The 57671-nt window shown below is 28.5% G+C and carries 54 protein-coding genes, 2 tRNA genes, 2 riboswitches and 1 other annotated feature (2 of these 59 running past the window's edge); of the genes, 42 read left to right on the forward strand and 14 right to left on the reverse strand.

The genetic code is table 11. The features are described 5' to 3' along the window. The 6 genes from ACYUEX_RS15825 to ACYUEX_RS15850 form a co-directional block, all read left to right on the forward strand. On the forward strand, nucleotides 1-446 hold the 3' portion of the coding sequence (locus tag ACYUEX_RS15825; RefSeq protein WP_460289036.1) for a GNAT family N-acetyltransferase. It extends 73 nt beyond the left edge of the window; the window shows 446 of its 519 coding nt (coding positions 74-519); the start codon falls outside the window, past its left edge; the stop codon is at nucleotides 444-446. Between the two features lie 157 nt (nucleotides 447-603). After that, nucleotides 604-1110, forward strand: a complete 507-nt coding sequence (locus ACYUEX_RS15830; RefSeq protein ID WP_460289037.1) for a DNA topology modulation protein — start codon at nucleotides 604-606, stop codon at nucleotides 1108-1110. Between the two features lie 45 nt (nucleotides 1111-1155). Continuing rightward, the gene (locus ACYUEX_RS15835) at nucleotides 1156-2112 is read left to right on the forward strand and encodes a four helix bundle protein (protein ID WP_460289038.1); all 957 of its coding nucleotides are present in this window, start codon (nucleotides 1156-1158) and stop codon (nucleotides 2110-2112) included. 147 nt (nucleotides 2113-2259) lie between these two features. Continuing rightward, nucleotides 2260-2496 (forward strand): helix-turn-helix transcriptional regulator, encoded by a 237-nt coding sequence (locus ACYUEX_RS15840; RefSeq protein WP_411169620.1) that lies wholly within the window; start codon nucleotides 2260-2262, stop codon nucleotides 2494-2496. Continuing rightward, nucleotides 2496-2948: a peptide deformylase gene (def, locus tag ACYUEX_RS15845; protein WP_411169621.1), complete on the forward strand. Its 453-nt coding sequence runs from the start codon at nucleotides 2496-2498 to the stop codon at nucleotides 2946-2948. Before ACYUEX_RS15840 ends, def begins: the two co-directional genes overlap by 1 nt. A gap of 670 nt (nucleotides 2949-3618) precedes the next feature. Continuing rightward, nucleotides 3619-4320: a M15 family metallopeptidase gene (locus ACYUEX_RS15850; protein ID WP_460289039.1), complete on the forward strand. Its 702-nt coding sequence runs from the start codon at nucleotides 3619-3621 to the stop codon at nucleotides 4318-4320. Between the two features lie 110 nt (nucleotides 4321-4430). Here the strand turns inward: ACYUEX_RS15850 and ACYUEX_RS15855 are convergent, their stop codons facing one another. Genes ACYUEX_RS15855 through ACYUEX_RS15870 form a run of 4 tightly spaced genes read right to left on the reverse strand, consistent with a single transcriptional unit; the run spans nucleotide 4431 to nucleotide 7137 of the window. Beyond that, entirely contained in the window at nucleotides 4431-4871 is a 441-nt protein-coding gene (locus tag ACYUEX_RS15855) for a gamma-glutamylcyclotransferase family protein (protein ID WP_460289040.1), read from the reverse strand. Then, nucleotides 4871-5512 carry a pyroglutamyl-peptidase I gene (gene pcp / locus ACYUEX_RS15860; RefSeq protein ID WP_411169624.1) on the reverse strand — a complete coding sequence of 214 codons (642 nt, stop codon included), beginning with the start codon at nucleotides 5510-5512 and terminating at the stop codon, nucleotides 4871-4873. Before pcp ends, ACYUEX_RS15855 begins: the two co-directional genes overlap by 1 nt. A gap of 20 nt (nucleotides 5513-5532) precedes the next feature. Then, nucleotides 5533-6462 carry a DUF979 domain-containing protein gene (locus tag ACYUEX_RS15865; RefSeq protein ID WP_460289041.1) on the reverse strand — a complete coding sequence of 310 codons (930 nt, stop codon included), beginning with the start codon at nucleotides 6460-6462 and terminating at the stop codon, nucleotides 5533-5535. Nucleotides 6463-6471: 9 nt separating this feature from the next. Further along, nucleotides 6472-7137, reverse strand: a complete 666-nt coding sequence (locus tag ACYUEX_RS15870) for a DUF969 domain-containing protein (protein WP_460289042.1) — start codon at nucleotides 7135-7137, stop codon at nucleotides 6472-6474. 773 nt (nucleotides 7138-7910) lie between these two features. Here ACYUEX_RS15870 and ACYUEX_RS15875 point away from each other — a divergent pair. The 4 genes from ACYUEX_RS15875 (at nucleotide 7911) to ACYUEX_RS15890 (ending at nucleotide 12338) form a co-directional block, all read left to right on the forward strand. Beyond that, nucleotides 7911-9596 carry a PTS transporter subunit EIIC gene (locus tag ACYUEX_RS15875; RefSeq protein ID WP_460289043.1) on the forward strand — a complete coding sequence of 562 codons (1686 nt, stop codon included), beginning with the start codon at nucleotides 7911-7913 and terminating at the stop codon, nucleotides 9594-9596. Nucleotides 9597-9969: 373 nt separating this feature from the next. Then, nucleotides 9970-10923 carry a metallophosphoesterase family protein gene (locus ACYUEX_RS15880; RefSeq protein WP_460289044.1) on the forward strand — a complete coding sequence of 318 codons (954 nt, stop codon included), beginning with the start codon at nucleotides 9970-9972 and terminating at the stop codon, nucleotides 10921-10923. A gap of 143 nt (nucleotides 10924-11066) precedes the next feature. Continuing rightward, complete coding sequence (locus ACYUEX_RS15885; RefSeq protein WP_460289045.1) at nucleotides 11067-11642, forward strand: 5-formyltetrahydrofolate cyclo-ligase; 576 nt, start codon at nucleotides 11067-11069, stop codon at nucleotides 11640-11642. 513 nt (nucleotides 11643-12155) lie between these two features. Beyond that, nucleotides 12156-12338, forward strand: a complete 183-nt coding sequence (locus tag ACYUEX_RS15890) for a hypothetical protein (protein WP_460289046.1) — start codon at nucleotides 12156-12158, stop codon at nucleotides 12336-12338. Nucleotides 12339-12382: 44 nt separating this feature from the next. Here ACYUEX_RS15890 and thrS read toward each other — a convergent pair whose 3' ends face one another. Then, on the reverse strand, nucleotides 12383-14320 hold the full coding sequence (gene thrS, locus ACYUEX_RS15895; protein WP_460289047.1) for a threonine--tRNA ligase: 1938 nt from the start codon (nucleotides 14318-14320) through the stop codon (nucleotides 12383-12385). A 261-nt stretch (nucleotides 14321-14581) separates the two neighbouring features. Then, nucleotides 14582-14794 (reverse strand) — a binding site (T-box leader). A 351-nt stretch (nucleotides 14795-15145) separates the two neighbouring features. Here thrS and ACYUEX_RS15900 point away from each other — a divergent pair. The 6 genes from ACYUEX_RS15900 (at nucleotide 15146) to ACYUEX_RS15925 (ending at nucleotide 22061) form a co-directional block, all read left to right on the forward strand. Continuing rightward, entirely contained in the window at nucleotides 15146-15976 is an 831-nt protein-coding gene (locus ACYUEX_RS15900) for an ABC transporter permease (RefSeq protein WP_460289048.1), read from the forward strand. A 1-nt stretch (nucleotide 15977) separates the two neighbouring features. Further along, a complete protein-coding gene (locus ACYUEX_RS15905; protein WP_460289049.1) occupies nucleotides 15978-16760 on the forward strand; it encodes an ABC transporter permease in 783 nt (260 codons plus the stop codon). Nucleotides 16761-16795: 35 nt separating this feature from the next. Next, on the forward strand, nucleotides 16796-17827 hold the full coding sequence (locus ACYUEX_RS15910; protein ID WP_460289050.1) for an ABC transporter ATP-binding protein: 1032 nt from the start codon (nucleotides 16796-16798) through the stop codon (nucleotides 17825-17827). A gap of 28 nt (nucleotides 17828-17855) precedes the next feature. Continuing rightward, the gene (locus tag ACYUEX_RS15915; protein ID WP_460289051.1) at nucleotides 17856-18902 is read left to right on the forward strand and encodes an ABC transporter substrate-binding protein; all 1047 of its coding nucleotides are present in this window, start codon (nucleotides 17856-17858) and stop codon (nucleotides 18900-18902) included. An 18-nt stretch (nucleotides 18903-18920) separates the two neighbouring features. Then, nucleotides 18921-20633, forward strand: a complete 1713-nt coding sequence (locus ACYUEX_RS15920; RefSeq protein WP_460289052.1) for an adenine deaminase — start codon at nucleotides 18921-18923, stop codon at nucleotides 20631-20633. Between the two features lie 63 nt (nucleotides 20634-20696). Further along, entirely contained in the window at nucleotides 20697-22061 is a 1365-nt protein-coding gene (locus ACYUEX_RS15925; RefSeq protein ID WP_460289053.1) for an amidohydrolase, read from the forward strand. A 240-nt stretch (nucleotides 22062-22301) separates the two neighbouring features. On the opposite strand, the gene ACYUEX_RS15930 is transcribed toward ACYUEX_RS15925, so the two are convergent. Beyond that, on the reverse strand, nucleotides 22302-22712 hold the full coding sequence (locus ACYUEX_RS15930) for an HNH endonuclease signature motif containing protein (RefSeq protein ID WP_411169639.1): 411 nt from the start codon (nucleotides 22710-22712) through the stop codon (nucleotides 22302-22304). 264 nt (nucleotides 22713-22976) lie between these two features. Here ACYUEX_RS15930 and ACYUEX_RS15935 point away from each other — a divergent pair, with 264 nt between their 5' ends. From ACYUEX_RS15935 to ACYUEX_RS15950, 4 genes are all read left to right on the forward strand, one after another. Beyond that, nucleotides 22977-23651, forward strand: a complete 675-nt coding sequence (locus tag ACYUEX_RS15935) for a hypothetical protein (protein ID WP_460289054.1) — start codon at nucleotides 22977-22979, stop codon at nucleotides 23649-23651. Nucleotides 23652-23714: 63 nt separating this feature from the next. After that, nucleotides 23715-23788, forward strand: a tRNA-Gly gene (locus ACYUEX_RS15940). A gap of 3 nt (nucleotides 23789-23791) precedes the next feature. Next, nucleotides 23792-23867 (forward strand) — tRNA-Lys (locus ACYUEX_RS15945). 178 nt (nucleotides 23868-24045) lie between these two features. Beyond that, a riboswitch (SAM riboswitch) is annotated at nucleotides 24046-24152 on the forward strand. Nucleotides 24153-24454: 302 nt separating this feature from the next. After that, on the forward strand, nucleotides 24455-25732 hold the full coding sequence (locus ACYUEX_RS15950) for a Na+/H+ antiporter NhaC family protein (RefSeq protein ID WP_460289055.1): 1278 nt from the start codon (nucleotides 24455-24457) through the stop codon (nucleotides 25730-25732). 104 nt (nucleotides 25733-25836) lie between these two features. On the opposite strand, the gene ispF is transcribed toward ACYUEX_RS15950, so the two are convergent. Then, nucleotides 25837-26316 (reverse strand): 2-C-methyl-D-erythritol 2,4-cyclodiphosphate synthase, encoded by a 480-nt coding sequence (ispF, locus tag ACYUEX_RS15955; RefSeq protein WP_411169642.1) that lies wholly within the window; start codon nucleotides 26314-26316, stop codon nucleotides 25837-25839. Nucleotides 26317-26882: 566 nt separating this feature from the next. On the opposite strand from ispF, the gene ACYUEX_RS15960 reads away from it, so the two are divergent. From ACYUEX_RS15960 to ACYUEX_RS15975, 4 genes are all read left to right on the forward strand, one after another. Further along, entirely contained in the window at nucleotides 26883-27488 is a 606-nt protein-coding gene (locus ACYUEX_RS15960) for a sortase (protein ID WP_411169643.1), read from the forward strand. Then, nucleotides 27488-28483, forward strand: coding sequence for an anti-sigma factor domain-containing protein (locus ACYUEX_RS15965; protein ID WP_411169644.1), 996 nt, complete (start codon nucleotides 27488-27490; stop codon nucleotides 28481-28483). The genes ACYUEX_RS15960 and ACYUEX_RS15965 overlap by 1 nt, the downstream gene beginning before the upstream one ends. A 22-nt stretch (nucleotides 28484-28505) precedes the next feature. After that, a complete protein-coding gene (rluF, locus tag ACYUEX_RS15970) occupies nucleotides 28506-29285 on the forward strand; it encodes a 23S rRNA pseudouridine(2604) synthase RluF (protein WP_411169645.1) in 780 nt (259 codons plus the stop codon). A 326-nt stretch (nucleotides 29286-29611) separates the two neighbouring features. Beyond that, nucleotides 29612-30295 (forward strand): DUF3298 and DUF4163 domain-containing protein, encoded by a 684-nt coding sequence (locus tag ACYUEX_RS15975; RefSeq protein ID WP_460289056.1) that lies wholly within the window; start codon nucleotides 29612-29614, stop codon nucleotides 30293-30295. Between the two features lie 49 nt (nucleotides 30296-30344). Here the strand turns inward: ACYUEX_RS15975 and ACYUEX_RS15980 are convergent, their stop codons facing one another. Further along, complete coding sequence (locus ACYUEX_RS15980; RefSeq protein WP_460289057.1) at nucleotides 30345-33008, reverse strand: cation-translocating P-type ATPase; 2664 nt, start codon at nucleotides 33006-33008, stop codon at nucleotides 30345-30347. A 387-nt stretch (nucleotides 33009-33395) separates the two neighbouring features. On the opposite strand from ACYUEX_RS15980, the gene ACYUEX_RS15985 reads away from it, so the two are divergent. From ACYUEX_RS15985 to ACYUEX_RS16055, 15 genes are all read left to right on the forward strand, one after another. Next, nucleotides 33396-34463, forward strand: coding sequence for a mannose-1-phosphate guanylyltransferase (locus tag ACYUEX_RS15985; RefSeq protein WP_460289058.1), 1068 nt, complete (start codon nucleotides 33396-33398; stop codon nucleotides 34461-34463). A 383-nt stretch (nucleotides 34464-34846) separates the two neighbouring features. Further along, on the forward strand, nucleotides 34847-35461 hold the full coding sequence (locus tag ACYUEX_RS15990) for a PH domain-containing protein (RefSeq protein ID WP_460289060.1): 615 nt from the start codon (nucleotides 34847-34849) through the stop codon (nucleotides 35459-35461). A gap of 204 nt (nucleotides 35462-35665) precedes the next feature. Continuing rightward, nucleotides 35666-36739 carry a sporulation integral membrane protein YtvI gene (ytvI, locus tag ACYUEX_RS15995; RefSeq protein WP_460289061.1) on the forward strand — a complete coding sequence of 358 codons (1074 nt, stop codon included), beginning with the start codon at nucleotides 35666-35668 and terminating at the stop codon, nucleotides 36737-36739. Between the two features lie 47 nt (nucleotides 36740-36786). Further along, the gene (locus ACYUEX_RS16000) at nucleotides 36787-37209 is read left to right on the forward strand and encodes an NUDIX hydrolase (RefSeq protein WP_460289062.1); all 423 of its coding nucleotides are present in this window, start codon (nucleotides 36787-36789) and stop codon (nucleotides 37207-37209) included. 160 nt (nucleotides 37210-37369) lie between these two features. Beyond that, nucleotides 37370-37963: a zinc dependent phospholipase C family protein gene (locus ACYUEX_RS16005; RefSeq protein ID WP_460289063.1), complete on the forward strand. Its 594-nt coding sequence runs from the start codon at nucleotides 37370-37372 to the stop codon at nucleotides 37961-37963. A gap of 184 nt (nucleotides 37964-38147) precedes the next feature. Next, nucleotides 38148-38507, forward strand: coding sequence for an ArsR/SmtB family transcription factor (locus tag ACYUEX_RS16010; RefSeq protein WP_411169652.1), 360 nt, complete (start codon nucleotides 38148-38150; stop codon nucleotides 38505-38507). 16 nt (nucleotides 38508-38523) lie between these two features. Then, on the forward strand, nucleotides 38524-40776 hold the full coding sequence (locus tag ACYUEX_RS16015; protein ID WP_460289064.1) for a heavy metal translocating P-type ATPase: 2253 nt from the start codon (nucleotides 38524-38526) through the stop codon (nucleotides 40774-40776). 415 nt (nucleotides 40777-41191) lie between these two features. Further along, entirely contained in the window at nucleotides 41192-41833 is a 642-nt protein-coding gene (locus ACYUEX_RS16020) for a redox-sensing transcriptional repressor Rex (RefSeq protein WP_460289065.1), read from the forward strand. Between the two features lie 288 nt (nucleotides 41834-42121). Continuing rightward, nucleotides 42122-42904: a short-chain-enoyl-CoA hydratase gene (locus tag ACYUEX_RS16025; RefSeq protein WP_460289066.1), complete on the forward strand. Its 783-nt coding sequence runs from the start codon at nucleotides 42122-42124 to the stop codon at nucleotides 42902-42904. Nucleotides 42905-43012: 108 nt separating this feature from the next. Next, a complete protein-coding gene (locus ACYUEX_RS16030; RefSeq protein WP_460289067.1) occupies nucleotides 43013-44152 on the forward strand; it encodes an acyl-CoA dehydrogenase in 1140 nt (379 codons plus the stop codon). A gap of 17 nt (nucleotides 44153-44169) precedes the next feature. Then, on the forward strand, nucleotides 44170-44949 hold the full coding sequence (locus ACYUEX_RS16035; RefSeq protein ID WP_411169657.1) for an electron transfer flavoprotein subunit beta: 780 nt from the start codon (nucleotides 44170-44172) through the stop codon (nucleotides 44947-44949). A gap of 21 nt (nucleotides 44950-44970) precedes the next feature. Further along, on the forward strand, nucleotides 44971-45978 hold the full coding sequence (locus ACYUEX_RS16040; protein WP_411169658.1) for an electron transfer flavoprotein subunit alpha/FixB family protein: 1008 nt from the start codon (nucleotides 44971-44973) through the stop codon (nucleotides 45976-45978). Between the two features lie 143 nt (nucleotides 45979-46121). Continuing rightward, a complete protein-coding gene (locus ACYUEX_RS16045) occupies nucleotides 46122-46964 on the forward strand; it encodes a 3-hydroxybutyryl-CoA dehydrogenase (protein WP_460289068.1) in 843 nt (280 codons plus the stop codon). Between the two features lie 198 nt (nucleotides 46965-47162). After that, nucleotides 47163-47324: riboswitch (M-box (ykoK) riboswitch) on the forward strand. A 184-nt stretch (nucleotides 47325-47508) separates the two neighbouring features. Next, entirely contained in the window at nucleotides 47509-48852 is a 1344-nt protein-coding gene (gene mgtE, locus ACYUEX_RS16050) for a magnesium transporter (protein WP_460289069.1), read from the forward strand. A gap of 235 nt (nucleotides 48853-49087) precedes the next feature. Continuing rightward, nucleotides 49088-50029: a DNA-3-methyladenine glycosylase family protein gene (locus ACYUEX_RS16055; RefSeq protein WP_460289070.1), complete on the forward strand. Its 942-nt coding sequence runs from the start codon at nucleotides 49088-49090 to the stop codon at nucleotides 50027-50029. Between the two features lie 49 nt (nucleotides 50030-50078). On the opposite strand, the gene ACYUEX_RS16060 is transcribed toward ACYUEX_RS16055, so the two are convergent. Next, nucleotides 50079-50774, reverse strand: a complete 696-nt coding sequence (locus tag ACYUEX_RS16060) for a YetF domain-containing protein (RefSeq protein WP_460289071.1) — start codon at nucleotides 50772-50774, stop codon at nucleotides 50079-50081. A 375-nt stretch (nucleotides 50775-51149) separates the two neighbouring features. Between ACYUEX_RS16060 and ACYUEX_RS16065 the strand changes: the two genes are divergently transcribed. After that, nucleotides 51150-52103, forward strand: a complete 954-nt coding sequence (locus tag ACYUEX_RS16065) for an N-acetylglucosamine kinase (RefSeq protein ID WP_460289072.1) — start codon at nucleotides 51150-51152, stop codon at nucleotides 52101-52103. A 168-nt stretch (nucleotides 52104-52271) separates the two neighbouring features. Here ACYUEX_RS16065 and ACYUEX_RS16070 read toward each other — a convergent pair whose 3' ends face one another. Genes ACYUEX_RS16070 through agaV form a run of 3 tightly spaced genes read right to left on the reverse strand, consistent with a single transcriptional unit; the run spans nucleotide 52272 to nucleotide 54415 of the window. Beyond that, a complete protein-coding gene (locus ACYUEX_RS16070) occupies nucleotides 52272-53114 on the reverse strand; it encodes a PTS system mannose/fructose/sorbose family transporter subunit IID (protein ID WP_460289073.1) in 843 nt (280 codons plus the stop codon). Next, on the reverse strand, nucleotides 53104-53916 hold the full coding sequence (locus ACYUEX_RS16075; protein WP_460289074.1) for a PTS mannose/fructose/sorbose/N-acetylgalactosamine transporter subunit IIC: 813 nt from the start codon (nucleotides 53914-53916) through the stop codon (nucleotides 53104-53106). Before ACYUEX_RS16075 ends, ACYUEX_RS16070 begins: the two co-directional genes overlap by 11 nt. A gap of 22 nt (nucleotides 53917-53938) precedes the next feature. Further along, entirely contained in the window at nucleotides 53939-54415 is a 477-nt protein-coding gene (agaV, locus tag ACYUEX_RS16080) for a PTS N-acetylgalactosamine transporter subunit IIB (protein WP_460289075.1), read from the reverse strand. A gap of 377 nt (nucleotides 54416-54792) precedes the next feature. Between agaV and ACYUEX_RS16085 the strand changes: the two genes are divergently transcribed. Further along, nucleotides 54793-55962 (forward strand): helix-turn-helix transcriptional regulator, encoded by a 1170-nt coding sequence (locus tag ACYUEX_RS16085; RefSeq protein ID WP_460289076.1) that lies wholly within the window; start codon nucleotides 54793-54795, stop codon nucleotides 55960-55962. A 30-nt stretch (nucleotides 55963-55992) separates the two neighbouring features. Here the strand turns inward: ACYUEX_RS16085 and yajC are convergent, their stop codons facing one another. Both yajC and agaF read right to left on the reverse strand, forming a co-directional pair. After that, nucleotides 55993-56271 carry a preprotein translocase subunit YajC gene (yajC, locus tag ACYUEX_RS16090; RefSeq protein ID WP_460289077.1) on the reverse strand — a complete coding sequence of 93 codons (279 nt, stop codon included), beginning with the start codon at nucleotides 56269-56271 and terminating at the stop codon, nucleotides 55993-55995. A gap of 2 nt (nucleotides 56272-56273) precedes the next feature. Continuing rightward, nucleotides 56274-56705, reverse strand: coding sequence for a PTS galactosamine/N-acetylgalactosamine transporter subunit IIA (gene agaF / locus ACYUEX_RS16095; RefSeq protein ID WP_460289078.1), 432 nt, complete (start codon nucleotides 56703-56705; stop codon nucleotides 56274-56276). Nucleotides 56706-56877: 172 nt separating this feature from the next. Here agaF and nagA point away from each other — a divergent pair, with 172 nt between their 5' ends. Beyond that, on the forward strand, nucleotides 56878-57671 hold the 5' portion of the coding sequence (nagA, locus tag ACYUEX_RS16100) for an N-acetylglucosamine-6-phosphate deacetylase (protein WP_460289079.1). 346 nt of this gene lie beyond the right edge of the window; 794 of the gene's 1140 nt are visible here — the first part of the coding sequence; the start codon lies at nucleotides 56878-56880; its stop codon lies beyond the right edge, outside the window.

Genomic DNA, 57671 nt, shown 5'->3' on the forward strand with positions numbered 1-57671 from the left:
CTTTTTTTGAGGAAACACTTCCACCAAGAGGTGATGAGTATTATGAGATGGAAAATTTCAAGGAAATAATAAAGGAATTAGTTGAAGAACAAAAAAATGATATTGTATATATGTATTTAATAAAAGATTTAAAAGGAAAAGTAATAGGAAGAATAAATATTACATCAATACAAAGGGGTAGTTTTAATAAAGCTGAATTGGGATATAGAATAGGTAAGGATTATCAAGATAAGGGAGTTGCAACAAATGCAGCAAAAATAGTATTAGAAAAATCACTAAAAGAACATAAACTACACAGGATAGAAGCAGGAACAAGCTCTGACAATATAGGTTCTCAAATAGTATTAATAAAAAATGGATTTCAATTTGTTGGTAAATATAATAAGTATATTTATCAAGGAGATAAATGGCATGATAGCATACTTTTTGAGAGAGTGTTAGATTAAAAGAGTTTATATTATTAGGAAAATTTAAATTATAATAATTCATATAAAGATATACAAAAGGTTTTAGTAAGTAGACTTTCAGTATATCTTTATTATTTAAGAATATTATAATTCAAATTTAAAATTGTAAAAAATATTATCTTGAAAGGAGTTTGTAATGAATTTTAAGAGGATAATAATTATTGGATGCGGAGGAAGTGGAAAATCAACTCTTGCAAGAAAATTATATGAAAAAACAAATTTACCAATAGTTCATCTTGATAAATTGTTTTGGCGAAAAGGATGGCAATCAATATCAAGGGAAGAATTTAATAAATTATTGCAAATAAAATTAAAAGAAGATAAGTGGATAATTGATGGAAATTTTGATAGAACTATAGAAGAACGTCTTAATAGATGTGATACTGTTATTTTCTTAGATTATCCGAGAAGAACTTGTTTAATTAGTGCAATAAAGAGGGTAATAAGTAATTATGGGAAAGTTCGTCCCGATATGGGAGAAGGATGTCCAGAAAAATTTGATTTTGAATTCTTAAAATGGATATGGAACTTTAATAAGGAGCATAGAGATAAGTATTATCAATTACTTAAAGAGATAGAAAATAAAAAAATATATATTTTTAAAAATAGAAAAGAGTGTAATGAGTTTTTAACGAAATTTTAATTAATAATACATATAAATATTTATTATAAATAAAGGAGGGAAAAGATGATAGATAGGTATATCTATGCAGTTACAAGCAAGTTACCTAAGAACGTAAGAAAAGAAGTTGGGGATGAAATTAGAGAATTAATATACGATATGATGGAAGATATTCATGACTTTAATTCAGAGGAACAAAGAATATATAAGGCATTAGAAAAGTTAGGAGATCCTGATGTATTAGCTAATAAATATAGGGGAAAAGAAAGATATTTAATTGGACCAAATTATTTTAATAAGTATATATTTGTTATGAAAATAGTTCTAGTTTCTATATTTATAGGCATATCCATATCTACAGTAGTAGGTGGAATATCATCTAGAGATAGTATTGGAGGAATTATAGGAAGTTATATAGCTACTTTAATGTCAGCTTTATTGCAAGGAGCTGCATGGGTAACAGGTATTTTTGCTCTTTTAGAATATAATGGAGTAGCTATAGATAATGTTAAAGGCAAAGAAAAATGGAATCCATCAGAATTGCCGGATTTACCAAATAAAAAGTCAATAATACCAAAAAGTGAGCCTATTTTTAGTATTATATTTTCAACTATATTTTTCTCTATATTATATTTTCAACCTCAATATTTTGGAATATATTATAAAAAAAGCGGATTGGCTATAAAGTCAATATTTAATTTAGATACTTTTGAATCTATTAAGATAATAATTTTAATAATATTTATAATAGGAATAGTTAAAGAATTAATTAAATTAGTTATAGGAAAATGGACGATTAAGTTATCTGTTATATATTCATTATTAACAACTTTAACCTCAATATTATTAATAAAAATAATATCAAATGATTTAATTTGGAATAATGATATAATACAAAAAGCAGAGGGATTTATTAAAGTACCATGGGATAGAGTTATTTTAATTACTATAATCATTATAGTAATTACTACAGTTATAGATATATTAACATCTTTATATAAAGGGTTTAAATACGGAAAATAAAATAAGGTGTAGCTATAAATAATAGCTACATTTTTTTGTTACTAAATATATAAAATAAATTATTTAAGAATATATTTAGTAATGTTAACTTGACATTTAGAGCCAATAGTTTAAAATTGATGTAAGGTAAACTTTACGGAGGTTTTTATGAAAAATAGATTAAAAGAATTAAGAGAAACTTTAGGGTTAACTCAAGAACAGTTAGGAAATCTTGTTGGAGTATCAAGGCAAGCTATTAATGCAATTGAGACAGAAAAATATGAGCCATCAATATGGATTGCTTATGATTTATCTAAAGTTTTTAATTGCACTATTGAAGAAGTATTTCTTTTTGAAGAAAGTGAGAAAAAATCTAGATCTCAGCAAAGTAGAGGTGTTGTTTAATGGCTATAAGACAAATCAGAACTTTTGAAGATGAAATATTAAGAAAAAAGAGTAGAGAAGTTGAAGTTATAGATGAAAGAATAAGACAAATATTAAATGACATGGCAGATACTATGTATAATACTGAAAATGGTGGTGGATTAGCAGCTCCACAAGTAGGTATATTAAAAAGATTAGTAGTTATAGATATGGGGCAAGGTCTTATAAAATTAATTAATCCTAAAATAGTAAAAAGAGAAGGAGAGCAAGAAGTTATAGAAGGATGTTTAAGTTCTCCAAATGTATGGGGAAAATTAAAAAGACCAGCAAAAGTTACTTTGCAAGCATTAAATGAAAATGGAGAAAAAATAGAAATAACAGCTACAGGAGATTTAGCAAAATGTTTTTGCCATGAAATAGATCATTTAGATGGAATTCTATTTACAGACTTAGTTACAGAGTTTATAAATTAATAAATAGCAAAAATTAATTTTAGTATTTTTAAGTTTTAATAATTTTGAATAATTTTTATATTAGCTTATTGATATTTAATAATCTAAATAAAACAAATACAAAAAAGATAGTAATAGGATTTTAAATAATCCTATATACTATCTTTTTTATTTATAAAATTTTATTACAAGCTTATACAATATATTAAAGAAAATAATATGCTAATTAATAATAAAATAACTGATAAATCTATTCTTAGAGAACTACTGTTATTAGTTTCCAAATATATCACCTCATTTAATTTATATCCAATTTAAAGCATTTTAAACAAAGTGTGCAAATTTTCTAAAGTTGCTATTATTTAAATTAATAATCAACTGATTGTTGATCATGTTTGCCATATTAAAATATATTCAGATATTCAACTATCAATATTTTGTATTGGAATAAAAAACTACACAGCTTCGTTATTACATTTAGTTTATTTTCTTAAAAATTTCTTGTGTTTTTCTGATTTCTTTATTACTTCTATTGATTAGTTTTTTTACATAATGTATATTTTAAGACATGCTAAACTCTATAGTAGATTAATTAATTTACAACTTTGAAACAATCAGGATATACTTTCGATAAGTTCATTAATAATATAATTTTTAGAATTTAAGATTTAGAAATTAGGGGATATTTTATATGAATACTAAAAAGAGAAATATAAGTAAGAGAAATTTAAATTTGAGAATAAAGAGAAAAAAAAGAAGAAAAGTTAAATTAATAGTTTCTATTTTGTGTGGATTAGCATTGCTTACCATAGCGATGACTAAGTTATATAATGATAAAGATCAATATTTAATTTTAGTAAATAAACAGAATAAAGTTGGTTATAAACATACACCAAATGATTTAACTGTGCCATATGTTAGATTTAATGCTTCTAGTGATATGGATAAGAATATGAGGTTAGAGGCAGCTAATGCATTAGAAAATATGTTTAATGATGCTGAGAGAGATGGAATAATTCTTTTTGGAATTTCAGGATATAGATCTTATGAGTATCAACAGAGTGTATATGACAATAGTGTAGCTACGCAAGGACAAGATTATACGAATAAATATGTAGCAATACCTGGAACTAGTGAACATCAAACCGGATTAGCTATGGATGTAGCATCAGAAGGTTATTTTTCTTTAGATAGTAACTTTGAAGAGTCAGATGCATTTAGATGGCTTTCACAAAATATGAGTAACTATGGTTTTATAATTAGATATCCTAAGGGGAAAGAGGATATAACTGGATATAATTATGAACCATGGCATTTAAGATATGTAGGTGTAGGACCAGCAAAAGAAATAACTGACAATGGCTTGACATTAGAAGAGTATTTAGAAAGATAATCGTTATAATTAGGTGATTATATTAGATTTTCTAAGGGAAAAGTATGTCCTCAAAATAAAAAACTCAGCGATATAGCTGAGTTTTATTTTTAATTATTCATTAGTAATTCTTAATTATCAGTTGTTTCTCTTAGCATATATTTTTTCCAATCACCATTCTCAATATAAATAGCTTCATCTTGGAATTTTGGATCTATATTCTCATTATAAAAATAAGAATAACAATTTTCATAGCTTTCATCATCATTTAATTTAACCTTTACAAGGTTTCTTGAGTATTCATTATTTGGATTATTTTCATCTGAAAATCCTTCCATTTTATCAATAGCTTTTAGTGTTGAATCATAATCTTCAAATTCAACAACTTCTCCTACTATAGTAGTGTCACCAGGCAATACTGCTGGATAACCTTTATAGGGCATATGGTATAATTCAAAGCCACTTATCTCAGCAGGTCGTATAGATTTAACTTTTCCTTTTAAGTAAAGGTCATAGTTAAAAAAGCCTTTTCTTAAGCTACCATAAACAAAAATATTTACATTTTGATTCATTAGCAAATAGTTCCACCTATAGTTTTTATATCTGATGAATTTTCTATAACTGCTTTTATGCTAAGTTCTAAGCCTTTAGCTATATCATCTATTGACATAGATGGCATATTAGGCTTTGTAGTTACTTGAGATGGAATATATGGTACGTGTATAAATCCACCTCTTATGTTTGGATATTTTTTATCTATTAAGTATAAAACTCCATACATAACGTGATTACAAACAAAAGTTCCAGCGCTATTAGAAATAGAAGCAGGAATACCATTATCATTCATTTCTTTAACCATAGCTTTAATAGGTAGGTTTGAGAAATATGCTGATTCACCATCTTCGTAAATAGATATATCTATTGGTTGATTGCCTTCATTATCTTTAATTCTTGCATCATCCATATTTATAGCAACTCTTTCTGGAGTAATTCCAAATCTTCCTCCAGCTTGTCCTATAGATATCACTACATCTGGGTTATGCTTAATTATATTTTTTTCAATTGTTTCTAATGATTTTCTAAATACAGTTGGGATTTCTAATTTTATTATTTCACTCCCTAAAAGAGTATCAGGTAATTTTTTTACAGCTTCTAAAGCTGGATTTATATTTTCTCCACCAAAAGGATCAAATCCTGTAATTAATATTTTCATATAAAAGCCTCCTTTAAAATCTAAAATGCTAAGAAGTACATAAGTGGTATATGAATTGCAAGTAAGACAATTGCAAATACAGCTTGTGCTTTTATAACAGCATTTTTATCTTTAGTTTCTAATAAAGCTACTGGCAATACATTAAAGTTTGCAGCCATAGGTGTTAATAGTGTTCCACAGAAACCAGCTGTCATAGCTAACGCTGATGCAACTATAGGATCTCCGCCTTGAGCAAATACAAAAGGAACTCCTATACCAACTGTTATAACTGAGAAGGCAGCAAATGCATTACCCATAATAGCAGTAAATATAGCCATACCTAAGCAATAAGCTGTTATTCCTATTAATACGTTACCTTCAGGAATAACGCTTGAAATCATATTTGATATAATGTCTCCAACACCAGCAACGGTAAATAACGCGCCAAGAGCAGCTAGAAGTTGAGGTAATATTGCAGTAGCTCCAACAGCTTGGAACATTCTATCACTATCTTCTATAAACTCACTAGGTTTAGCCTTAGTTATTAAGAAGGTAGATATTAAAGCAACTATTGCTGAAATACCTACAGCAGCTACGCCTGAAATTGGTGTAAATTGAGCAATAATTAAAGCAACTAAAGCAATTATTAATGAAGGGATAAATATTTTTATACCTATCTCATTTGCTTTTAAGTTTGCAAAGGTACTGTCTAATTCCTTTATGCTTCCAATATTAATTTGATTAAAGGCAGCTAGGATACCTATTATTACAATAAGGAATCCTGTTACAACTGAGGGAATGTATTTGCCTAGTATAAATATAACACCAAGTATTCCCCAAAATAAAGCAGTACCATATTTAGTTTTATGATTCTTGTCTTTTAAAGTAAACATCATAGTAAGGATAAAAAACAAACCTACTATAATGTAGAATATTTCTAATAGTATATTTGAAAACATCTTAATATCCATAAATTTTTCCTACCTATTTTTATATTTTTTAGCTAGTTTCTTATCTAGTAAATAGTTTTGTATAACTCCTAAAATAAAAGCTATTACAGCTATAGGAATTGAAGCTTTAGCAACTTGTAATGCATCAACATTATAGCCTAAAGTCTCTAATGTACCAGCTATAAGAAGAACTCCTGAGTTTGCTAAAAATACATTTTGTCCAAAGAAATTACCATAGTTATCAGCGGCTGCTGAATGAGCTTTAATTAAATCTTCATCTTCATCATCAAGTTCACCATATTTAGAGATAGCAGCTCCTTGAGCCATAGGATTAATTAGTGGTCTTACAAATTGAGGATGTCCACCAAGTTTAACTGCAAGGGCAGCAGATACTTCTCTAATCAATAAATATCCAGAGATAAGTTTACCAGTGGATAAACCTTTTACTTTCTTTATTAGCATAATTGCTTTTTCTTTTAGTCCGTATCTTTCACATAATCCTATTACAGGTAATGTTAAAAGAAATAAACTCATTTCTCTTTTTTGTACGAAGGTTTGACCTAAAGTTGTAAGTATTTCAGAAACACTCATATCAGCAATTAAACCAGTTACAATACCAGAAACAATTACAACTGCTATTGTATTAAACTTTAGAGCAAATCCTACAATTATTATTAATATTCCTATTAATGCCATATTTATCGAATCCTTTCGAAATTTATAATTAATTAAATAAATTTGTTATATATTGAACATTTGTTTAATTATACAACTAATTTTGTATAAAATCCATAGAAAAAGATAAAAATTTATAATTTGGAATTATTATGATTCTTAGTATTAATATATTAATTTAATATTAAAATAGAAAATTAGGAACTATTTTAGAGTGCTTGAACATATAATATATATTGGAAATTTTAAATATTTAAGTAAAATATCTATTTCTTAGAAAGAATTATGTATTGAAAGAAAAAATGAGGTTAATGGTCGTGTTAGATAGTTACATGTAATAATTGACTAAAAGAAATATATTTTGCTTATAATAAAGCTAGTGCTTTTATTATGTACAATATATAATGATAAAGTAACAGGGAGTTGATTTTATGAAGAAGGAAACAAAAGATTTAAATCAATATAAGTTACTAAATAATATGATAAATAATTTAATAAATAAAAATAAATTAGAAAAAAATAATAAAAAAACATTTACATTATAAAAAAGTTGTGATACTATAAAAACGTAATTAAATAAGTAGTGTGTTACTGGTTATGCAGGCAAGGACTAAAAATATTATAGATATAGCTATATCTATAAGGTTTTGGTCCTTTTTTTATTTTTTATAATACTATTTTAAAAAGGTTTCATAACTTTATGGCAAAATGGAAATAATAAATCCATAGTAGCAAAAACTACTTAGCAGCTTATTTTTATATTTATATAAAATTTATTTAAGGAGGAATTATAAATGCTACAATTTTTACAAAGAATCGGTAAAGCAATCATGCTTCCAATAGCAGCTTTACCAATAGCAGGTATTTTACTAGGAGTTGGTGGTGCATTATTAGGAATATCAGGATTAAACAACCCACCAGCAGTTTATCAACCACTTATAGCTTTTGTTAGTATTCCAGCTGTTACAGCAGTATTAACAATAATGAAAAATGTTGGGGATATAATATTTGGAAATCTACCATTATTATTTGCAGTAGGTGTTGCTGTTGGACTAGCTAAAAAAGATAAAGGAACAGCAGCATTAGCATCAGTATTTGGATTCATAGTAATGAACCAAGTTATCTCTTCAATGTTAACTTTAGGATTAACTCAATTAGGCGTTGTTACTGCAAAAGAGGTTGGTGCATATGGAACTTATGTAACTACTAACTTAGGTATATTCACATTAAATATGTCAGTATTTGGTGGTATTATAGCAGGTATAGTTACAGCATTATTACATAATAAATATCACACAATACAATTACCACAAGTTATTGGATTCTTCTCAGGATCAAGATTTGTACCGATAATAACATCATTAGTTATGGCTTTAGTTGGAGCACTTTTAGCTTTCGTATGGCCAGTAGTACAAAATGGTATAGTAGGACTTTCAGAATTAGTTAGAAATGCAGGAGCGGTTGGAACATTCTTCTATGGAGTTATTGAAAGAGCATTAGTTCCATTTGGATTACACCATGTATTCTATACACCATTCTGGTTTGGATCATTTGTTGAAGGAAATATTTTAGTAAATGGAACATGGCAAACAGTTGCAGGAGCTAATACAGCTTACTTTGCTCAATTATCAAATATGGGTAGTTTAGTTGGTGCTTCATCAGCAGATATGGCAACAGTAGTTGCAGGTACTACAAGATTTATGGCTGGTAAGTTCCCATTTATGATATTTGGTCTTCCAGCAGCAGCTTTAGCAATGTATAAGGCAGCAGCTCCAAGCAAGAAGAAAATTGTTGGATCACTATTAATTTCAGCAGCAGTAACATCAATGTTAACAGGTATTACTGAACCGATTGAATTTACATTCTTATTCGTTGCTCCAGTATTATACGGAGTACACTGTATATTAGCAGGTTTATCATTTATGTTAATGGATATATTAAATGTATTCATAGGTATGACATTCTCAGGTGGTCTAATAGACTTTACTTTATTCGGTTTATTACCAGCAGGAGCTGGAGTACCAACTAACTGGATAATGGTTATAATTGTTGGTGCAGTATATGCAGTAGTTTATTACTTCTTATTCTTATTCATGATTAAGAAATTCAACTTAAAGACTCCAGGTAGAGATGAAAGTGAAGAAGAAACTAAGCTTTACACTAAAGCGGATTACCAAGCTAAAGCTGGAATCCCTCAAGCTGATATAAAAGAAAATGCTAAGGGTAAAAACAACGAAATAGTTGAAAAAGCTCCAGCAGTTTTAGCAGCTTTAGGTGGAGAAGAAAATATAGTTAGTGTTGATGCTTGTATAACTAGATTAAGAGTTGAAGTTAAAGATAAAGCAAATGTAAATAAAGATGAATTAAAATCTTTAGGAGCAGCAGGTGTAGTTGAAGTTGGAAATGGAATTCAAGCTATATTTGGAGCTAAAGCAGATGCTTATAAAAATGAAATTAAAAATATCTTAGATCTTGATTAATAGTTAGTGCATATGGCTTTTAAATAAAGAGTAAAAAATCGTTAATTCTTATAAATAGAATTAACGATTTTTTTTATATAGAATATTAGATTTATGATAGACTTTTTATAATAAATTGCAGTTAGATGATTTTGATTTGCTTAAATTCAATATATATAATACTTTTTAAACATTATATATTGAATTTAAGTATTAGACATAATTGGGGTTAAATGCTAAATTAGTGATAAAGATAAGTTGAAATTATATTATAGATATATTAAATTAGAAAACTTTTAAGGAATAGAAGTGAATATTATATAAGTTATAGAAAAAAATAAATTTAATTAAGATTTTAGATTCAGAACTAATTTTAAAGTAGGGGTGATTAAAAATGAAAAAATTTAAATTAATCATTATTACAATTATAATAATCTTTTTAGGAGTAATATCAGTTACATATATAAATAAATCTAAAGCAATTCCTAAGATTACAACAGCAACAACATCATCAAATTCAGATCTTGCTTTTGCTGTGTTAGGAGATGTTCATGAGAATATTGATCATTTTCAAAAGGCTATTAATGATTTATATACAATAAATCCTAATATGGATGCATTAGTGTTAAATGGCGATGTTGTAGATCAAGGATTAGATGAACAATATGATTCAGTACAAAAAGCTTTAGATAAAAATAAAGAGTTCTTACCTGGAACAATTATTAAAAATATTGGGAACCATGAATTTTTTGATTATAATATTGAAACGAATTCTCCAGAGCAAGTTCAAATATTTATAAATAAATATCTTGAGTTTTCTGGAGAAGAAAAGGTATATCATGATAAATGGGTAAAAGACTATCATTTCATATCGCTAGGATCTGAAGATGGTAATTCTGAAACTTTAAATTCAGTAACAGCATTTATATCTAATAAACAATTAGAATGGTTCAAAGAAAAACTAGCTGAAAATCATCAAAAAGGAAAACCGATATTTGTATTTTTACATCAACACTTAGATTATGGAAATAATTCATGGATTGGTGTTAAGCAAAGTGAAGAAATTAAAGAGATATTAGCACAATATCCAGAAGTAATAATATTTGCATCTCACACTCATAGTGACTTGAATGAAAACAGTGTAATTTTAAATAAACCATTTACAATAGTTAATACAGGGGCTGTTCATTATACTATTATACCTGATCAAAATGAAGAAAAGGGTTATAGGAGAGAAGCAGACTATATTAAAGGAGTTTATATAGAAGTAAATGGTAATAATGTTACCATTAAAGGTAGGAATATAGAAGAAAAACAATGGATATTTAATAAGGAGATTGTTAATTAGTGAACTTGAGGATTGCTTACAGATAATTTTATGTTTGGAACAGTAGCGGCATTTTTGGGACTTGGATTATCCTATATTATAAAGGGAATTAGAAAGTATAGTTGACAAAATATTTACAAACTATCTGACTTAAGGAGAATATTATGAATAAAGAAGATAAAAAAAAATTAAGAAATAAAATACTATCAATAAGAGATTTTTTAGCTAAGAATGAAAAAGAATCTATGGATAATAATATATTTAATAAGTTAGTAAATAGTGAACTGTATAAAAATGCCAAGAGTATTTTTATTTATATAAATTTTAGTAATGAAATAAATACAATAAACATAATAGAAAAAGCATTAAATGATGGAAAAGAGGTTTTTATTCCTAAAATATATAAGGGTAATAAATCTATGAAAGCAATAAAGTTAAATTCATTTAATGAATTAAAGAAAAACTCCATGGGAATATTGGAGCCATACGATGATTCTAATTTTATAGAAAAAACAAATATAGATTTAATAATAGTTCCAGGAGTAGTCTTTGATAATAAAGGAAATAGGATAGGATATGGCGGAGGTTATTACGATAGATATTTAGAAGATATAAAATATAAAAATAATAAAGTGGCTTTAGCTTATGATCTTCAAATAGTTGAAAGTATAGATGCCGAGGCACACGATGTTAAGATAGACTATATAGTTACTAATACCAAAATCATAGATAAATTTTAATTAGTAGTTGAAAATTTTGAGAATGATGCATATATAACAAAGGGAAGAGTTACATTAGGATGAGATCTTGGGGCGTATCAAAGTCTATTTAATGCTTACTTAACAAATTTAGGTTTTAGAAACTTCTCATTTAAGAACGGAAATGTATTCTCAAAATGCTTTAGAATTAGCTAAATATCTAGAAAAACATCCTAAAATAAAGTAGGTTAAAATTATTCATACCTTGAAACAAGTTCACAATATGAATGGGGGTAACGAAACGTGTACCCCTTTTTATAAATTAAAGATATAATAAAGTGGTTCATACAAGTTAGATTATATAATACAAAACAATCTAACTTTTTCTTATTTAGTTCTTTAAAGTTTTATATTTTAAATTCCATAACACTTTTGATATAATAAATAATATTAAATAAGAAAAAGCAATGAAAGTTATTAGTGATAAGAAATAAAATTCTAATTGATTTAATTATTAAATATAGAATACAAATTAATTATAGGGAGTGGTTTGTTATGTTTACAAAGGAAGAACTTCAAATTCTTAATGATGCTTTAAAAATGGCTGAAGAAAATTGTACAAAATTATTAGAATCAAGTACAAATAATAAAGACAGAATGGTAGCTTATAATAGAAAGCAAAAGAAAATATGGTTACTTCAAAATAAGATGAAAAAACTTATTGAAGAAAATAAATAATGAAAAAAGCAGGTATTTGAAGTTAGTCAAATACCTGCTTTATATTATTTTTCTTTATTTGCTATTTCTAAGATTAATCTATTCTTTAATTCTGAAACTGGAATTGCACCTTCTTCTCCATTTTTTCTGCTTCTTACTGAAGCCTCATTGTTAGCAGTTTCTTTTTCACCAACAACTAAAATGTAAGGGATTCTTTCAAGTCTAGCTTCTCTAATTTTATAGCCGATCTTTTCTGCTCTGTAGTCTCCAGAAATTCTTATTCCTGCATTTTTGAAATCTTTAACTATAGACTCAGCATAGTCATTATATTTATCAGAAATAGGAAGAACTATTGCTTGAGCAGGAGCAAGCCAAGTTGGGAATGCACCAGCATATTTTTCAATAAGCATAGCCAAAGTTCTTTCATAACATCCAATTGAAGATCTATGAATTATATATGGACGTTTCTTATTACCATCTTTATCTATATAAGTCATACCAAATCTCTCTGCAAGGGCAAAGTCGATTTGAATAGTGATTATTGTATCTTCTTTTCCATGAACATTTTTAAATTGAATGTCAAGTTTAGGTCCGTAGAATGCAGCCTCACCCTCAGCTTCTACGTAGTTAATGCCAAGATGATCTAATATTCCTTTCATTAACACTTGAGTATCTTCCCAGGCTTCAGGGTTATTTATATACTTTTCAGTGTTCTTTGGATCCCATTTAGAGAATCTAAATGAAATATCTTCATCAATTCCTAAAGTAGACATTATATGATTTATTAACTCAACACAACCCTTGAATTCTTCTTCAATTTGATCAGGTCTACAAACTATATGACCATCAGATAAAGTAAATTGTCTTATACGAATTAATCCATGCATTTCACCTGATGATTCGTTTCTATATAAAGTAGAAGTTTCAGCATATCTTATTGGCAACTCTCTATAGCTGTGTTGCTCAGCATTATAAATAGTATATTGGAATGGACAAGTCATAGGTCTTAATGCCATAACTTCTGGATCATGGTCTTCATCACCTAAAACAAACATACCGTCTTTATAGTGATCCCAGTGTCCTGAAACCTTAAATAAGTCGTTTTTAGACATAGAAGGAGTTTTAGTAAATACATAACCTCTTTTTTCTTCTTCATCCTCAACCCATCTTTGAAGAAGTTGTATCATTTTTGCTCCCTTAGGCATTATTAATGGTAATCCTTGACCTACATTTTCATCAGTTGTAAATATTTTAAGTTCTCTACCTAATTTATTATGATCTCTCTTTTTAGCTTCTTCTAATGCTTCTAAGTGAGCATCTAAATCAACTTTCTTTAAGAAGGCTGTTCCATATACTCTTGAAAGCATTTTATTCTTTTCATTACCTTTCCAGTAAGCACCTGCACTTCTAATAAGTTTAATAGCTTTAACTGATTTTAATGACATTAAATGAGGACCTGCACATAAGTCAACAAAGTCACCCATTTTATAGAAAGATATAACTTCATTTTCGTCTAAGTCATTTATTAATTCAACCTTATATGGTTCATTAGCTTCTTCCATAAGCTTTATTGCTTCAACTCTTGGTAATTCAAATCTTTCGATAGAAGGATTTTCTTTTATTATTTTTTTCATTTCATCTTCTATTTTAACTAAGTCTTCAGCTGTAAATGAATTTTCTACATCAAAATCATAATAGAAACCATCACTTATAGCAGGTCCTATAGCTAGTTTTGCATTAGGATATAATCTTTTAACTGCATAAGCTAAAACATGAGATATACTGTGTCTTAATGCATCTTTTCCTTCTTGAGAATCAAATGTGCAAATTGCAAGTTCGCTATCTTGATTTACAACATAACGTAAATCTACAACCTCTCCATTAACTATTCCACAACAAGCATTTCTAGCTAAGCCTTCACTAATTGATTTAGCTATATCTAAAACAGAAATACTAGCTTCAAATTCTTTTACTGATCCATCTTTTAAAGTAATTTTAATCATATTTATTTCTCCCTTCGTAATACAAATTTAAAAAGTAAACAAAAAAGTCGCCAAGACGAGCTTGTCGAGCCGTCGACTTTTTTTAGCGCATGTGCATTTCTGAAGCTTGACTGAGGAAAATCTTGCACGCGCACTATATTCATATTTTTACTCTTTAGGAGATAGATTTAATGACTGAATATCTTACAATAGTTATCCACAATAAATATAGAAATATAATTTCCTAAAGAGTAAAAAAACTCCCGTCTCTTCTATATAAATAGAAGGGACGAGAGTATAAATTCTAATTTTCCCGCGGTTCCACCCTTAATTGCCTAAAATAAGGCCTCTTAAGAATATCGTAACGTGATATAAACGGACTTTATTAGAGTCACTCAGAGGTGGTCTTCAACTAAATTCAAGTAAGATAATTTCACCAAACATATCTCTCTCTGAAAATGAAACGTAGTTTACTCTTCTCTTCAACGTGTTCAAATATTTATTACTAATTATTATAGTTATATAATATGCTAATGTCAACAAAAAAGAATTAAACTTAAAATTTTTTATAAAAAAGTAGTATAAAGCTATTTTAATCTATATATAAGAAAAGAATATTCGTGATTTGGCTATGGAAAGAAAATGTAGAAATTGAATTAAATCATAAATATGTAATTCTGAAACATAATTTTAGTTAAAATTAATATTAAAAATAGACTCAAAACGAAATATAAAAAATAAAAAGTTGACATTGTTCGTATAAAAAAGTAAAATAAACTTATAATATGAATAAAAAACGTGAAAAAGTTCGTACATTAACGAATTATTTAGAGGAGAAATGAAAAAATGAAGCGAAGAAGTCATTATATACTATTTATACCATGTGTAGTATTAGTAGCATACTTTATGATAGTTCCACTATTAGGCACAATAATTCCTACATTGACAAATACAGCTGGAGGAATGTTTAGCCAATATACAAATTTCTTTAAAGATTCATATATGATGTTAATATTCTGGAGGACCATTAAGATATCATTAATATCATCTGCAATTTGTATGATTATAGGTGTACCAGTAGCGTATTACATATCAAGAATATCTAAAAAGTTAAGAGGTTTACTTATTGCATTAACAGTATTTCCTGTTTTAACAAATTCAGTTGTTCGTTCATTTGCTTGGATGAGCATTTTAGGGAAGAATGGTGTTATAAATAGCTTACTTATAAAGTTAAATATGATAAATGAACCACTATCACTTTTGTATACAGAAGGCGCAATTATAGTTGGTACAGTATATATTTTCTTACCTTTAATGATTATTTCTCTTGTTGGGGTTATGGAAAATGTAGAAAATGATTTATTAGAAGCAGCAGAAAGCTTGGGAGCAAGTAAATTAAAGGCATTTTTCAAGGTTATATTCCCACTTAGTTTACCAGGATTAATAGTTGGAACGGTTCTAGTATTTACAGGGTCTTTAACTGCATATACGACTCCACAACTATTAGGTGGAAACAAAAATACAGTTTTGGCCACATTAATATATCAAAAAACCATGACATTGGGGGATTGGCAAGGAGCTGCAGTAGTAGCCACTATAATGATTGTAGTTACATTAATAGTTATAAAGGGAATCAACTTCCTAGCGTCAAAACTAGATAAGAGGGGTGTTTCATAAGATGAAAAAAAATAAATTTCTAACAGCTTTTGTTGTATTAGTATATATATTCTTATTTGCGCCATTAGTTATTATTGCTATGACAAGTATAGGAACAGAAAACTATATAGCATTCCCACCAAAAGGATTTACTTTACAATGGTTTTTAACAGTATTTAAATCAGAAGCTTTTATAAGCAGTATGATTACCAGTTTTGTAATATCGGGAGTAGCTACATTAGCAGCTTTAATTATAGGTACGCCTGCAGCTTATGGATTAAGTAGATATGACTTTAGAGGAAAAGCTGCTATTAAAAGCTTCTTCTTCTCACCACTAATAATACCTGGTATAGTAGTTGGATTTTCACTATTCCAATTCTTATTAGTAAAGTTAAGTCTTTCAGTACATATTAGTTTATTTATTGGACATACATTAGTAATTATTCCTTACATAATAAGAGTTATTGGATCTAGTTTAGAAGTATTTGACTATTCAATAGAAGAAGCAGCTATGAGCTTAGGATGCAAAAAATCATTAACTTTCTTTAAAGTAGTATTACCTAATATAACATCAGGAGTAATGGCAGCATTTATGTTAGCTTTTATAAATTCATTTAATAATGTTCCAGTATCTATGTTTTTAACTGGACCAGGGATAAGTACATTACCTATAACAATGATGAACTATGTTGAGTATAATTATGATCCAACAGTATCAGCATTATCAGTAATATTAATGATATTAACTATTGGAATTATGTACATATTAGAAAAGACCTTAGGTCTTAATAATTTCGCAGGATAAAGTTATGACTAATAAAGAGTTGGAGGACAAGTAAAATGGATTTAATAAATTTACAAAGCATAAATGTTTCATATGATAAAAAAAATAATATATTAGAAAATTTAAATCTAAAAGTTAAAAAGGGAGAGCTGGTATCTCTTCTTGGGCCAAGTGGATGTGGAAAGACTACAACTTTAAGAGTTGTTGCAGGATTTATAGAGCCAACTGCAGGTAAGTTTTTATTAGAGAATGAAGATTATACAAAGATACCTGTTCATAATAGAAATTTTGGACTAGTGTTCCAAAGTTATGCATTATTTCCACATTTAACAGTTGAAGAAAATGTAGCCTTTGGCTTAAAGATGAAAAATATGCCTAAGGATAAAATAAAAGTGAAGGTAGATGAAATATTAGAAACTGTAGATATGACTCACTTAGCAAAGAGGTATCCTAAAGAATTATCTGGGGGACAAAAACAAAGAGTAGCTATAGCAAGGGCGTTAGTTATAGAGCCAAGACTTTTACTCTTAGATGAACCCTTAAGTAATCTTGATGCAAAGTTAAGGCTTAAAATGAGAGTTGAGATAAGAAAACTTCAACAAAAACTAGGAATAACAACATTATTTGTTACTCATGATCAAGAAGAGTGTTTCTCAATATCAGATAGAGTGGCAGTACTCAATAAAGGAGTCATAGAACAATTTGATACTCCGGAAAATATTTATTCAAATCCAGCTACAGAGTTTGTTGCAAGGTTTGTAGGATTTGAAAACTTCATTAATTTAAAAAAGGTTTCAAAGGATACTTATTGTAGTGAATGTGGAGCTGAATTTAAGGTGGGCAAATCAAAGGACCAAATAGATGTTAAAGCAACTATAAGACCAGATGATATAAAGATAGTTAATGAAGACCTAGAAAATACAATAGACGGTATCATAGAAATAAGAACATTCTTAGGGAAAGCATACCAATATGATGTTAAAACATCTGTGGGTAGCATAATTGTGAATAGTGAAAATAGCCTTATATATGAAAAAGGAGATAAAGTAAAGATTCAATTACCATCAAATAAAATAGTTATATTATAAAATTTGCATAAGATAAAGGAGAATATTTATGAAGAAGAGAATTTTAGCATTATTATTAACAGGATTAATTTCATCAACAGCTTTAGTAGGATGTAACAAATCTGGAGATGCTGCATCAAACAAAAAACTTGTAATTTCAACATGGGGACTAAATGAGGATGTATTAAAAGAAACAGTGTTTGAACCTTTTGCTAAGGAACATGGAGTAGAGATTGTTTTAGAGGTTGGAAATAATTCTGAAAGACTAACTAAAATGAAGAACAATCCTAATTCTAATATAGATATAACTTATTTAGCAGAGTCATTTGCTGAACAAGGTATAGAAGCAGGTATATTTGAAAAAATAGATTACTCAAAAATACCAAATGCTGAAAATATGAATGAAAAAGCTAAAGCTACTGTAGAAAGAGGATATGGTCCAGCTTATACATTAAACAGTATAGGAATAGTAGTAGATCCATCGGCTGGAATAGAGATAAATTCATGGGAAGATTTATGGAAACCGGAATTAAAAAATAAAATAGCTATACCAGATATAACTACTACTAATGGGCCAGCAATAGTAGATATTGCGGCAATTAAAGCAGGGGTTGATATCAAATCAGATAAAGGTGAGGCAGCCTTTAAAGAACTAGAGGCTTTAAAGCCAAATGTTGTTAAGACTTATAGCAAATCATCAGATTTAGCTAATATGTTCTCAAGTGGAGAAATAGTTGCAGCTGTAGCATCAGATTTCGCATATGATACAATTGCAAAAGCTAAGCCAGGAGTTAAAAATATAGTTCCAGAATCAGGAACTTACTTAAACTTCAACACAATTAATATAAATAAGAATTCAAAGAACAAAGAATTAGCGTATGAGTTTATAAATTATGCTTTAAGTCCAGAAGTTCAAGAGAAAACAGCTAAAGCTTTAAAGGAAGCGCCAGTTAATACAGAAGTTAAATTAACCGAAGAAGATTCTAAGAATTTAACATATGGAGCAGTAGTTGATAATGCAAAAATAATAGATTTCAAATTTGTAAATCCATTAATGGAGCAATGGATTAATACTTGGAACAGAATAATGAACTAGTATTAAATGGGTGAGAGAATGGAAGTACAATTAATCATAAAAAATTTAAATGTATATAACAGTTATTTTAAAAAATTCATAAAAGGTGATGTTGTAATACATAATTGTAAATTTGTTCATATAGGACATAATTATGAGAACAGGTTAACATCTAAAAATGTTATAGACGGTAATAATAAGTACATGATTCCAGGATTAATAGATATACATATGCATATAGAAAGCTCAATGACCATTCCAAGTGAATTTTCAAAGGCTGTAATAAAACATGGGGTTACTACAGTTGTAGCTGATCCTCATGAGATTGCAAATGTTTTTGGAATCGAAGGAATAAAGGAATTTATGAAGTCTGAGGAAAAAGTAGATATATTTTATGGCATACCAAGCTCTGTACCTTCAACCTCAAGTGATTTAGAGACTACTGGAGGGAAAATTGGTGTGAGAGAGGTAGAAGAACTATTATCCTGTGATAGAGTTCTTTGTCTCGGAGAAGTAATGAACTTTAAGGATTTAATAGAGGATGAAAATTCTACTATAAATAAGATAATCAATATTAGTAAAAATAAAAAAAGAAACATTCCTTTAGAAGGACATTGTCCTAAAATTGATGGAGTAGATTTATCTTTGTATATTTATAGAGGTGTAAATGGAGACCATACTCAACAAAGCGTATCATCTCTTGAAGAAAAAATAAGAAATGGTATGTTTATAGAAATGCAACATAAATCAATGACTAGTGAAAATATAAATTTTTTAATAGAGAATAATTTATATGAGCATTTTTGCTTAGCTACAGACGATGTAATGGCAGATACGTTAAAAAAAGGACATCTTAATGAATTAGTCAAAAAAGCCATGAAATTAGGAATGTCACTAGAAAATGCAGTATATGTAGCTACTTATACTCCATCTATGAGAATGGGACTTCTAGATAGAGGAATAATAGCACCGGGAAAAATTGCAGACTTTATTCTACTTAGTAATTTATATAGCTTTGAGATTGAAGAAGTTTATAAAAATGGAGAAGTTGTATTTAGTAAATCAGAAGGAATAAAAGAAGAGTATTTTAAAACAAAGAGCAGATTTAGTGAAAGATTTTATAACAGTATAAAAGTAAAACCAATTACTAAAGAAGATTTACTAATTAAAGTGCCTAAATTATACAATAATAAAGTTACATGTAGGACTATTAAAGTATTTGAGAATACGACCTTTACAGAAGAAGGTGAAATTACACTAAATATAGCTAATAACATTTTAGAGTGGGAAAATAAAGACTGCTGCTTAATAGCTGTATTTGAAAGATATGGTAAAAACAATAATGTAGCTTTTGGCTTAGTAGAAGGTGGAATTATAAAAGAAGGTGCAATAGCAACTACATGGGCACATGATCACCATAATCTTATGGTGATGGGAAGAACTGTTGAGGATATGGTTTTAGCTGTAAATCAAGTTATATCTTCTGGAGGAGGATATGTTGTTGTAAATAAGGGTAGTGTATTAGCTGAGTTAAGCTTACCTATAGGTGGAATAGTTAGTGATGAGCCAATTGAGGTAGTAGGGAAAAATCTAGAAAAAGTAAGGCAAGGGATGAAGGATTTAGGCTATACTCATATGAATGAAATAATGTCATTTAGTACATTGTCATTACCTGTTAGCCCAGCTCTTAAAATTACAGATAAAGGATTAATAGATGTAAAGGCTCAGAAGTTTGTTTCGTTATTTAAGTAATAAATTATTAGACTATGTTATGCATAGTCTAATTTAATATAAAAATATAACTTGGAGGTCAATATGAAAGTAAAAAGTAAGGTAACTATATTTAAGAATGTTACTATAATTACTATGAATGAAAATAAAGACATGATAGAAAATGGAGTAGTTGCTTTTGAAGGAAATAAAATAACATATATTGGAGATGCTAGTTTAGAGGATGATTCTCTAGAGAGATATATAAATAAAAATAGATGTTCAAATGAATGTGAATTTGAGGTTATAGATGGAAAAGAAGGAATTTTAATGCCAGGAATGATAAATTGTCATACTCATTCATCAATGGTTCCTTTTAGAAGTTTGGCAGATGATTATAAGGATAGATTAAAAAGATATTTATTTCCATTAGAGCAAAAGTTAGTTGATGAAAAGTTAACTTATATAGGTGCTAAATATGCTATAGCTGAAATGCTATTAGGGGGAGTAACTACTTTTTGTGATATGTACTACTTTGAAGATGAAGTTGCAAAGGCAGCTAAAGAACTAAATATAAGAGGAGTATTGTGTGAAACCATAGTAAACTTCGTCGCGCCAGATACTAAAGAGCCTTTTGGGGGATTAGATTATTCAAGGCGTTTTATTGAAAAATGGAGGAATGATACTTTAATAACTCCAGGAATAGCACCACATGCACCATATACTAATACAGATGAATCATTAAAAGAAGCATATAAAATAAGTAAAGAATATAATGTTCCTATAACTATGCACGTAGCTGAAATGGATTATGAAATAAGTGAATATAGAGAAAAGTATAATCTAACTCCAGTTCAATATTTAGATAGCTTGGGTATATTAGATTCTAATTTTATATCAGCACATACAGTGTTAGTTAATGATGAAGATATAAAAATATTAAAAGAAAGAGGAGTAGGTGTATCCCATAACATAGGTGCAAATTCTAAGGGGGCAAAAGGTGTAGCGCCTATTGTCAAGATGAAAGAAGAAGGAATAAGCATAGGGCTTGGAACGGATGGGCCTATGAGTGGAAATACTTTAGATATAATAACTCAAATGTCACAAGTAGGTAAGATACATAAGTTATTTAATAAGGATAGAACGTTACTACCATCAATAGAATTAGTAGAGATGGCTACCATAGGTGGAGCTAGAGTATTAGGAATGAGTGAAGATGTTGGATCCATAGAAATAGGAAAAAAGGCAGATTTAGTTTTAATAGAGACAAAATCTGTTAATATGCAACCAATATATGATTATTATGCTACTATAGTTTATTCGGCTAATCCTAGTAATGTAGATACGGTAGTAGTCGATGGAAAGGTTGTTGTTAGAGATAAGATTCTGTTAAGTGAGGAATTCACAGAAATTAGAAAAAATTTAATGAGCTTAAAAGAAAAAATAAATAAGGTTGCTAAAGAACTTTAAGGATAGCCTATTAAATTAGAAAGCATATTGTTGTATTAAAGATTCAGGATATTATTTAACAAAAGAATATATTAGAAATTTTAGGTATTGAATAAAATAAAAGCTTCTAAAGAAATGTATAATCTTTAAGAAGCTTTTTTAATTGGAAAAAATTTATATAAAGTTATTAAAATTCATTAAAAATATCTATAATTTAATTACATATACAAATAAATGGTAACTTGAATATAAAGTTAAATTTTAGCTAATATTAATATTATGGAAAAGACGTTCTAACTCAAGCTCTTGAAGCATAGCATAGGAGTAGAGTTTACCACCCATGAGGTTCTTTATTATTTCTTTTTTAGAGTATCCTTCTTTAAATAGTTTAAGGTTTTTGATTAACTTTTTTAAAGAAGAATGAGATATTTCTAAAATATTGTAAAGTTCCTTAGCTGTATAGTAATCTTTTGGTAAGAGCTTAAAAAGCTTATCTTGTAATTCAAGTTTATACTTTAAATCAGTTTCTATACAGTTATGAGGACCATGTTTCCCTCTATGGTGGTAGTTGCAAAGATATTTATAGTTTAACTTAATATCGTAGCCACCTTCGTGTTTATGAACTATATGATGAATATCCGCTTTTGATCCACAAATTTCACAGTGGTACAAAGTCATGCCTCCTTTTTATATCTTTAATAATATTATAAAATAAATTTATTTTTATTTCAAATTAGATATAAAAGTATATCATTGGGTGAGTAGGTATTTTACGCTAAAAATACGTGCATCCTAATACATAGAATTATATTGTTATAATAAAGTGTTTATATTTACTTTGTTATATTCTTAAAAAATACTTGTAAAGGTGGTATAATATACTATATAATATATATATAGTATATTATATTACGAGACTGAAGGAAAGGTGATACAGTGAGACATAGTTATGATTCATTTGATTACTGGGAAGAATTAATTAATGAAAATAAAACTATAAGAGGACATATGTTTATGGATAAGTTACCTAATGAAAAAAGTATATATATCCATAGCTTAGTTTTTTGCAAGAATAACGGACTTAATAATACATGGGCATACTTTCCAAATGAAAAAATATTGTTAGGATATATTCAATATTCATTTTTACAAGAAGCCTTTTATAAATGGATATATGGAAAGGAAAGGTTAGTTGTTAATGTTCCAAACATTCCAGTAGAAATAATAATTTCAGATGGAGAAAAAAATAAAAAAATATCTAAAGAAGAAGCAGATAATATGAGAAGACATGTAAAAATGATAAAGGAGTGTTGGGCTTTACCTAAAGATAAATTAATTAGGGCACTTCAAAAGTTTGCTAGAGACTTTAATAGAACTTGGTACGGAGACAATAGAGAATTTTTATATTTAAAAATTTTTAATACACCAAAAGAATTAGGGGAATTTGTTATAAATTCAAGCTATATGACAACAAGTGAAAGAGAATTTAAAGAGAGAACTAGCTTAATTATTTCAGATTGGAAAGAAGTATGTGAAAAAGCTGATAAAAATAAGAGCCATGGAGAGCGATTTAGAGATATTTTATTAAAATCCCTTACAGAAATAATTTAAAGGTAAAACTAATTATTGACAGTAATAATTACTAAATATATAATATTACTGTCAATAATATTTGCGGGTGTAGCTCAATGGTAGAGCCCTTGCCTTCCAAGCAAGTTACGTGAGTTCGATTCTCATCACCCGCTCCATATGCGTTATTAGCTCAGTTGGTAGAGCACCTGACTCTTAATCAGGGTGTCCCGGGTTCGATCCCCTGATAACGCACCATTAAAAGAGAGATTAATTTTATGTAATCTCTTTTTTTCTATTTATAGAACATTTAACACTAAATACTTTATTGTTAATAGTAACTTTAAAAATAAAAGACTTATATAAGGTGTTAGGAATATTTTTCATATTGACAATAGTATATTAAATTGATACTATTATAGTGCAAAATTTAAAAGTCTTATCAAGAGTGGTGGAGGGACTGGCCCTATGAAACCCAGCAACCAAGAATTTTAATTAATTCTTAAGGTGCTAAATCCTGCAGGTAAACCTGGTAGATAAGAGGCGAACTATAATTTTTTATATGTGTGAGTAAAGCTTCTGTATTTCTACAGGAGCTTTTTTTACTCTTTAGAAAATTATATTTTTATATTTATTTTGCATAATTATTGTAAGATATTTAGTTATTAAAGTTATATCCTAAAGAGTAAAAAATGTGAATATAGTGCGCGTGCAAGATTTTCCTCAGGCAAGCTTCGGAAATGCACATGCGCTAAAAAAAGTCGACGGCTCGACAAGCTCGCCTTTGCGACTTTTTTAATTTTGTTATTAGAAATAATTTATATTTTAAAGGAGAGGAAGAAATTTTGAAAAACAAAGGTAATGGACTAGCTTTAATTCCATTAGGAGTATTCTTATTAGTGTATTTAGGTACATCTATAATAGCAAAAGATTTTTATGCTGTATCAGTTATTGTTCCTTTTTTAGTAGCAGCTCTAACAGCATTAATTATGAATAGAAAAGTAAAGTTTGATGAAAAAGTAGAAGTTTTTTGTAGGGGAGCGGGAAACACTAATATTTTATTAATGATATTAATATTTATATTAGCAGGAGCCTTTGCCGAAGTTGCTAAAAATATGGGAGCAGTAGACTCAACTGTAAATTTAGGATTATCTTTATTACCAAGTAGTCTATTAATACCTGGAATGTTTATTATAGGTTGCTTTATAGCTTTATCTATAGGAACATCAATGGGAACAATAGTTGCATTAGTTCCAATTGCAGTTGGAATAGCAGACAAGACAGGAATAGCAACAGCATTGGCAGTTGGAGCAGTAGTTAGTGGTGCTATGTTTGGAGATAATCTTTCAATAATATCTGATACAACTATAGCAGCAACAAGGACTCAAGGTTGTGAAATGAAAGATAAATTTAAAATGAATTTTATAATAGTTCTTCCAGCAGCAATAATAACTGCGTTAATATTCATGGTATTAACAAGAAATGCAAATGTAGTTAGTTTAGATTCTTTAAGTTTTAATATATTCAAAATTTTACCCTATATAATAGTTATAATAACAGCTTTACTTGGAGTTGATGTAATAATAGTTTTATTACTTGGAATATTGTCTTCATGTATAATAGGATTTATATTTGGAAGCTTTGACTTATTGGGATTATTTAATTCTATATCTGATGGAATAGCTGGTATGAGTGAGCTAATAATAATCTCATTACTTATAGCTGGAACAATAGAGATAATAAAGTTTAATGGTGGAATAGACTTTATACTTAACAAAGGACTGAAGAATTTTAAAAGTAAAAGAGGGGCTGAGTATGGTATTGCAACCCTAGTAAGTTTAGTAGATATTTGTACTGCTAATAATACAGTAGCAATAGTAACTGTTGGACCAATAGCTAAAAATATTTCAAATGAATTTGATTTAGAACCAAAGAGGGTTGCAGGGATAATGGATATGTTTTCGTGTGTATTTCAGGGCATAATACCATATGGAGCTCAACTAATATCAGCAGCAGGTCTTGCAGCTTTATCACCATTTGCAATAATGAAATTTTTATTTTATCCATATCTTATGGGGATATGTGCTATAATAGCTATATACATTCATTGGAGAAATAAATAAGGCTGTTGTAAAAATTTAAATATATAAACCAAAAAATAAGGAGATAACTTTTTTAGTTATCTCCTTGCTTTTTATAAGCCTTAATTTAATTCTTAACTTTTTAATTATTTATTATCCATTGTAAGAAGGCATATACTTTGAGAGGATATACCCTCACCACTGCCAGTAAATCCAAGTCCTTCTTCAGTAGTTGCCTTAACATTAATTTGACTTAAATCAATTTCTAAAGCTTGTGCTATGTTTTCTCTCATTTGTTGTATATAAGGAGACATTTTTGGTTTTTGAGCAATAATAGTTGCATCTATATTGTTTATGGAATAACCATTATCTGAAAGAAGTAATCCTACTTGTTTTAAAAGTTTTAAACTTGAAATACCTTTGAATCTTTCATCTGTATCAGGAAAATGCTTGCCTATATCACCTAGAGCTGAAGCACCAAGCAATGAATCCATAATTGCATGAAGTAATACATCAGCATCTGAATGTCCAAGTAAACCGTGCTTATAAGGAATTTTAACTCCTCCTATTATTAAGTCTCTTTCTTCAACTAAACGATGTACATCGTATCCTAATCCTATCCTCACTTTATCACCTCTAAATTAATTATAGAATTATTTTACCATAAATATAGAAGATATATTTAAAATTTATTTTTTAGAACTATAATACTTTTTTAAAGGGATAGACTTTAGAATTATTTTTTACATATTTTTTCTTAAATATTTTATTAATAAGATGATTTAATTTAATATTAAGCTTGTAAATAAAGTGAATGGTCCTAGATGAAAGCTTCTTACGTTTAAGGACGAAATCTACATAAATTATTTTTCTATTCATAAGTTGCTCCTAAAATATTAATAGACTATAAAAAGCATATATAAGTTCTAATAAATTGCATTAATTTAATTAAAGTAAATACACTTTGTTATAGTATAAGTAATTCGGTATTACAGGAACTTATATATAAAATTCAAAAATATATATGCTTTTAAATTTTCTTCATATACTGCTAATGAGATTTTACTATAAAATAAATAATACAAAATGTAATGTAAATTAATAATTAGAACATATATATTATAAAAGTCCATAATGTTTATGATATAATATATGATAGAGTGGTATAAATGTTTAATGGGAGATGATGAATTTGAAAGAAAAGATTAGAAGAGTAATAGGGATTATTTTAATAATAGTTGGACTAGCATTGATAATATCAATTGTTTATAAAAAAATGGAAACTTCAAAGAAACAAAAAGAGCTTCAAAATATTTTAGAACAAGTAATAAATGAAGATCCGAAAAGTGAGGGATCTGATAATGGTGATAAATCAATTAATGGATATAAACCTATTGCTTTAATTGAAATTCCAAGTATAAACTTATCTCAAGGCTTAGTGGAAGGAATGTCTGATAATGTACTTCAGTATTACTTAGGTCATTTTGAAGATTCAGCAAAACCAGGAGAAAAAGGAAATTTCGTGGTAGCTGGTCACAGGGTATCAGATTATTCAGAAGCATTTGTAAACTTGTACAAAGTTGAAGCAGGAGACGATATTATAGTTAAGGCAAATAAGAAAGAGTATATATACAAAATAGATGAAAATTTTATAGTTGATCCAAGTAGGGTTGATGTTTTAGATAAAACAGATGATGCAACAATTACCTTAATAACTTGTACTGTTGGAGCTAAGGAAAGAGTTATAGTAAAAGGTAAGCTTATAGAAACAAAGGATCTACAAAGTGGAGGAGAATAATGAGCAATTTTCAAAGTGATAAATATAAATTCTCAACTAAGGCTCCATCAAATTTAGCTTTAGAAGAGGTTGTTGAGAAAAGGTCAGAAGAAATAGAAAGGCTAAAAAATGAACTTTTAACTTATAAAATACTTATTAAAGATTTAACACATGAAGAGCCATCATATAATGTAAGAAACAAAATTTTAAATATAGCCTATTTTATGATAGAAGATGTAGAACTTTTTGAATACTTAAATACAACAAAGAAATTTCCGATAAATAGACTTTTCAAAAGAACACCAATAGAAAAAGAATTTTTTCACAATTGGAAAGAGCATATAATAACATATGTTGTTATATTATCAAATCCTAATTACAAGTATCTACAAGAATATATACAAATAGTTGAAGCTATTAACATAATGGGAGTAGATGAGGTTTCTGAGCTTATAAAGTCAACAGAGCATAGGGGGATTATACTAGAAAAGAGTATTAGGAAGGCTATAGTATTAACTTTTAAAGGTGAGTTTGTAAAGGTTAAGTGCGGTAAGGAAAATAAAGTTGGAGAAGATTTAATTAGTACTGAAGCTATTTCTATTAAGAAGTATAAATTACAATTTTCAATATTAATTAGCTTAATTGTAGTTATACTTATGATATCAATATTTAAGTATAGATCCATTGATAAAACTGTAGTAATAGAAACTACTTCTGAAATTACATTAGAGGTAAACAGCTTTAATAGAGTTATAGATTCTTATAGTAAAACAGAAAAAGGCGGAAATATGCTAAAAGAATTAAATGTAAATAACTCTGAAATAGATGATTCAATAAAAAATATATTAAATTATGCTGCTAACAATGAAATGTTTCCTGAATCAGGAGTAATAGTTACTGTAGCTGGGAATCCTTTAAAATATGGAGTTTTAGAGAAAACAGAAAATTTTATTGAAGAAGAGAAACTTAAAGTTATGTTAAATAATTCAGGAGATGAACATAAGGTAAGTCCATAAAATCTGTAAAAGGTGATAAATTATGAAGCAAAAGAATAGTGAGAAAAAGTATGTAATAGTACATAATGATAGAGGAAATGAAATAAGATTAAATAAATTTATAAGTGAAACAGGAATATGTTCCAGAAGAGAAGCAGATAAGCTTATAGAAAGCGGTAGAGTTACTATAAATGGAATAAAAGCAGTTATGGGTACGAAGGTAACAGAAGAAGCAGATGTTAGAGTAGATGGTAAATCTATAAAGAAAATTGATGATTTAGTTTATATAGCATTAAATAAACCAGTAGGAATTACATGTACTACAGAAAAAAAGGTTAAGGGAAATATAGTTGACTTTGTAAATCATAAAAAGAGAATTTTTCCAATAGGAAGATTAGATAAAGATTCTCAAGGATTAATATTGCTAACAAATGATGGTGATATAGTAAATAAGATATTAAGAGCTGGAAATAATCATGAAAAAGAATATATAGTTACTGTTGATAAAGCTATTGATGAAAAGTTTATAGACTCCATGGCAAATGGTGTAAGAATATTAGGTACAGTAACTAAAAAATGCTATGTCACAAAAGAAAATAAAAATACATTTAGAATAATTTTAACTCAAGGTATGAATAGACAAATAAGAAGAATGTGTGAAGCTTTGGGTTATAATGTAGTTAAGTTAAATAGAATACGGATTATGAATATAAAATTAGATAATTTAAAAATTGGAGAGTGGAGAGATTTAACATATACAGAGTTAAAAAAGTTAAATTTATTAATTGGTAATTCAGGAAGAACAAAGGATTTTGATGATTAGAAAGCTATAAGCTGTTAAATTATTGCAGCTTATAGCTTTTTCTTATTAATTTAGGATGTTTATTAAAATATTAAAAAGTTATCCACAGACGTGTAAATGGCTATAATAGGAAGGTTTGCGAACTTTATAGATTTGTATAGAAATAAATTACAGTAAAAATCTGTATGTTACACACATAATCCACATGTCCCTGTGGATAAGTTGTGCAAACTATGTTGAAAATAGTGTTAATAATTATTAACACTATTGTAGATAATATATTGTAGATATAATTATTGAAAATACAGAAAATTATTATAATTTATAAAAATAGGAGATATAGTCGTATGAGAAAAGTTTGTAGAGGATTATTAATTACAGTGCTATTGTTAAAAGTTGTCCACATTTATCCACAAGCATTGTTAATAAATTTTAATAGTAATATTGTCGAAAATCCAATGCTTGTGGATAAGGTTATAAAAGAAAATACAAACTTCATAAATATAGATGTCGAAATCCCACAAATAGTAGGATTAGCTAATAAAGATAAGGAAAAAGTTATCAACAAGGAAATTTTGGATTGGACTGACATGTGGATAAAAGATGTAAAAGATGTTAGCGAAGAATTTAATCCAACAATTCCATATCAATTAAATGCAAGATATACTTTAACTAATGATAAGAAAATATTAAGCTTCTTTATAGATTACTATCAGTTTAGTGGTGGGGCACATGGAATTACTACTAGAAAAACATATAATGTAGATATTTCTACAGGAGAAAAATTAGAACTAAAAGATTTATTTAAAAAAGGATATGACTATAAGAAATTTATAAATGAAGTTATACAAAAGGAAATAAATAAAAATCCAGAGTATTATTTCACTGGTAAAGATGGATTTAATGGGATAAAAGATGATCAAAGCTTTTATATAGATAATGGAAAGATTATAATTCATTTTCCTTATTATGAGATAGCGCCTTATGCAGGAGGAATGCCAGAATTTGAAATACCATATGAAGTTTATTAAAAAAAAGCAGTCTGTACGTAGTACAAACTGCTTATCATGAAACTTTTTATTAAGCTACTTTTTCTACATTTTCTTTTTCTTGTGAAGAAGTATGGTTAGTATGCTTTCTATCATTTATTGAATCTCTAATTACTTTAACAACTTGTATTATTAAAGTAGGTATAAATGCTAATAAGTAAATATATCCAATTTGTGTACCTGTTAAATTAGCAACTTCAAATAAGTTTTCTAAGAATGGAACAAATAGTACACAGTTTAATAATACTAATCCTATACCAAATGCCATCCAACTATATCTATTTGAAAATAATCCAATTGAAAATATTGATCTATCTCCTCTACAATTAAATCCATGGAATAATCTTGCTAAACAAAGTGTTGCAAAAGCCATTGTAGATGCAACATATTTATCTGTTCTTAATCCAATATAAAAGGCGATTAAAGTAAATATTGCAATAACTAATCCTTCGCTTGCTATTTCATATATAAAATCTTTTGATAATATAGATGAATTTCTTGATCTAGGTTTTTCTTTTAATAAATCCTTTTGTGATTTTTCCATTCCTATTGCAATAGCAGGTAAACTATCTGTTAAAAGGTTTATAAATAATAAATGTACTGCTGCAAATGGCATTGGTAAAGCCATTAATGAAGTATATAAAACAGATAATATACCAGATGCGTTACCTGATAGTAAGAATTTAATAGAATTTTTTATATTCTTATATATATTTCTACCATTAGCTACAGATTTAACTATTGTAGCAAAGTTATCATCTGTTAATATTACAGAAGCTGCATCTTTAGATACTTCTGTACCTGTAATTCCCATTGCAATTCCAATATCGGCTTGTTTAAGAGCGGGAGCATCATTAACCCCATCTCCAGTCATTGCAACTATTTGATTCTTTTCTTGCCATGCTCTAACTATTCGTATCTTATGTTCAGGAGAAACTCTTGCATAAACTGAAATTTTCTCTATGTTATTTTTTAATTCTTCATCTGACATTTTATCAAGTTCTATTCCTTCAATAGCTCTATCGCCATCTTTGAAAATCCCTATTTGTTTTGCAATAGCAGATGCTGTAATCTTATGGTCTCCCGTAATCATAACAGGTTTTATTCCAGCAGTGATACAATCCTTAACGGCTTCAGCAGATTCTTCTCTTGGAGGATCTATCATCGAAATAAGACCTATAAATGTATAATTATTTTCATCATCTAATGTTAATTCTTGAGAAGATTCAAATTCTCTATAAGCAAATGCTAAAACTCTTAATCCACTTTGAGATAATTGTTTATTTGAATTAATTATATTTTGTTTATCCTCATAAGTAATTTCTCTTACACCTTCAGAAGTTTTAATAGTTTTAACTCTATCTAATAATACATCAAAAGCACCTTTAGTAAACATTAAGTACTTATCATTAAAGTGATGAAGTGTGCTCATAAGCTTTCTATCAGAATCAAAAGGTAATTCAGATAATCTAGCATAAGATTTTCTTATAGACAGTTCGTCCAATGATAATTTATGACCTAAGTTAACAAGAGCTACTTCGGTAGGGTCTCCAATTTCAACGCCTTCTTTAGAAGTAGAGTCATTACATAAAATTGAACTATTAATTAAATAATTTGAAACTTCGTCATTTAAATCTATTTCTTCACCATCAATTAATTTATTATCAATATAAACTTTTTTTACAGTCATTTTATTTTGAGTAAGAGTACCTGTTTTATCAGAACAGATTACAGATACTGAACCTAAGCCTTCAACAGCTCTAAGTTTTTTAATAATAGCATTTTCTTTAGCCATCTTTTGAGTTCCTAAGGCTAGTACAATTGTAACTATAGAACTTAACGCTTCAGGTATAGCAGCAACAGCTAAGGCAACAGCAAACATAAGAGAATCTAACATATCAGTGCCCCTATAAAGACTAAGACCAAAAACTAAAGCACAGATTATTAATATTCCTATAGCTAATTTTTTACTAAAATCATCTAAGCTAGCTTGTAATGGAGTTTGTTTTTCTTGAGTTTCTTCCATTAAGTGAGCTATTTTACCTATTTCAGTATTCATTCCAGTTCCAGTTATAACAACTAAAGCCCTACCATAAGTAACTAAAGAGCCAGAGAAAACCATATTTTTTTGATCCCCTAAAGCTATTTCTTCCTTTTCAATTAAATCAACAAATTTATTTACACTTTCAGATTCTCCAGTTAAGGAACTTTCATTAACTTGAAGAGAGAAGTTTTCAATTATTCTACCATCTGCAACGACCATATCTCCAGCTTCTAATATTAAAATATCTCCTGGAACAATTTCCTTAGATTGAATCTCAACCTTCTTGCCAGATCTATAAACTTTTGCAGAAGGGGAAGAAAGTGCTTTTAAACTATCTAATGACTGTTCTGCTTTAAAATGTTGAACTGTACCTAATATAGCATTTAAAATTATAACAGCAAAAATAACTAAAGTACTTTCAACATTGCCTGTAGCCATTGATATAATAGCAGCTACAATTAATATTATTACAAGTAAATCCTTAAATTGGCTTAAAAAAACCTGTAGCATAGTTTGTTTTTTCTTTTCAGTTAATTGGTTGTACCCGAATTTCTCTAAATTTTCTTTTACTTGATTTTCACTTAAACCACTTTTAGATACATTAAACTGTTTTAACACTTCTTCATATGGCTTAGAAAAAAATTTTTCCATAATAATTCCTCCAAACTATTTAGTATTAATATTTTGTGTTTTTATATAAAAATTAGCCTAGAAATATATGAGCCTATAAACAAAAAGAGACTCTTAATACAATTTTCAAGTTATGAAAAACTGTATTAAAAGTCTCGTAACCAAATTGGTATATAACACCAGACCGTAAGGTCGCGAATGTTGACGTTATATTTTTTACTACTCCCTCTTAATGGAAATATTAAATTATAGACTAATTTTAAACTTATTTTAGAAAAATGTCAATACATAAAATTTGTCTAAAGAGGGGATACTAAATAGAAAAAACTTTTATAAATATTAAAAATTTCACAAAATAAAAATAAATAGCATAGAATGTATTATAGTATTACATGGAGTTGAAAGTTATTGATATACGGGCTAATATTAGCAGGAGGAAAAGGAACTAGACTTTATCCTTTGTCAAGGTCAAGTAAGCCTAAACAATTTTTGAAGGTTATAAATAACAAAAGTTTTTTACAAAATACTGTAGATAGAATAACTCCTTTAATTAAGAAGGAAAATATTTATGTGGTTACTAATAAAGGTTATGAGGATAAAATAAAAACAGAATTAAATAGCATAAACGCAAATAATATTTTCACAGAACCACAAAATAAAGAAACAGCGACTTGTATAGGTCTATCAGCTGTTAAGCTTTTAAAAAAAGATGGGGATGCTGTTATGGTTGTTTTACCCTCAGATCACCATATAGAATCTGAGAAGGTTTATATAGAAACATTATCACAAGCTGTGGATATTGCAAATAAGAGAAGAGGAATAGTAACCCTTGGAATAACACCAACTAGAGCGGAAACAGGTTATGGATATATTGAAATGGGGCAAAGAATACAATCAGAGATACCCACTTATAAAGTAGCCAGGTTTACAGAAAAGCCTAATATAGAAGTTGCAAAAGACTTTTTATTAAAAGGAACTTATTTATGGAACTCTGGGATGTTTGTATTTAGAGCAGATGTAATATTAAGAGAGATAGAAAAATATTTACCTCAATTATATAAATCATTAATGGAAATATACAAACACATTGGCGAAGAGGATGAAGAAGAAGTTATAAATGAACAATATCCTTTAATAGATGGAATATCAATAGACTTTGGAATTATGCAAAAAACTAGAAAAGCTTTTGTAATAAAAAGTGATTTTATATGGGATGATATAGGAAGCTTTTCGGCTTTAAGCAGATATTTAGAAGAAGAGAAAAGTAATAAAATAAGTAATAATGTATATCTTCAAGATAGTGAGAATTGTGCTATCTTTGGAGATAAAAATTTAATAATTGGCTTGGGAATAAAGGATTTAGTTATAGTTGATTCTGGAGATGTAATATTAATAATGGATAAAAATAAAGATCAAGAAATAAAACATTTATTGGGTGACTTAACCAATAGGCCAGAATATGAAGACTATATTTAAGTTGAGAAAGTAAGTAAGATTTTTAGTAATCTTAATTATAATAAAATATTTATATGATAAAATTTTTATATGCAATTTATTATGATAGATTATTAAAAATAGAGAGGATAGATTATATCTTCTCTATTTTTATTTTTTAATACTTAAATATAGAATAGACATATTATGTTAAATTTATGGTAAAATATACATATAGTAGTTATGTTTAATTAAGGGATTAAACTTCTGTATTGGAGTAAGTATTCATTGTAAAGTGTGTGGTTATATTTGTAAGTTCTTTGAAGGAATAAGCTATATAACTAGAGATTTTAAAACTGTAAGTTTATTCATAGAGTATTGTTTATAAAATCAAATTGATATTAAATAAATGGGAGGAATTTATTATGTTAAAAAAATTAGCTTCGGATGCTTTAGGACTAAGTGATATTGGAAAGATAATTGATAAGAAAGATTTTAATAGGGTAGATGCAGATGATTATATAATGCATGAAGATGGTGAACAAATCTTCTTTCTCATAAAATCAAGGACAGATGAATATTGCTTTACAAATTTAGCTCTTATACATGTAGATGGAACTTCTGCTGTAAGTAAGAAAAGGCTCGTAACAAGATATGATTATTATAAGAACCCTATTAGTAGAGTATCAATAGAAACTGCTGGAACTATAGATTTAGATTGCGAAATTAAATTTATTATTGGAGAAATTACTTTTTCTATAGATGTAGATAGAAATCAAGTAGAGCAATTAAAAGATTTATACAAATCATTAGTTAAAATTGGACATATAATAGAAGAAAATCAAATTATGTTAGAAAAATCTGAAGAAACATTAAATATAGCAGCAAATGCTTTTGCTTCAAGCAAGGTAGTTGAAGGAGATGCAGCAGTTATATTTAAAAATATAAATGAATATGCATTTAACTGGACTAGGATAAGTAGAGAAACATATGTAAGAAAAGATTTTACAGATGTATTTAAAAACTATATTAATAACTAATAATATTTTATATATTAACATAAAATTATATTGAATAAAGAAAACATGGGTAGAGGAACATTTAATAATTCTCTACCTTTTTATATTTAAGAAATAAATAAAAGTTTAATTTTAATTCTGAATTTTAGCTTAATATTAAAGTTAGAAATTTAAAATACAAATTTTTTATTGTATAATTTAAATAAAAAATTAAGGAGATAAAAAATGGGAGTAGAGAAAAAAAGAGAGTTTATTATAAATACTATATACTTAATAATAGTTGGAGCAATAATATACATTACTATTAAATATGGGCTTGGATGGTTTATGCCTTTTGTTATAGGGTTTGGGATAGCATTTATATTAAAGCCGCTAATTAATTTCATATCAAGTAAGTTTAGAATAAATAGAAAGTTAGTAGCTGGAATAACAGTTCTAATTTTTTATGCAACTGTTGGTGCACTTTTTGCTTTACTTGTTGTTAAATTGTTTGTAGCTTTAAAATCAGTATTTATTAGTTTGCCTAATATTTATTTAACCAATATAGAACCAGCTGTATATGATTTACTTGATGGAATAGAGGTTTTAATAGCAAAACTTGATCCTGCATTAGTACAGGGAATTAATGATATAACTTCCTCACTTGTTGAGTCATTAGGAAGTATAATTACTAACATATCATCAGGAGTTGTTAAATTTGTATCTTCTACAGTATCATCAGTTCCAACATTTTTTATTATAGTTATATTATCTATCATTTCATCATTCTTTTGTGCAATGGACTATACAAATATTACAAGTTTCATAACTAGGCAATTTCCAGATAAGGTTTCTAGCATAATATTAGATGTTAAGGATTATATAGTAGGAACTTTATTTAAACTTATAAAGGCATACGCAATAATCATAAGTATAACTTTTATTGAATTATCAATAGGGCTGTCTATTTTAAAAGTAGAGAGTGCTATAACAATAGCAGCATTAATAGCATTAGTAGATATACTTCCAGTGCTGGGAACAGGTGGAGTAGTGATACCTTGGGTTATAATAGAAGCTATTAAAGGAAATTTTGGATTAGCAATAGGACTTGCAATATTATATGTAACTATTACTGTAATAAGAAATATATTAGAGCCAAAGATTGTTGGTCAGCAAGTAGGATTGCATCCTTTAGTAATGTTAGTATGTATGTTTATGGGAGCTAAAATATTTGGATTCCTTGGATTATTTATTTTACCAATTATAGTTATTATTTTAAAAAATTTAAATGATAGTGGGAAAATACATATATTTAAATAAATTGAATAAAAATTAAATTAACTGATACTTTAAAATTGGAGAAACATATGGAAATTGAATTTTATGAAAAAAATACAATAGAAAATGAAAAGTTACTTTATGCAATAATAGTTTCTAGGTATAGAGATAAATGGGTTTATGTAAAACATAAAAAAAGAAAAACTTGGGAAATACCAGCAGGGCATAGAGAAGTTGGAGAAGATATAAATTTTACTGCTAAAAGGGAGTTAATAGAAGAAACAGGAGCAGAAGAATTTAAAATAACATATATAAATGATTATTCTTTAATAATAGAAGGAGAAAAAAGTTTTGCTTCTTTATTCTACGCAGAAATAAAATCTTTAGGAGAATTACCAAATTTTGAAATAGGAGAAGTTAAGTTATTTGAAGAAGAACCAAAAGAATTAACATATCCTTCAATACAGCCTTTATTAATTAAAAGAATAAAAGAAATAAAGAAAATTAAATAAAAATATTAACAAAACATGAATATAAAATTATTATATTTAATAAAGAGAATTAAAAGTTAATATGATAATAAATGGAGATATAAACAAAAAAACATATTTGTTTTTTATCATCTATAGTATTATTATAAAGATATAAAAATAAAAGCGAGGTGAGGCAATTATGATGATGAATACTCACAAAGCTTTAGCACAACAATTTATAAACAATGTTGAAGAAGATAAAGTTTTTATAATAAATGATGGTCATTTTATTTGGGGAAATTTAAAACCTGATTCTGTATCAAAATATAAGTTTAAAAAACATTATATTGATGAAAGTTTTGAAATGATTGTAAAAAAAATAGAATTTTTATCTTCTCTAACTTTAGATGATATCTATACTAGATATTCACCTAATAAGTTTAATCAGGAATTAGGAGTTGTATGTCACTTTTTATGTGATTATTTCTGTATTCCACATTTTCAAAGATGGGAATTTAAAAGTGCTAATGCTATGAAAGAACATGTAGTATATGAAAATGAATTAAATAAATTTACAAAGAATTATACTATTAAAAAAGATATAAATTTACATTTGACTTCAGAAGAAATAAGAAAATATATAATGAAGCTACAGGAAGAATATAATGGAAAATCCTCATATGAAAAAGATCTAATTTATGCTAGTCATATTTGCAGTACTGTTGTAAATATGGTTTTGAATGAAGTTGTTTTAAATCAAAAATTAAAAGAGCATATTGCATTGGTAATATAGAGAGCTGTAAAGCTCTCTTTTTTAGGTTTAGGCGAGTATAAAAGCAAGTTTTGAAAATATGATTAAATATGTCCACTTTTTTACAAAAGATTTTTATTTAAAGTTGACACATTTAATAAGAATAGCATATAATATCATTAAATAAACATATGAACAATTGTTCATATGAGTTTGGAGGGGAATTATGGAAGAAAATAAATTGGAAAGTTGTAATTGTACTATAATTCATAAAGATGTAGTTGAAAAAGTAAAAGGTTCTATACCAAATGAAGAAACTTTATATGATTTAGCTGATTTATTTAAGGCTTTCAGCGATTCTACAAGAATAAAAATATTATGTGCTTTATTTCAAGAAGAGTTATGTGTATGCGATTTAGCTGCTTTATTAAATATGACTCAATCAGCGATTTCACATCAGCTTAGAGTATTAAAATCAAATAGATTAGTTAAGTTTAGAAGAGCTGGAAAAGTAATATATTATTCATTAGCAGATGATCATATTGAGCATATATTTAATGAAGGATTTAAGCATATTATTGAATAAGAAAGTGGGGATAGAAATGAGTAGTAATGAAATAAAATTGATTTTATCTGGATTAACTTGTGCAAATTGTGCAAATAAAATTGAAACTAGAGTTAATAACTTAAATGGAGTTAAAGAAGCCAATTTGAATTTTACAACTTCAAACTTGATTATAGAATTAAATGGAGATATATCAAGAGAAGAGGTAATAGAAGAAACAAAATCAATAATTAAAAAGCTAGAGCCAGAAGTTAAGGTATTTGATAAAAATGATAATAATAACATTACTGAAAATGTTAATAGATGTACAAGTAGTTGCTGTTCTATAGAAAGTGATAGTGATAAAGAAAATCATAATCATGGGAAGGAACATTCTCATACCCATTTAAGAGGAGAAGATCATGGACATTCTCATGATGATTCACACGGACACTCTCATGATCATTCACATGGAGGAAAAGTTGGTATAAAGGAGAATATTAGATTAATAATAGGTGCAATAATATATATAGTTGCTATCATTTCAAAAGAGGCTTCAATGATATCAATAATACTTTTTGCTCTTAGTTATGTTTTAATTGGAGGAGAAGTAGTTTTAACAGCTATAAAAAATATATTCAGAGGAGAAGTATTTGATGAAAACTTCTTAATGACAGTTGCTACTTTAGGAGCCTTCTTTGTAGGTGACTTTAAAGAAGGGGTAGCAGTTATGTTATTTTATGAAATAGGAGAGGTATTCCAATCTTATGCAGTAAATAGATCTAGAAAATCAATAACATCTCTTATGAATATAAGAGCTGAATATGCTAATATTTTAGTAGATGGAAAAGAAGAAAAAGTTAAACCAGAAACAGTCAATATAGATGATATAATAGTTATTAAGCCAGGTGAAAGAGTACCTTTAGATGGTGTTGTATTAGATGGAACAAGCTTTGTAGATACATCAGCACTTACTGGTGAATCAGTTCCAAGGGAAGTTTCTGTGGGAGAAGATATTCTAGCAGGATTTATAAATACAAATGGTGTTTTAAAAGTTAAGGTATCTAAAAACTTTAAAGAATCAACAGTATCAAGAATTTTAGAATTAGTGGAAAATGCATCTAATAAAAAAGCACCAACTGAAAAGTTTATAACTAAATTTGCAAGAGTATATACTCCAATAGTTGTATTTTCAGCTTTAGCGTTGGCTATAATACCTCCATTAGTTATAAAGGATGCAAGTTTTTCAGATTGGATTTATAGAGCTTTAATATTCTTAGTTGTATCTTGTCCTTGTGCATTAGTAGTTTCTATTCCTCTTGGATTATTTGCAGGGATTGGAGGAGCATCTAAAAAAGGTATATTAGTTAAGGGTGGAAATTACCTAGAAGCTCTTAAAGATGTTAATACAGTTGTTTTTGATAAAACAGGAACTTTAACTAAAGGAGTTTTTAAGGTAACAGAAATAAATAATAATATTTCAAAAGAAGAATTAATAGAGGTTGCGGCTATAGCAGAAAGCTTATCAAATCATCCAATAGCTCAATCTATTATAAAGGAATATGGAAAAGATATAAAAAATCAAGAGTTAAGTGATTATGAAGAAATATCAGGACATGGAATTAAAGCCTTAATTAACGGAGCAGAAGTTTTAGTAGGTAACTATAAACTGATGGAAAAGTTTAATATAAGTTATACTGATATAGCATCAATTGGAACAATAGTTCATATTGCTATAAATAATGAATATAAAGGTAATATAGTTATATCCGATGAAATAAAAGAAGGTGCTAAGAAAGCCATAGAAGGCTTGAAGGAAGTTGGGGTTTCTCAAACCGTTATGTTAACAGGTGATAATAAATCCGTGGCAGAAAAGGTAGCATCACTAGTAGGCGTTGATAAGGTATTTTCAGAATTATTACCAGGAGATAAGGTTGAAAAGGTAGAAGGTTTAATAAAAGATAATTCAACTCAAGGAAAAGTTATATTTGTTGGAGATGGAATAAATGATGCACCAGTTTTAGCAAGAGCTGATATAGGAGTTGCTATGGGAGGAATAGGTTCAGATGCAGCTATTGAAGCCGCAGATGTAGTTTTAATGAAAGACGATCCAGAAGCTTTAGTTACAGCCATTAAAGTTGCAAGAAAGACAAATAAAGTTTTATGGCAAAATATAATATTCTCATTAGGAGTAAAAGTATTAGTATTGATTTTAAGTGCTTTTGGAGTAGCAACAATGTGGGAAGCAGTATTTGCAGATGTAGGAGTAACTTTAATAGCAGTTCTAAATTCAACTAGATGTTTAAAATAATTTTATAACTATTTTATTGACAAATTTCATCATATTAAATATAATGAATTAGGTTGAAAATTTTCAGGCGTAAGGGAAGCATACAAGATCATTATCTTGTTTACAAAGCTTTGAGAAGCTTTGTATAAATTTGAGACTTATGTATAACGGATCTGCTACGTTATACATAAGTCTATTTTTTATAACTAAATATAATTAAATTAATTTTTATTGGAAAATATTTTATTAAATGTTTATTAAGTATATAATCTATTTTTAGATTTTAAGAAAAATAAAAGAAAATTTTGAAACTTTGTTAAATACGTAACTCAAGTTGTTTTAAAATTTTAATAAAAGTGTTAAAATATATATTATAAATTTGGTAATAATAAAGTTTTAATATATGAAAATAAATTTGATTAGGAGAATGAAGGTTATGGATAAGAAAAAGAATATTTCTATGGCTGTAATTAAAAGACTGCCAAAATATCATAGATACTTACAAGAGTTGTTAAGAAATGATGTAGATAGAATTTCTTCAAAAGAGTTAGGAGAAAAGATAGGCTTTACAGCGTCACAAATACGCCAAGACTTAAATTGTTTTGGAGACTTTGGCCAACAGGGCTATGGATATAATGTAAAAGATTTATATAATCAAATAAGCCTAATATTGGGATTAAATAAAGAATACAAAGGAATCATAGTTGGAGCAGGAAATATAGGTCAGGCAATAGCAAATTACAGTAGATTTTCTCAAATAGGGTTAACTATAGAAGCTATATTTGATGCAAATCCTAAGCTTATTGGAATGAAAATAAGAGATATAGAAATACAAGATATTGATAACTTAAAATATTATTTAGGAGATAACAGTATAGATATAGGAATAATTTGTGTTCCTAGAATAAATGCACAAAAGGTTAGTGATACTTTAGTAGAAGGTGGAGTAACAGGCGTATGGAATTTTGCTCCAGTTGATTTATCTGTACCTGAAGAAGTTACAGTTGAAAATGTTCATTTATCAGAAAGTTTACTAACATTAATATATTTACTTCATGATAAAGATGAAAGTAAGTAGTTACATTAAAAAATTGCCTAAAATTAGAAATATTTATTGCAAAAGAAAATTTAAGAGTTTATAATAATAATTGAAGCGGGGGCTTCAATTATTTTTTTTATTAATTGTTACAAGATTAACAAATGGTTTATTTATTAAACATATAGATTATTAAAGAATTTTTGATATGTTTAGTTAAATATGTCACATTAAAGGGTATAAAGTATAGGTTTGAGAAGCTTATATAATTAAAGATTAATGAAAAATTGAATAATTTTATATAAGTATAGTTAAAGGGAGGACTTTATTATGGAGTTAAAGAATGTAATTCTTGAAAAAGAGGGAAATCTAGCTATTGTTACAATTAATAGACCTAAAGCTTTAAATGCTTTAAATTCAGGGACTTTAAAAGATTTAGATGCAGTTTTAGATGATTTAGAAAATGATCAAAATATTTACTGTGTCATACTAACAGGATCTGGGGAAAAAGCTTTTGTTGCTGGAGCAGATATTTCTGAAATGAAGGACTTAACTGAAGATGAAGGAAGAGAATTTGGTCTTTTAGGAAACAGAGTTTTCAGAAGATTAGAAAAATTAGATAAGCCTGTTATTGCGGCTATATCAGGATTTGCTTTAGGTGGTGGATGTGAATTAGCTATGGCTTGTGATATAAGAATAGCTTCAGAAAAGGCTAGATTTGCTCAACCAGAGGTTGGTCTTGGAATAACACCAGGATTTGGAGGAACTCAAAGATTACCAAGATTAGTTGGTGAAGGAAAGGCCAAAGAGCTTATTTATACTTGTGCGACTGTAAAGGCAGATGAAGCTTTAAAAATAGGTTTAGTTAATAAAGTTGTAGCATTAGAAAGTTTAATGGAAGAAGCTAAAAATATGGCAAAGACTATAATAGCAAATGCTCCTATAGCAGTAAGGCTATGTAAAGATGCTATAAATAGGGGGATGCAAGTAGATATAGATAAAGCTATAAAAATTGAAGCCGAAGATTTTGGTAAATGCTTTTCTACAGAAGATCAAAAAGAGGGCATGGAAGCATTTATGGAAAAGAGAGCCAAAAATTTTTCTAACAAATAGTCAGAAAAAATAAAATATAAAAAAAATTCAAATTAAAATAATTAAAAATATTTAAATTAAGTAAATTCATATAATTAAAAAAGGTTCAATATCAAGGAGGTATATTAAATGAATTTTCAATTAACTAGAGAGCAAGAATTAGTGAGACAAATGGCTAGAGAATTCACTATAAATGAAGTAAAACCAATTGCTGCTGAAATTGATGAAACTGAAAGATTTCCAATGGAAAACGTTGAAAAAATGGCCAAGCTTGGAATGTTAGGAATTCCTTTTTCTAAAGAGTACGGTGGAGCAGGTGGAGACACGCTTTCTTATATATTAACTGTAGAGGAGCTATCAAAGGCTTGTGGAACTACAGGGGTTATAGTGTCTGCCCACACTTCTCTTTGTGCATCTTTAATAGAGCAGTTTGGAACTAAAGATCAAAAAGAAAGGTATTTAAAAGATCTTGCAACAGGTAAAAAACTTGGTGCTTTTGGTTTAACAGAACCAGGAGCAGGTACAGATGCGGCAGGTCAACAAACAGTAGCAGTATTAGATGGAGATAATTATATATTAAACGGATCAAAAATATTTATAACTAATGGAGGAGTAGCAGAAACATTTATAATATTTGCTATGACAGATAGAAGTAAAGGAACAAAGGGAATATCAGCATTTATAGTTGAAAAGGATTTTCCAGGATTCTCAATAGGAAAGAAAGAAGAAAAACTAGGAATTAGAGCTTCTTCAACAACAGAATTAGTTATGAGTAATTGTATTGTTCCAAAGGAGAACTTAATTGGACAAGAAGGTAAAGGCTTTGGTATAGCTATGAAAACTCTAGATGGAGGAAGAATAGGTATAGCAGCTCAAGCTTTAGGAATAGCAGAAGGAGCATTTGACGAAGCAGTTGCTTATATGAAGGAAAGAAAACAATTTGGAAGACCATTAGCAGCATTCCAAGGTTTACAATGGATGATTGCAGAAATGGATACAAAAATAGAAGCTGCAAGACACTTAGTTTATAAAGCAGCATGCTTAAAGGATGCTAAACTTCCATATTCAGTAGAAGCAGCAAGAGCTAAACTTTATGCAGCAGAAGTTGCTATGGATGTAACAACTAAGGCTGTTCAAATATTCGGTGGATACGGATATACTAGGGAATATCCAGTTGAAAGAATGATGAGAGATGCTAAGATAACTGAAATCTATGAAGGAACATCAGAAGTTCAAAAAATGGTTATTTCAGGAAATGCATTAAGATAATAAGGGAGGATTTATAGATGAATATAGTAGTTTGTTTAAAACAAGTTCCAGATACAACAGCTGTTAAGATTGATCCAAAAACAGGAACACTTATAAGAGATGGAGTTCCATCAATAATAAATCCAGAGGATAAACATGCTTTAGAAGAAGCATTAACAATAAAAGACAATACAGGAGCGAAAGTTACAGTAATAAGTATGGGACCTCCTCAAGCACAAAATGCTTTAAGAGAAGCTTTATGTATGGGAGCTGATGAAGCTATTCTTATAACTGATAGGGCTTTTGCGGGAGCAGATACATTAGCAACTTCAAAGGCTTTAGCAGGAGCTTTAAAAAAGTTAGAGTATGATATAGTATTTGCAGGAAGACAAGCAATCGATGGAGATACTGCTCAAGTAGGTCCAGAAATTGCAGAGCATTTAAATATACCTCAAGTAACATATGTTCAAGATGTTAAAGTAGAAGAAGATGGATTATTAGTAAATAGAGCATTAGAAGATGGGTATGAATTAATAAAAGTTAAGGCACCAGTTCTTTTAACAGCTATAAAGGAATTAAATGAGCCAAGATATATGAATGTTAAGTATATCTTTGACACAGCTAATAAGGAAATAAAGATTTGGTCAGCTGATGATATAGATGTGAATAAAGATGAATTAGGACTTAAAGGATCGCCGACTAAGGTTAAAAAGAGTATGACTAAAGAAGCTAAAGGAGCTGGAGAAATAATAAATGAAGTTCCACAAGAAGCTGTAAAGCATGTATTAGGAAAATTAAAGGAAAAGCACTATATCTAAGATATATGGGAGGTAAAAAATATGAGTATGGCAGATTACAATGGAGTTTGGGTATTTGCTGAGCAAAGAGAAGGGGAACTTCAAAAGGTTTCTCTAGAATTATTAGGTGAAGGTAGAATGATTGCTGATAAGTTAGGAGTAAAACTAACAGCATTGCTATTAGGAGATAAAGTTAATGGATTAGCAGACACATTAGGAAGACATGGAGCAGATGAGGTTATCGTTGCTGAAAATGAGTTATTAAAGCATTATACAACTGATGGATACACAAAAGTTATTTGCGATATAGCTAATGAAAGAAAACCAGGAATATTATTTATAGGAGCTACTTTCATTGGAAGAGATTTAGGGCCTAGAGTAGCAGCTAGATTATCAACAGGATTAACAGCAGACTGTACAGTTTTGGATGTTGATGTTGAAAAAGCAGATTTACTAGCTACAAGACCAGCTTTTGGTGGAAACTTAATGGCAACAATAGCTTGCCCTGATCATAGACCACAAATGGCTACAGTAAGACCAGGAGTGTTCTCAAAGCTTCCAGATGAAGATAGAGAGTTTACTGTAGAAAATGTTGAAGTTAAGCTAGAAGAAGCAGATATTAGAACTAAAATAGTTGAAATTGTAAAGGAAGCTAAGGATATAGTTGATATAAGTGAAGCTAACTTTATAGTAGCTGGAGGTAGAGGAGTTGGTTCTAAGGAAAACTTTGCTATACTAGAAGAATTAGCAGAAGCCTTAGGAGGAACTGTTGCAGGATCAAGAGCAGCTGTGGAAAATGGTTGGATAGAAAGAGATTATCAAGTTGGTCAAACAGGTAAAACAGTAAGACCAAATATATATATAGCATGTGGTATTTCAGGAGCAATACAACACGTTGCAGGTATGCAAGACTCTGACATGATAATAGCTATAAATAAAGATTCATCAGCTCCAATAATGAAGTCAGCAGACTATGGAATAGTTGGAGATTTATTAAAAGTTGTGCCAGAAATGACAGCACAAGTAAAAGAGTTAAAAGAAGAGAAATAGAATTAACATACAATAAATATAATTGACAATTAGCAATAGAAAATAGACAATTAAAGAGTAAATTTAATATTTATTAATTTAGTTTTTTTGAATTGTTAATTATTAATTGACAACTATCAATTATAAAGGGGTGTTTAGTAAAAATGGAAAAGATTTTTGTAATAGGCGCAGGAACAATGGGTGCTGGAATAGTTCAAGCTTTCGCTCAAAAAGGATATGAAGTTATAGTTAGAGATATCAAAGATGAATTTGTTGAAAGAGGAATAGCTGGAATAAATAAAGGCTTAAGCAAATTAGTTTCTAAGGGAAAAATGACTGAAGAAGATAAGGAAGCTATACTTTCAAGAATAACGGGAACTACTGATTTATCTCTTGCTGAGGATTGTGATTTAGTAATAGAAGCCGCAGTAGAAAATATGGAAATTAAAAAGAGTATATTTGCTGAACTAGATTCAATTTGTAAGGAATCAGCAATCTTAGCTTCTAATACTTCATCATTATCAATAACAGAAGTTGCATCAGCAACAAAAAGACCAGATAAAGTTATAGGAATGCACTTCTTTAATCCAGCTCCAGTAATGAAGCTAGTAGAAGTTATAAGAGGTATAGCTACATCTCAAGAAACTTTTGATGCTGTTAAAAATTTATCAGTTGCAATCGGAAAAGAGCCTGTAGAAGTTGCAGAAGCTCCAGGATTCGTAGTTAATAGAATACTTATTCCAATGATAAATGAAGCTACATTTATACTACAAGAAGGAATAGCTTCAGTTGAAGACATAGATACATCAATGAAATATGGAGCAAATCATCCAATGGGACCTTTAGCTTTAGGAGATCTTATAGGATTAGATGTTTGTCTAGCTATTATGGATGTTTTATATAATGAAACAGGAGACAGTAAATATAGAGCAAGTAGTCTTTTAAGAAAATATGTTAGAGCTGGATATCTTGGAAGAAAAACAGGAAAAGGATTCTATAACTATTAGAATTTAATAATAAAGAATTAAAACTAGTGAGAGAGTAAAGGAATAAATTCCTAAGCTCTTTCACTTTTTTTTATTTGATATATTGTATATAATATTAGAGGTTTATAATAGTTTAAAGTATAGTTTGTTATAAAATAATATTCATTTTATTGACATGTAGATTTTTATTGCATAGTATATAACTAGGAATAAATATATAATATAAATTGTTAGGTGAGGCTCCTATAAAGAAAAATGCTACTACCCAGAAAAATCTAGAGATTCCAATGGGTTAGCAAGAATCATCGCTAAGGTGATTTTTAATGTAGCTGACATTGTGTCTACGCTTTATAGTGCTAAAGCTCTACGATTATAAAGCTAATGTTATTAACTTTTGTCGTAGAGGGCAAAAGTTTTTTATTTTGAAGGGAGATGTTACTATGGACTCGTATCTGGGGACAAGGTATGAATTGAATAGATTTAGATATAAAAAAGATAGGAAAGTCTTAATAGTAGTACTCTCTATTGAAGGATTTTCTCCTATCTAAATTTAGGAGGAAAATTTATGAAATTAGATATGAATAAGGAAGAGTTAAGAAGATTTTTACTTCATGCTCCACAAGATAAAATTATTAAGTATATAGAAGATATACATCCAGTAGATATATTAGATGTATTGCGTGATAATAAAGACGATATAACTGATATTTTATATAGATTACCAGAGGAATTTATAGCATCAATAATAGATGAAGCTGAAAATGAGGAAAAGTATCAAATACTTAGTGAATTCTCAGAAAACAAACAAAAAAATATTATTGAAGAAATGTCCTCAGATGAATTAACAGATTTATTAGGTATTTTAGATGAAGAACAAGCAAATAAAATTTTAGCAAAGATGACTGATGCGGATGCTAGAAAAGTTAGGCAATTATTAAGCTATGACCCAGATACTGCCGCAGGGATAATGGCTACGGAATTTATATCAGTAAAAGAGAATATGACGGTAGAGGAAACTTTAAAATATTTACAACAATATGGAGAAGAGATTCAAAATATATATGACTTATATGTAATAGATAATTTTGATAAGCTTAAAGGAATAGTTCCATTAAAAGATTTAGTAGTCTCAGGGTTTAATACTAAGATATCAGATATTTTAAATACTAATGTAGAATGGATTCCCTATAATATGGATCAAGAAGAAGTTGGACATAGGTTTGAGAAATATGGATATTTAACTATGCCTGTAGTAGATAATGCAAAAAGATTACTTGGTATAATAACCTTTGATGATGTGATGCAAATATTAAGGGATGAAAGTACAGAAGATATTCATCGTCTTGGGGGAATAGACAAGGAAGAAAAGATTAATGGAACATTAGGAGAGTCAGTAAAAAGTAGATTACCTTGGCTTGTTATTAATTTAGTTACAGCTATTTTAGCATCAGCAGTTGTAGGGATGTTTGAAGGTACAATAGGACGAGTAGTTTCTTTAGCTACATTTATGCCAATAGTTGCAGGAATGGGCGGAAATGCGGGTACACAAACATTAACTATAATTGTTAGAGGATTAGCATTAGGGGAATTAAACTTTAACAATATTAAGCATACATTCTTTAAAGAGGTCGGAATCGGACTTATAACAGGTTCTGTAATAGCTATTATAATATCTATATTAGGATATATGTGGGAAAGAAATATTGTTTTTGGAATAGTTATAGGTGTAGCCATGGTTTTAAATATGGTTGTTGCTACAATGTCAGGTTATGTAGTACCAATAGTGCTTAAAAAGCTTAATATAGACCCAGCATTAGCTTCATCCATATTTGTAACAACATTTACAGATGTATTAGGTTTCTTCTTCTTCTTAGGATTAGCTACCTTATTATTAAATTATTTAATTTAAAGAGTGATCATATTGACAATCAAAAATAGTAAAATGTTTATAAAATTAAATTTATAGGGAAGTTCATTGAATTTCTCTATTTTTTTAAACTAAATAAGGTTTATTTTAAAATTATCAATTTGCAATTTTTTATTTTAATTTATATTGTGTTATAATTAATTAAAAGAAGAGGGGAATAGTTCGTTTATGTCTCGGGGATAAATAATATATTAATGAGATATATAGAGGTGAAGAAATGGATTTTAAAAATGTTATATTTGAAGAAGATAAAGCTATAATACAAGGAGTTAAAAACTTTAATATAAAGCAAATATTAGAGTGTGGGCAATGTTTTAGATGGGATAAGATAAATGATTGTAATTACATAATTGTTGCCTATGGAAAAGTTATAGAAGTAATTCAAAAAGATGATGAAGTTACAATATATAATACTAATGAAAAAGACTTTAATAACATATGGTTAAATTATTTTGACTTAGAAAGAAGCTATGATGATATAAAGGATGTTCTTGCAAAGGATGAAATACTTAGAAAAAGTGTTGAGTTTGGGTATGGAATCAGAATATTAAATCAAGATCCTTTTGAAATGCTTATAAGTTTTATAATATCAGCTAGAAATAGTATTCCATCAATAAAGAAAACAGTTAAAAAGATATGTGAAAAATGGGGAGAAAAAGTAGAATACAAAGGAAATGAATATTATACATTCCCAACTCCAAAAGCAATTAAGGGATCCACACTAGAGGAAATACAAGAAACAGGTGCATCTTTTAGAAGTAAGTATATAGTTGATACTATTAAAAAAGTTAATGAAGCTCTAGTAATTAAAGAGGATATAGAATTAAATCCTACTAAGTATGAAGAAAGACCAGAAGTATTAGATTTTGATTTAGAGTACATAAAATCATTAAATGATGATGAATGCCATATAGCACTTCAAAAGTTTATGGGAGTAGGAGCAAAAGTTGCTGATTGTATAATGTTATTTTCAATGGCAAAACATTCATCTTTTCCTGTAGATGTATGGGTTAAAAGAGCAATGATTCATTTTTATGTTGCTCCAGATGTATCTTTAAATAAAATGAGAGTATTTGCTAGGGATAAATTTGGTGCCTTATCAGGGATGGCACAACAATATTTGTTCTACTATGCAAGGGAAAACAAAATAGAAGTATAAAAAAATAAGGTTGGAATAGCAAGGATGCATCCAACCTTATTTTGTTTTATTATGGGTTCTTATCAATAAATAAAGTTCCATCACTTTGAATTTCAGCATAAAAGACATCCTTAATTGAATTTATATTTTGCTTAGCGAGTTCATCTTTTACCCACTTCTCATCTAAATCAAATTCTTTTAAATTATGCTTTATTATTTTACCATCACTAATTATTTCAGAAGGAATATATTTTATCTCGGAAACAGGTATTTTCATATCAGACTTAGTTGGTTGATGATGCTCAGGTTTTTTCATTACACTTAAGCTTCCGTTTGGCTCTAATATAGCATATTCCACTTCTAAAATAGAGAAAACACTATTCTTTCTAAGTAGCATTGAAAGATCATCAATATTAAGACCGGTTGAAAATAAAGAATCTTTCATAATTTTACCTTTTTTTATCAAGATAGTTGGTTGTCCGTCTAGTATATGTCTTATTTTTCCTGATTTTAAGCTTATGTATGAAGCAAGGCTACTTAGTACGCACCACCAAATCAAACCAATAACTTCATCCGTAATGGGCCTATGAATATCACTAACTACATTGGCAGCAATAGAACCAATTGTAATCCCAGTAACATAATTAAAAAATGTTAGATGACTCATTTGCTTTTTTCCAAGTACTCTTGTTGATGTTAACAATACAATAAATATAACGGTTGTTCTGAATAATAAATTAAGTATGTCTACATTTCCTATATTCATATTAAACATCTCCTCTAAAAATATGAATTTTTAAGACAATAAGAATAAAAAATAACCTTTTCATCTATAATAACTTAATTTATGTTTTCCAAAGCTAATTAATTTATTCAAGAATGTTTTTTTATCAGTTGAAAGATGGCATAAATGATAGAAGTATATAGAAGTTAAGAAAAGATATGTATTAAAAATTAATATGAGATATCTATTAATTTTAATAGAGTATAATATTGGAATTTAATAATAATAAAGATATAATTAGATAGTAGAGGAAGTTATTAATAATATACTAGACATAGCTTAAAATTAGTAAGGTTTATAATATGTTATTATAGTAAAAAGAATTATATAAGACAAGTTGTATAGGGGGAAGGAAAAATGTATTATTTAGGTATTGATGGAGGCGGAACTAAAACAAAGTATCTACTAGTTAATGACAAGCTTGAAAAGGTATCAGAAAAGGAAGGTTCAACTATACACATTCATCAAGTTGGTGTGGATGGTATAAAAAAAGAGTTAAGAGAAAATATTGCAAAGGTATGTGAAGAAGCGAATATAGAATTTAAGGATATAGCCTATGCATTTGCAGGAGTCCCTGGATATGGAGAAAGCTTAGAAGACATGGAAAAAATTGATAAAGCTATAAAAGAAGTTATGGAAATACCATATTCTATTGATAATGATGCTGTTAATGGATGGGCAGGGGGAACTGCTTGCAAGCCAGGAATAAATGTAGTTGCTGGTACAGGTAGTATAGCTTATGGAAGAAATTCAGAAGGTAAGCTTGCTAGATGTGGCGGGTTTGGACCAGGAATAGGTGATGATGGTAGTGCATATTGGATTGCCTTAAGGACTATAAATGAATATACAAAGCAAAAAGATGGAAGAAAAGAAAAAACTGCTTTATACGATATATTAGAAAAAGAGTATAATATAACATACCAATATGAAATAGTTGACGTAGTATTTAATAGATTGAAGTTTAATAGAACAGAATTAGCTAAATTCTCTAAAATATGTTTTCTTGCAGCGGAAGAAGGATGTCCAGATTGTAAAAAAATATTTAGGGATGTTGCAGAGGCTATATTTGAGCATATAAATGCTATATCAAAGGAATTAAATTTTAAAGATGAATTTGTAGTATCATATACAGGTGGGGTATTTAAGTCTGGAAAACACGTTTTAGAGCCTTTACAAGAAATGATAAATGATTCAGAGTTAAAATGTAAATTGCAAGAGCCAGCATTAGATCCATGGAATGGTTCAGTATTATTAGCATATACTTTAGCAGGTAATGAAGTTCCGGATAATGTTAAAGAAATATTTAAGTAAAAGAATATAAATAAAACGAGGCTGGTCTGAGATAGCCTCGTTTCGTTTTTGTAATCAGTAACAAATTAGATAAAATAGCTTATATGTTGAATAAGTTAAATAATACTAAATTTAAATTAATAAAAAAAGAGGACTGCTAGTAAACAGCATGTCCTCTTTTTATTTATATTAACCCCACATTGTGAATCCAAATAAGTGACCGAATAAAGCACCAACTATTCCAAGTACAAGTAATAAACCTATACATTTAACAGGAGACCATTGTCTTTTCTTAATTAAGTAGTATAACATTAATGTTAGAGCTAGTGGAATCATTTGAGGAAGAACACCATCTAATATTTTTTGTATATTAATTGGAGCTTCTCCATTTGGTATTTCAATAGCTAATCTTGTTGCACCATAGTTTGAAGTAAGTGCACCAACTATGAATACACCTAGCATAGAAGCTGAACGTGTAAATTCTTTAGCATTTTTAGTTAGGATATCAATTGCGCTTGAACCTAAATTATATGACCAATGCATTAACCAATATCTAATTCCAAATTGAACACCATTAAATATTAATAAGAATAGTATTGGACCAGCTAAAGATCCATTAATAGCCATATTGGCAGTGATACCAGCAGTAATTGGAACTAATGTGAACCAGAAAATAGCATCTCCAATTCCACCTAAAGGTCCCATTGCAGCAACACGGACAGCACGGATAGTATTAGTATCAGCTTTTTGTTGCTCTAATGACATAATTATACCCATAACAAAAGTTACAAGGAATGGGTGAGTATTAAAGAACTCTAAGTTATGTTTCATAGACTTTGAAAGGTCTTCTTTATCAGTATGAATTTTCTCTAATCCAGGTAATATTCCGTATAACCATCCAGCAGCTTGCATTCTTTCAAAGTTAAATGAAGCTTGTAAGAATAATGAACGCCAAACCATCTTGTTTAAAGTTTTTTTGTCAAGTTGTTTGGCAGGAGTCAAATCTTTATATTGTGTAGCATTAGATTCCATCTTCGTCATCTCCTCCTATTCCTATATTTGCTGTAGCAGATTTCATTTTTACGTTAATTTGGAAGTCATAGAGAGCAATTGCGATTCCGATGAATGCGATTAATAATAATGCAGATCCAGCTAAACCTTCTATTTTACCTATTATAGTTGCAAGTGCAAAACCTGCAAAGTAAACTCCCCATAAATCTTTTGATAACATAATACGTAATAAAATTGCAAATCCAACATAACGCATCATATTACCAGCAGCACTAAGTCCACCCATGAACCAAGCGTATTGTTCTGATAATCTTGATAATGCATCACCAGCAGCACTACCTCCGATTAATCCTATAACAACTACAAGTGCAAAGAATCCGCCTAAAGCAGCCATTGCTAAATAGTTAATTCTTTCAATACCCTTTGTATCTGCTTTTTCAGCATATTTATCAGCCCTTGACATTAATGGTGACATAGCTGTAAATAATAAAGTAACAGAATATTGTCCCATTACTGCAAATGGAAATGCTAATCCAACTGCAGCAGCTGGCTCTAATTTAGAAGAAATGGCAAATACTACAGCCATTATTCCTCCGATAACAGCATTTGGAGGTTGAGCTCCTCCAACAGGCATGTTACCGATTGTCATTAATTGATAAGTACCACCTACAATAAGTCCAGTTTGTAAATCTCCAAGAATTGCACCAATAACAGCTCCTGATACAATTGGTTGATACAATGATTCTAAGAAACTAAATTGATCAATACCTGCAATGAATGCAAATACTGCAACCAAGAGAATTTGTATAATATTAAAATCCATTTAGTATTCCCCCTGTATTATTTTATTTAAAAATCTTCTCAATACTTTCTGAATTTTCGGTAGGAACTCTTCTTATTTCAAGCTCTACTCCTAATTCCTTTAATTTTTTGAATGCTTCTACATCCTTGTCATCTACTGCAACGGAACCAGCAACTTGTCTTTTTCCTTCTGCCATGTGCATATTTCCAATATTAACTTTCTTTATTGGAACTCCACCTTCAACAAGTCTTAACACGTCAGTAGGAGTTTCGCAAACTATAAATATAAGTTGTTTAGCACTAGCTTTATGAATTGTACTTATAGTTTTCTCTACTGTCCAATAACGAGTTGAAGCATAAGCTGGTGCAGCCATATCCATTAGACCTTGTCTTAGTTTGTCTCCAGCTACAACATCATTTGCAACTAGAATTAAGTTTGCACCAATAGAACCACACCATTGAGTTGCAACTTGTCCGTGAATTAATCTGTTGTCTATTCTTGTTAATACAATATTCGGCATAATATCACCTCCTTTTTGTGAAAACATTTTATTTTCACCAATATGAGAACATTATATACTTAATATAAATGATAATCTTTACACTTTTTAGTATTTGTTTTATTCTTTTTAACAACGTTTACAAAGTGGAGTTAAATTTAGTTTTGTAAAAATACGATGTTAGTATTAATATAGTATATTAATGCTACGGCTAAGTTCTCTTTTAAATTCAAAAAAAACTATGATATAATATATTAATAAATTTAATTTAAATATTAATTGATTAATTAATTCTTATAATATAAAATTAGCTAATCAAAATAAAATTGATATTAATTAAGGATTAGCGAAAGTCTTATTAGAAAGTAATATTAGTAATTTATATTGAGGTGATTTTTATGTATGATAAAACAACTAGTGCTCAATTTAGAAAGTATGGTTCTGTTTATGATGAAGCTAAGGATATACATAAGGATGATTTAATATTAAAGCAAATTGTAACTAGTGATAAAGTTATTTCTAGCCTATACAATTTCTCAGAACCAACATATATAGAGATTGTTAAAGGAATGGCATCTATATTAATAAGTGATTCAAGTAATGGTGATTTCAAACTGTTTGCAGTTCATAGAAAATTAGAAATTAAGCCTAATATGTATTTTAATATTGTTTCAATGACAGATCAAGTCACTTTTAATTTAATAATACCGTCAGGATATAATCTTAAACTTGAATTTTTAAATCCACCATATGTTTATAATAGAATATTGCCTACTATAAATATCCCTGAAATAATAGCTTATTATTATACGATTAAAAGTCCAAATTACAATTTTAAAGGAGAAAGTCATAGTTTATTTGAATTGACATTTGTTGATAATGGAACTTTAAATACATCTATTGATGGTGTTGATTACACATTAAACTCATCTGATCTAATTGTATATGGTAAAAATCAATTTCACACACAATCTGTAAATATGGATTCAGCTTGTTCATATTTAACAATTATGTTTGATATGGAATGTGATGATTCTAGTTTAATATGCAATAGAGTGTTTCATTGCAGAAAGGAATTATACAAGGCTGTAAGAACTTTTGCAAAAAATATATCAAGTACAATACCATACTCAGAAAATCTTATTTTGAGCAATTTTCATGAAATTATAATTAGATTATTACAATATGATTATTTAGAAATTGATGATAGCAAGTTACATAAAGAGTCATATCAGCATTTTCAAGATGAATTATTAGAAGGGATATTAGCATATATTGAAGAGAAGATTTCTTCTCCAATAACTATAGAAGAGCTTTGTATTAAATTTTCAATTTCAAGATCATCTTTGCAAATGATGTTTAAAAATAATTTAAATACATCACCAAAGAAATATATTAATGATTTGAAATTATCTAAGAGTAAGAAATTGATTAAAGAAAATAAATATACTATTAGTGAAATAGCATTTATGTTAGGTTTTAACTCAATACATTATTTTTCAAGAGCTTTCACACAACATTATGAAATAAGTCCTAGTGAATATGCACAAAGTTTATTTAAATCATAAGAGCTGCCATTTCGGCAGCTCTTTATTTTATTATAAAATGTTTTGAATTGAATATCTAGATACAGTTATTACTGTGTTTTTAGCAATTTCAATTTCTATCTTTTCTTCTCTTACAGATATTACTTTACCATAAACTCCACCACAGAACATTACTTTCATGCCTGGCTTTAATTCAACATGAACATCCTTAAGTTCGGAGGTTCTTTTTTTTATGTTTCTAGCTGATATAAATAGTAATATTAAGGCACCTATCCCTAATAATACTGCAACAGTGATGCATGTCCATATAACTACTTCCCAATTTATCATTGCTAGATACCATCCTCGCTTTCATCATCTTCATGAAGTATAAATTCAAATTTTACAACTCCGCTTTTACCTACTTCAATAGCTGATTCAGATAGTGAATTCAAATCATCTATAATATCTTTAGTCATAGATATTTCAAGAAGCATAGGCAAATTTGTGCCACCAATTACTTCCATTGGTTTTTCTATTTCTGTTTTAACTTCAACTAAAGTTTTAAATGGTGATCCTCCAGCTAAATCACTAAGAGCTAAAATACTGTCACAATTATCTAAATTTTCTAATGAGGCATAATATTTCTTCTTTAAATCTTCTGTTGAATCTGTTTCCTCAAAGTCGATATATTCTACGTTGCAAGGTTCTCCTGCAATTAGCTTTAAAGATGTACGTAATCCAGATGCAAAGTTACCATGTCCACTAATTATTAATCCTATCATTGTTATCATCTCCTAAAATAGATTATGTAATATTCAATAATTATAATTATAATGAAGAATGACTTAAATTCAATAAGAATGGTGAAAGATATAAAATATATGTTTAAAAGTGCAAATATTAGACAAGTAAACTTAGGTATAATTATATATAAGTTTAATTAGGAGGTATATCATGTTAATACAAAGTAAGAGAGTCTGGATTGCTGATCAATTTATTCCAGCTCAAATCGAGATAGATGATAATAAAATAGTGAATATTTATGCTTATAATGAAAAGCAAGATGCTTACGATTATGCTGATAAGAGAATTTTGCCAGGATTTATAGATATCCATTGTCATGGAGCTTATGGGTTTGATACAAACGATGCAAATGAGCAAGGATTAAGAAATTGGACAAAGGTGATAGCAAGTGAAGGAGTTACTTCAATATTACCTACTACTATAACTCAAAGCAAAGAAGTGCTTATTAAAGCTTTAAGCAATGTTGCAAAGGTAGTAGAAGAGGGATATGAAGGAGCAGAAATATTAGGAATTCACTTTGAGGGACCTTATCTTGATATGGAATATAAGGGGGCTCAACCAAAAGAATATATAGTTAAGCCTACTATTAAGGAATTTCAAAGTTACCAAAAAGCAGCAAAAGGGTTAATAAAATATGTAACTTTGGCAACTGAAATAGATGAAGACTACTCACTTACAGAATATTTATTTAACAATAATATAGTAGTAAGCATAGGGCATTCAGCTTCCACATATGAAGATGCAATATTTGCTTTTGCGCATGGGGCTAGATCACAAACTCATGTATATAATGGCATGACACCGTTTAATCATAGAAAAAATGGATTAGTTGGAGTTGCACTGAGGGTTAAGGGAATGTATGGTGAAATAATTTGTGATGGAAATCATTCTACTACCACAGCTCTATATAATTTCTTTAATGCAAAGGGCCCAGATTATGGAAT

This window comes from Clostridium sp. CTA-7 (assembly GCF_054768095.1).

Bases quoted from the DNA above. Each gene is read 5' to 3' on its own strand.
- ACYUEX_RS15840 (WP_411169620.1), top strand. From the start codon at position 2,260: ATGAAAAATAGATTAAAAGAATTAAGAGAAACTTTAGGGTTAACTCAA.
- ACYUEX_RS16005 (WP_460289063.1), top strand. From the start codon at position 37,370: ATGATGATGAATACTCACAAAGCTTTAGCACAACAATTTATAAACAAT.
- ACYUEX_RS16085 (WP_460289076.1), top strand. From the start codon at position 54,793: ATGTATGATAAAACAACTAGTGCTCAATTTAGAAAGTATGGTTCTGTT.
- ACYUEX_RS16065 (WP_460289072.1), top strand. From the start codon at position 51,150: ATGTATTATTTAGGTATTGATGGAGGCGGAACTAAAACAAAGTATCTA.
- ACYUEX_RS16035 (WP_411169657.1), top strand. From the start codon at position 44,170: ATGAATATAGTAGTTTGTTTAAAACAAGTTCCAGATACAACAGCTGTT.
- ACYUEX_RS16055 (WP_460289070.1), top strand. From the start codon at position 49,088: ATGGATTTTAAAAATGTTATATTTGAAGAAGATAAAGCTATAATACAA.
- ACYUEX_RS15975 (WP_460289056.1), top strand. From the start codon at position 29,612: ATGAGAAAAGTTTGTAGAGGATTATTAATTACAGTGCTATTGTTAAAA.
- ACYUEX_RS16000 (WP_460289062.1), top strand. From the start codon at position 36,787: ATGGAAATTGAATTTTATGAAAAAAATACAATAGAAAATGAAAAGTTA.
- ACYUEX_RS15890 (WP_460289046.1), top strand. From the start codon at position 12,156: ATGTTTACAAAGGAAGAACTTCAAATTCTTAATGATGCTTTAAAAATG.
- thrS (WP_460289047.1), bottom strand. From the start codon at position 14,320: ATGATTAAAATTACTTTAAAAGATGGATCAGTAAAAGAATTTGAAGCT.
- ACYUEX_RS15990 (WP_460289060.1), top strand. From the start codon at position 34,847: ATGTTAAAAAAATTAGCTTCGGATGCTTTAGGACTAAGTGATATTGGA.
- rluF (WP_411169645.1), top strand. From the start codon at position 28,506: ATGAAGCAAAAGAATAGTGAGAAAAAGTATGTAATAGTACATAATGAT.
- ACYUEX_RS16040 (WP_411169658.1), top strand. From the start codon at position 44,971: ATGAGTATGGCAGATTACAATGGAGTTTGGGTATTTGCTGAGCAAAGA.
- ACYUEX_RS15870 (WP_460289042.1), bottom strand. From the start codon at position 7,137: ATGGCATTAATAGGAATATTAATAATAATTGTAGGATTTGCTCTAAAG.
- ACYUEX_RS15875 (WP_460289043.1), top strand. From the start codon at position 7,911: ATGCTACAATTTTTACAAAGAATCGGTAAAGCAATCATGCTTCCAATA.
- ACYUEX_RS15910 (WP_460289050.1), top strand. From the start codon at position 16,796: ATGGATTTAATAAATTTACAAAGCATAAATGTTTCATATGATAAAAAA.
- pcp (WP_411169624.1), bottom strand. From the start codon at position 5,512: ATGAAAATATTAATTACAGGATTTGATCCTTTTGGTGGAGAAAATATA.
- ACYUEX_RS16070 (WP_460289073.1), bottom strand. From the start codon at position 53,114: ATGGAATCTAATGCTACACAATATAAAGATTTGACTCCTGCCAAACAA.
- ACYUEX_RS15925 (WP_460289053.1), top strand. From the start codon at position 20,697: ATGAAAGTAAAAAGTAAGGTAACTATATTTAAGAATGTTACTATAATT.
- mgtE (WP_460289069.1), top strand. From the start codon at position 47,509: ATGAAATTAGATATGAATAAGGAAGAGTTAAGAAGATTTTTACTTCAT.
- ACYUEX_RS16015 (WP_460289064.1), top strand. From the start codon at position 38,524: ATGAGTAGTAATGAAATAAAATTGATTTTATCTGGATTAACTTGTGCA.
- ACYUEX_RS15900 (WP_460289048.1), top strand. From the start codon at position 15,146: ATGAAGCGAAGAAGTCATTATATACTATTTATACCATGTGTAGTATTA.
- ACYUEX_RS15880 (WP_460289044.1), top strand. From the start codon at position 9,970: ATGAAAAAATTTAAATTAATCATTATTACAATTATAATAATCTTTTTA.
- ACYUEX_RS15855 (WP_460289040.1), bottom strand. From the start codon at position 4,871: ATGAATCAAAATGTAAATATTTTTGTTTATGGTAGCTTAAGAAAAGGC.
- ACYUEX_RS16030 (WP_460289067.1), top strand. From the start codon at position 43,013: ATGAATTTTCAATTAACTAGAGAGCAAGAATTAGTGAGACAAATGGCT.
- ACYUEX_RS15920 (WP_460289052.1), top strand. From the start codon at position 18,921: ATGGAAGTACAATTAATCATAAAAAATTTAAATGTATATAACAGTTAT.
- ACYUEX_RS15905 (WP_460289049.1), top strand. From the start codon at position 15,978: ATGAAAAAAAATAAATTTCTAACAGCTTTTGTTGTATTAGTATATATA.
- yajC (WP_460289077.1), bottom strand. From the start codon at position 56,271: ATGATAAATTGGGAAGTAGTTATATGGACATGCATCACTGTTGCAGTA.
- ACYUEX_RS15850 (WP_460289039.1), top strand. From the start codon at position 3,619: ATGAATACTAAAAAGAGAAATATAAGTAAGAGAAATTTAAATTTGAGA.
- ACYUEX_RS16025 (WP_460289066.1), top strand. From the start codon at position 42,122: ATGGAGTTAAAGAATGTAATTCTTGAAAAAGAGGGAAATCTAGCTATT.
- ACYUEX_RS15965 (WP_411169644.1), top strand. From the start codon at position 27,488: ATGAGCAATTTTCAAAGTGATAAATATAAATTCTCAACTAAGGCTCCA.
- ACYUEX_RS15980 (WP_460289057.1), bottom strand. From the start codon at position 33,008: ATGGAAAAATTTTTTTCTAAGCCATATGAAGAAGTGTTAAAACAGTTT.
- def (WP_411169621.1), top strand. From the start codon at position 2,496: ATGGCTATAAGACAAATCAGAACTTTTGAAGATGAAATATTAAGAAAA.
- ACYUEX_RS16060 (WP_460289071.1), bottom strand. From the start codon at position 50,774: ATGAATATAGGAAATGTAGACATACTTAATTTATTATTCAGAACAACC.
- ACYUEX_RS15885 (WP_460289045.1), top strand. From the start codon at position 11,067: ATGAATAAAGAAGATAAAAAAAAATTAAGAAATAAAATACTATCAATA.
- ACYUEX_RS16010 (WP_411169652.1), top strand. From the start codon at position 38,148: ATGGAAGAAAATAAATTGGAAAGTTGTAATTGTACTATAATTCATAAA.
- ACYUEX_RS15915 (WP_460289051.1), top strand. From the start codon at position 17,856: ATGAAGAAGAGAATTTTAGCATTATTATTAACAGGATTAATTTCATCA.
- ACYUEX_RS15830 (WP_460289037.1), top strand. From the start codon at position 604: ATGAATTTTAAGAGGATAATAATTATTGGATGCGGAGGAAGTGGAAAA.
- agaV (WP_460289075.1), bottom strand. From the start codon at position 54,415: ATGCCGAATATTGTATTAACAAGAATAGACAACAGATTAATTCACGGA.
- agaF (WP_460289078.1), bottom strand. From the start codon at position 56,705: ATGATAGGATTAATAATTAGTGGACATGGTAACTTTGCATCTGGATTA.
- ACYUEX_RS16045 (WP_460289068.1), top strand. From the start codon at position 46,122: ATGGAAAAGATTTTTGTAATAGGCGCAGGAACAATGGGTGCTGGAATA.
- ACYUEX_RS16020 (WP_460289065.1), top strand. From the start codon at position 41,192: ATGGATAAGAAAAAGAATATTTCTATGGCTGTAATTAAAAGACTGCCA.
- ytvI (WP_460289061.1), top strand. From the start codon at position 35,666: ATGGGAGTAGAGAAAAAAAGAGAGTTTATTATAAATACTATATACTTA.
- ACYUEX_RS15865 (WP_460289041.1), bottom strand. From the start codon at position 6,462: ATGGATATTAAGATGTTTTCAAATATACTATTAGAAATATTCTACATT.
- ACYUEX_RS15835 (WP_460289038.1), top strand. From the start codon at position 1,156: ATGATAGATAGGTATATCTATGCAGTTACAAGCAAGTTACCTAAGAAC.
- ACYUEX_RS16075 (WP_460289074.1), bottom strand. From the start codon at position 53,916: ATGGATTTTAATATTATACAAATTCTCTTGGTTGCAGTATTTGCATTC.